Genomic DNA, 57391 nt, shown 5'->3' with positions numbered 1-57391 from the left:
CGCCTCCACATACAACCGTTTCCGATCTTCCACATCTGGCGGAAGCGCTCGACGACAATCGGTTTCGGCAATTTCTCGACCATGTTCCCTTCGCAGTCGCGGTCTCCGAACTGGGACATCAGGAGATGCTTGTTTATGGTAATATCGAGTTCGAACGTTTAACCGGCGTTTCGGCTGAGGAGCTGCAAGGGAAATCCTGGTCCGTCCTCCCCGCCGCGCCGGCTGTCGCGGAGGGACCCGGGCTCGCGGAGGCGTTGCTGGAGAACGAGGAATATCTGGGGACCTTCACGATTAGCGCGAGAGCCGGCCATCAGGTCGTGGATGCCTGGTCCAATACGATCGTGGATGACGCTGGCAGGCCGCTGTTCCGGCTCCTGGCGATGTCCGCCCGGGAACATTCCGACCCTGCAGGAGCCCTGACCGAGGCACTCGCGGAAAAGGATGTTCTGCTGAAAGAGCTTCAGCATAGGGTCAAGAACAACCTGCAGATGATCACCGCTTTGATCAGGATGGAAGCACGAAACGCCCAGCGTCTGGAGGAAGGTGAACGCTTCAACAGGCTTGCCGGGAGGATCGAGGCCCTGTCGATCCTCTATCGCTCACTCTACGCGGGCAGCGAGTCTGAAACCGTTGATCTTGGGACCTATGTCAGTCAGATCGCTTCTTCGGTAATGGCAGCCCAGGCGATTGAAGGCATTCGCCTGGATATGAAGGTCGACACTTGGCCGGTCTCGGTCAATGTCGCCATGCCAGTCGGCCTGGTTGTCAATGAACTGATGACGAATGCCTTGAAATATGCTTTCGCCGGTCGCGATGGCGGTGAGGTCAAGATACGCTGCACGGTTGATGACGAGGGATGCAAGGTCCTTGTCGCCGACGATGGTGTGGGACTTTCAGACAAAGCCGATTGGCCTCGACGAGGCAAGCTCAGCGCCATGATCGTGCAGTCGGTAAAACAAAACGCGAAAGCAGAGATCGAGGTGGAATCCGAGCCAGGCAAGGGGATGGCCGTGACGATTGCCTTCGGCCGGCGGAACGCGGCTGAGGCCTGACAACGGCATCTCGTCCGGATTGCTAGTGGCCGAGCAAGGACAGGCGAGGGGCCGCGTCCGCAACCGCGACAAAGAGCAACCCGATGCATTTCATGGAGGCCAATCGGCGTGCGATGAAGAAGCTGCCCGACCGCTCGCGCCAAACGAAGTCCGCGTCTCTCTCCGGGATTGGGACACTGGCTCTCCGACGGCTTGGCGGTGAAAGGGTAACTCCGAGCGAGATTCCGCGCCACTAATTTAACCGAGTTTTGGGAACGGCCGCCGGAACCCGCAGCACATTTGCGACCAAAACCTGTGACGTAACAGGTCATAGGATTTGCGTGACAGACTTTATCTGCCGGACCATGCTTTCAACACGCGCACGCCTCCCGATTCATCTCCAGACCAGAGCTGAACCACGTATTGGTCGTCCCCTTCAAGACCATCTCCGCTGAGCGTGTCGAGACCGGAAAAGCTGGCACGCACGCCAAGTGGTCCCGCTTTCACCGAAAACCGCGGAGCGGTGGGATCGTAATCCGTCAAGCCAGCCAGCACGAGTTGGCCCGAGGGACAATCGAAATGGGTCTCAACAACATGCTGGTAGGCATCGAGATCCGGGGCGGGTCGTTGGTCGTGCCATTCGACGCGGATCGGCACGGTCATATTGCGCGCCGTATGGAGAATGACGGCATACGGTCCGGCCATCAGGCGTCGGGAGATCGCTTCATCGGTGTAGTAGTCGGGCAAATCAGGATGGGCTTCGTCGCGCAGGTATATTTGGAAGTAATCGGCGAAGAGATTGCCCTGATACAGAACTTTAAACATCGCCGCCCGAGCAGCCAGAGGACCTGTCATTCCAAGCACTCCCACTGCGAGCAACGTGCGTCGGTTCAAAAGCATGCTTCCTCTCGCGGCGATTTGATTCTGGCAAATACTCCATGTGAGCTTGTCGCAAAAATTCGCGAAATCTGCCGTGTTGATAGGATTGAGTTCCGTGACAACCCATCTTCTAGTCAAAAGAATACGTCACGAACTGGTCAAGTTCGTCTGCCGGGCGGTAAGGCTCGCGGCGTAGTGTCACGGAACGTTCGCGGAAATCTGGGTCCGCCCCCGACATCGCACGAACCTCACCCTTCGATGACGTGGCGCTGAACTGGTGGAGCGAAACCGCGATATTGTCGAAAGCCGCCTCGTCAGCGCGATATCGGCCCGGCGCCCCGTTCGCGCGCTCGAACAATCTGAGGACTTCCAGAGCACTGAGCAAAAAACAAGCTTGCCCTGGAAATTTGTCTCCTTGTGTCGCGCCTCGACAGTCACACCGTCAAGTCGGCCATCTCGATATTCGAGCAAGACCGGGATTTGTTCCTTCATCAAGTTCTGCGTTGAAAGATTGGCTTGCTCCTGCGCGGCCCATCTTACGACCGCGATGGTTTCCCGCGACATGGTTGCCCCGTGCTGGGCTATCACCTCTTCCACCTCAGACGCGGCATCAGCATGAGACATGAGCGGACTTGGCTTACCATAAAGGGATGCCATTGAGGCAACGGCCTCCGGTGAGAGGCCGAAAGTAAGGCGGCCGACCCCCTTGTGCGGAGCAATGAGCCAATCGTCATTCATATTATCGCCTTGGGGTTTAAGTGGATCGGCGGCAGCAGCGAATCCCACTATCAATAGCGCAGTCAAAAAGATCGCTCGTATATATTGGATCACTGCCATGTAATTTCTAACCGTAAATCGCTGCCGAGGATTCCCGCAGACTGTCTCAAGACCCATCAATGCTTGGATCATATAATCCGGCGTTGCAGATAAAGACCACGAAAGAACACCCTCATGTTCGGCCACCAGTGGGTGAACTCGTCGGTTTCCCAACCAGCCAGCGGATCATCGTCGTACTTGCTGAAATACGCGAGACCGACGCGGGGTTCGTCACCTTGCCGGTAATCAAGCAAAACTGCTTGACTGCCCGCCATGGCGATTGCGATCAGTTTCGGGTCAAGACCGCTGAAATCCGGGATGCCGTACTCAAGCTCTTCCCATTCGACGGGCAGGATATCGCGCAGGGGAGCGACGTCCTCCAGCGCCAGATATTGATGGCTCGACTGCGGGATAGGCACAACGTCGTCGATTTGAGGGTCGTTCATGTCTCCCCAGTGCAATGTATCGACCCAGCCGCCGTTGAAATGCTTGTAAACATCGCGCCACGGGGCCGGCAGACGAATGCCCAGCCGTTTTTCCTGCGCCGCAATCTGTTTCTCGGTCAGCCGACCGCCCTCTTTTACGCCAACACGTCTCTGCCAGATCCGTTGCTTGATCAACTCGGGATCCGTTTCGTTCTCGATCACCGTGTACTGGTCCAGATGCCATGCAAAAATATTGTCCACGCTGACACGGATGACTGGCTGTCTCAACAGCTTCTTTTCCCGATCCGTCAGATCGACCCGGGCCTTGCGCTGGTTTAGTAGGCGACGGAATAGCTCCTCGGTGTCACATTCCTCTGTCGGGGGAGAGGAAGGAGAAGACTTAACGGTCTGCTGGGATGAGCTTGCCTCTCGATGATTTGTCATTCGTCCTGCATTCCTCATATTGCGATCAGGCCGCCGGAAGCCTGGTGAGCGTGCAGTGCTTCCCTTCGTCGCGCAGGAAGACGAGCATCTCCTCGATTGCCTGGAACATGTCCCGGCCCGTGCCGGTCACGAAATAGTTCGAGAGATTGGTGATCGTCGGTGCGATGTTGTCGCCCCAAGGCGGTCGGGCAGCGCGGTCCTCAATGTCCCACACCACGTGGCCCGGCGGAAAGGCCGCAAGCTCGCGGCGGATGGTAGCGAGCTCGTCAAGCGCCGCCTCAGCGTGCGCCTTCGCAAGGCTGCCCTGGTACAGCTCGTGCATAAGCATCGGGAAGCGCGATCCCCATTTGCCATTTTCGAGCAGTGCGGAGGCAGTCGAGAAGAACGCATGGACGAACGAGCCGGCGCCGAGCTCGGTCGCGACACTGTCGACCTTCAGTGCAACGGTCATGCGCTATCTCCGGATCGTCACGTCCTCGGCACGTATAGCGCCGCCCTGTGTATCTTGTCGAATATTTCCTCGCTCCAACTCTGTAACGGTCATGGCGCAGCCTATGAGGTCCCTCCAGCCGTATAAGCAAAGTGAGGGGATCGGCTCGCTCCGCGTTGGAAAGCCCGGTGCCTGCGGACGAAGCCTGTTCCTGAAACTCTTCACGGTCGCGCGGGAACCGGTGCCTTCCTCGCCTTTCTGCTGCCGCTGGTGGCGATCGCCCTTGGCTTCGATACGGTGAACGGAGAATGCGGCCGGCGCACCATGAGCCGTCTACTGGCCCAGCCGATCTACCGCGACGCTCTGCGATTCGGAAAATTCCTGGGTGGCTGCTGGTGATCGGCATCGCGCTGCTGGTGCTGTGGCTGCTGATGCTCGAGATGGGAATGCTGCGGCTCGGTCTGCCGCCCTCCGGGCCGGAGATTGTCCGGAGTGTCTTCTATCTAGCTGCGACACTCCGCTATGCGGCGGTCTGGCTGGCGCTTGCGATGGCGTTTTCGACGCTCATCCGTCCCCCCGCCGCATCTGCTCTCGTCTCGCCAGTCGACCTCTATAACCCGATGACGCTGCTGTCCAACTTCGAGACCCAGCAGGCGGTCAGCCGCCTGTCGCCGCAAATGGTTTACGGAGAGATATCAGCCCTGCTCCTCGATCGGAAGCGCGATCCGTCAGGCGGCTATTCATGGATCAGCTAAAGGATGCGGACATCGGGGCGCCTTTGCCGACGATTGAAAGCGTTTTGATCATCTGGCCGCAGATATCCACCCTCATAGCCGCGATGCTCGTCCTGTTCACGCGGCCTATGTGTTGTTCCAGCGACAGCAAATTCGCGCTTGACGATTGTAAGCGCGGGGGATGTTCCCCCATTTACAACGTACGCGCGGAGAAAGATGGCATCCCGCTGCTCAGGGTCCGGATGGTGCTCGACGGCTGAGTCCTCTTCAATGGATGGCGCGACTTACCAAGCGATAGGGATGCATGGTCTTGAACTGCGCGACCATAGCGACTGCTTGATGTATCACGTGTTCGGCATTTTGGGGTTTATCACGGGCAAGCTCGTCCGCGTTGACGCGGATCGCTTCAGCCATGTTGGTTGAAAATGCAGCGAAGTTCCGATTGCCTTCGACAAAAGCTTCGCGTGCCGCGTCCTCCAGAATGCGGGCGATGTCAACGAAGGCCTCTTCGCGCTCCTCGATGCTGAGGTCTTTGATAGTTTTGATCTTCTCTTCCATTTCGGTCTCATTGAACAGACGCGCGATGCTGACCGAGCTCATCAAGCCTCGGCCGCGAAGACCTAGGAAGCAAAAATTTCTGTTTCAAGACCTCAGTGAAGCTTGAACTCACCTTCGACACGCGATATGGCTATGAGAAACGAATTCGACTTCGCACCCCTCTACCGGTCAAGCATCGGCTTCGACCGCGTCTTCAATCTTCTCAACAATGCGCAGCGCCTGCATGCGATCGACAGCTGGCCGCCCTATGACATCGTCAAGACCGGTGAGAACGATTACCGTATCACGATGGCGGTCGCCGGCTTCGCGGAAGGTGATCTCGATATCACCCAGGAGCGCAATGTACTTATAGTCAAGGGCACCAAGGCCAAGGAAGCGGAAGAGGGGGAATATCTCCATCGCGGCATCGGCTCCCAAGCGTTCGAGCGCCGGTTCGAGCTTGCCGATCACGTCAAGGTCGAAGCCGCTTCGCTGAAGAACGGGCTGCTGACGGTTGCCTTGAAGCGTGAGGTACCGGAAGCAATGAAGCCGCGCCGCATTGCAATCGGCGATGGCACGACGGAGGCAAAGGCTCCGCTGCAGATCGAAGCCGACAAGAAGGTGGCCTGATCATGCGGCCGCAGACCAAGCCCTTTATCGTCGAGATCCGGCGTCGCCGGAAGATCAATGCTGACACCCCTCCAAGGGCCGAAACGGCGTCATCCTTGCTGGCAAAATGGCAGGCTATGAAGCCTCGGCCACAGTCTCAGCCGGCACCTGCTTGAATAAAGAAGCGCGGCCGAAAGGCCGCGCCACATTTCGAGAATGCTCTTGTCGCTCACCAGGTCTGGCGACCGTACCAATCGTCGACATCTGCCCTAGCGCGGTCCTTCTCGATGCCGTAGCGTTCCTGGATCTTGCCTTCGAGCTGATCCCGTTTGCCGGCAATCTGGTCAAGATCGTCGTCAGTGAGCTTGCCCCACTGCTCCTTGATGTTGCCTTTGACTTGCTTCCAGTTTCCTTCGACGCGATTCCAATCCATCGGGAGGTCTCCTCTTTGGTTATCAGGTGAGAACGCGCGTCGGTCGCATTCGTTCACCAGACGCGCGATGTGATGTGTGGTCCCGCGTCCTCGACTAATTCCGCCTGCATCACCGGCACTAAAGCCCTGCCCGGGAGGTCTCCGAAAAAGGAGATACGATCATGGCAGACAACAAGCTCACCACCGGCCTGAATGACCGACCGAAAGATGCCCCGCCGGCCAGACTGCCGAAGGTTTTCCGAATGACAGCGGCCGGCCCGTCGATGTCGATGAGAAAACCATCGAAGCAAAAGCTTTCCGAAGATCCACGGGAAAAGCTGAAGAAGGAGGTCAAACAGCAGGAGGAAGCTCCCGACTAAGGTCGGAATGAGGGGAGATCGATTTCCGCGACATTCACGACCCCAGAGATCTGGCGATCGAACATCTCGTGCACCAGCACGGAATCGCGCGGGCCGACATTTTCGTGCAGGCGAAAGAGGTGAGCAATACGGCCGGAACGAGGCCTTCCGGCCGCGATGCTTCGCACGGCGGCGAAGCTCGCGATGACGCAGCGTTGCGAGGGTGAGATCGAACACAAAGCTTGCTCTTATCGTGCTGCCGACCTTGGGCGCCAGTTCGTCGCAGATGCAGGTCAGAGCAGGCATGCAGCATACTCATGTCGATTTCCGGCATAGGCGCCATTAGAGGAATCTCCCTCGCCATTGAAGATTCGGGCAACTTCAATAAGTTCCGGTCCGTTGCACCCGGATCGGCCTGACAATCAATCCGGAGAAGTCCATTAGTCTGGTAATCTCAGTCTGATGGTTGCCGATAAGCCACAACCATCTGCCCCTAAACCGTCACAATTGCATTTTCCGGCAGCATCCATATTGTCCCATCCTCCGGCGCTGGTATCTCTCAGTGCAACGAAACCTTGCCCAAGGATACGTGATGCGGAAGCTGGCGCCCTTCGTCTTTGTCGCGGTTCTCAGTGCGTGTGCCCGGCCATCGGACGGCCCAACTGCCGGCGGTTTTTACAGCGCCACCGATCCCCGCACCAACGAGCGGATACCGGTCGTCAGGCTTGCCGATGCGCCGATGAATCCGGTTGGGATCACGCCTCTCGCCTATTCCGCGACTGACCCCGGTCTCAGCGTTTTACGCTCGGGCGGCTTTGCCGACAACAGATTGCGGCGCGGCGACGTGATCGAGGTCACTATTCTCGATACCGGCGAGGAAGGGCTCTTCTCTTCCACGGACAGCAAGACGCTCAATCTCGGCCGGTTCACGGTCGATTCGGCCGGGACCGTCACCCTGCCTTTCGTTGGCCGGCAAAGGGTGCTGGAATCGTCGCCGGAGGCGCTCCAGGCCCGGATCGTCAGCGGACTCAAGGGGTCCGCCGTCAACCCGCAGGCGGTCGTCACCGTGGTCGAGAAACCGACAAGCGGCTTCACCGTCAACGGCGACGTGCGCTCGGCCGGCCGGTTTCCGCTGACCGCCCGAAGGGAACGCGTACTTGATGCCATTGCGCTCGCCGGCGGCGCTTCGTCCGGACCAAGCGCCGCCAATGTCACGCTCATTCGGGGCAAGCAGCGAGCCAGCGCGCCGCTGAGCCGAGTGCTGAGCGATGACCGGCAGAACGTTTATCTCCTGCCGGACGACCAGCTTTTTATCGAGGACGATTCTCCGTCCTTCACGGCCTTCGGTGCTTTCAAGAGCGTCGGCGAATTCGAATTCGAAGCGGGCAAGCTTACTCTCATGCAGGCGTTCAGCCGCGCCGGCGGTCTGCTTGACGACCGTGCCGACGCGAGCAATTTCTACGTGTTGCGCAATCAGCCGGTCTATAGCCAGGTGGCGGCCGCGACCGCGGGCAAGAATCCCGGCACGCCCTTCGTGACCACGAAGCCGGCGATCTACCGCGTCGACCTGAAGGACGTTTCCAATCTGGCGCTGATGCAGCAGTTCAAGATGATGGATGGCGATATTCTCTACGCCAGCAATTCGGGCTTGGTGGATTTCGCGAAGCTTTTCACGATCTATCAAAAGAGTGTGCCGACGGCCGCAGCCCCGCTTCCGGGGTCCGGCGGAAATTAAGTCCCGACCGGATTTTTTCCAAGCCCGGCGAGCGATTGAAGGGCAGCTTCCACGTTGTCGGGTCTGTCTCTCGGATTTCTCCGTGACAGCCAAATCGCAACCGCTTTCAGCTCCTCGGTCTTTTCGTTGACTTCGCGGCAATGGCGCAGGAGCAGCGACAGAAGAAGACCTGCGGCATAGAGGTCCGACCGGGCATCGAGCGCTTCACCCGCCGTCTGCTCCGGCGATGCGAACTGCGGTTGGCCGGCAAAGGCAAGATCGAGTTCGCCAGGCCGCCGGCCGATTTCGAGTGCAATGCCGAGGTCCGCGACCTTCACGTCTGAAAACTCGTCGTCAGCCGAGAGGAGATTGGCCGGCGACAGGTCGCAATGGACGAAACCAGCGGCATGTATCGCGCCGAGGCCGGTAAGGGCTTTGGTCATGATCGATGCCATCTCGCGGACCGATAGGGTTTCATGCGGCAGGCGGTCCGCAAGACGATGACCCAACCATTCCATGACAAGGGCAGGACGCCCATCGGCGAGGCGGAGAGCGATTTTCGCGGCAGCGACGTTGGCATGGCTGATCATCATGCCGATCCCGGCTTCCCGTAGCAGCAGATTGCGAGCAACGGGATCGTCGGCATGGTCGGGGCGGAGCAATTTGATGGCGTGCAGCGTACCGAGATCACGATGGCGCGCGCGATAGACCTGCGTCGCAGCGCCGTCATGAACCAGCGCTTCGACCACGAAGCTGTTCGCAACGATCTCGACCTTGGGGTCCGCAAGCCGAGCCTCGCCGCGGTCCAGCGCATCGCGTATCCTATCCGTCAGTATTTTCCGGGCTTCAGCGGATCGCGGGCCTTCATTCGTATGGGCCAAGGCGCGCCAGAGATCGGAAAAGCGATGGGCGATCTCCCCGAAATCGGTATCGGGATCGTCAGGCGTCATCGGTCTTCACGGTGACGACGATGGCGCTGATGTTCTCGCGGCAATTGGCGATCAATCCTTCCTGAACAAGGATGTCGGCGGCTTTGGCGGCGTCCGGGGAGATAAGGATTTCCGCGATGCCGCGTTCGGGCAGGACGCGCGGCAGAGGGGCACTGCAAAGCAGGAAACGGTCACCCGGCTGCAACCGGCCGGAAAGGACCTCCGGCACCAATTGTCCCCGCGCGCCGACACTGCGGGAAAGCGTATGCCGAAGTCCGATCGCGACATGGTCGCGGGTAAGGCAGCGCATCATGCCGTCTCGCACCAGATAACACCGGGCATCGCCTGCCCAAAGCAGGGCGAAGTGCTCGTGAAGGGCGGCGAATACGACGATACTGGCGGATGACGGCTCGCGGCCGGACGACAGTTGCCTTGATTGCAGAATGCCATGGGCACGGCCGAGCTTGCCCTTGATGTCCTGCACCAAGGCTTCGATCGTCTTCTGGCCGGCGGTTTCACTCAGCACCTGAACGGCGATCCTGCCCGCTTCGACGGCGCCGTTATCGTGGCCGACGCCATCGACGACGGCAAAGAGCCGGGGCTTTTCGCAAACCAGCAGCGAGTCGGCATTCAGCGTCAATCGCGTGCCCGGATGCGTGGCATAGCTGTGTTCGAACAGGAAATTCAGGGGGCGCTGGGCAATTGCAAACGCTGTTGGCGCTGGCTTGACGGGGCGGGGCTTTTCGGCTGGGCCGGTTTTGGGCGGAATTGAATGCGCGCGGCTGCCATCGCCGACGAGTTTCATGAAATCGCCGGTCTGCGGAGCGCCCGGGGTCCGGAACCCCTTGGCCTGCCGGGTTTCGGGATCGATGCGCCACCAGAGTGTCGTATGCGCCGAAAGGTTTTGCGGCCTCGCCTCGTCTTCGGCGAGGTCGGCTGGCCGAAGGGTCCTCAGCCGTTTCAGGCTCGTAGTGAATTGTCCGATGTCGAAATCCCGTTTCGCGGATGTCTCGGCGATCGCCTCGGCGGCGGTGAACCATGTGTCGTCGAGGTAAAGCCGGCGGGGGTGGTCGGCAAAGCCGTGAAGCTGGGCCGCGACAATCAAAGGAAAGCTGCGTCCGACCCGGTCGAGGCTCGGGACCATGACGCCAGCAATCGTTGCTGGCCCCCAAAGCCCGCGCTCGATGATGAAGCGCCAGGCGGGCATAGCCCGAAAGCAACGTTCCCAGTCCCTGCCCAGGTGCTGCTGCGTCGCCTGCAGACTGGTCTGCAGCCAGATATCCAGCTCGTTTTGAAATCCGTGCGCCAGTCCGGTCGAGACGAAATCGCCATGGGTCGGCAGCTTGCCGAAAAAGCCGATGCGGTCGGCTTCGGTCGGATGCCGGTCCAGGGCGGCGCGCTCGTTCATGGCAGCACGCTCAGAATTGCGTGGGACATGCGAAGGCGCTCAGCGCCTCCAGCCGGAACGGGTTCAACACAGAACCGAATTGCACGTCGAATTCCGCCATCCGACCGTTCTGCTGGAATTTCGCCCGAAACAGGTCGTTGCCCTGAATGGTGATGTTCGCGTCGTCGAACAATCGGAAAGGCGACCAGTCGCCGTTTTCGGTCAACGCCTGCTGCCAGCCCCCAGGCTGGAAAGCGAGGCGAGAGACATTGCTTGCCTCCTTGGAAGAGGGCCAGGTGATCGATTTGGACTGGATTGGTCCGTGGAAATAGACCACGCGCTCCCCTTCGATCTCCAGCATCACGGCATTGGCGGCATCGCTCAGCGACACCGGCTTGATGTTGATGGCGATCGACGGCGTCTCGCTGCCGGCCGGGAAGAAGGCCCGGTTGATCTTGTCGGCATTTTCAAACTGGGCGATGGCCTCGCTCGGAATGCTCGCCGCGCCGAAGGTGCCTTTCCATCCCCAGGGCGTGGAGCCCTCGTCGACGAAGGCTTCCAGTTTTTCCTTGAAGAAGGTCTTGAACAGACCACCGGGCCCGAAAAGCCGCACGAAATCGCTCATTGCGACGTCGCGGGGCGATTCCCGGTCGAAAGGATAGCGGCCGGTGACGACGTTGGAGCAGAAACTCGCGCCCTCGGCTGCCCAGGCGTCGCTGATGCGCGAACGGGCGGATTTGACCGCCAGCGATCCCACATCGGCGGCGACACCCGCCATCCAGGCGTCGACCGGGGCCGGCAGGCGTCGTGCCTGCTGCAGCAGGTCCTGGTTTGCATTGGTAAGCTGGCTGTCGACATCGAATACCTTCGCAACTTCGGCCGTCGAGGTGGTCGCGCGCGAAAGCTGCTCATATACCTTCTGCAGGGACGGCCTGAACTGCGCGATCCGCGACCCGGGCGCATCTTTCGAAGAATCCGGAAGCGGCGGCTGGCTGACCGGCGCTTCAAGCGCCTCGCGCAGGCTGCCGAAGGGATCGGGCGCATTGGCGGCGCTGGCGAGCGCCCTCGAAACCGGCAGGTCGTCGCCGGCTGCGGAAGCCGTTTCCGTGCCGGGGGTGCGCAGATCGGTGGCGGCGGCGATCGACTTCGCGATTGCTTCGACCGGGCTTGGTTCGCTCGCCAGGATGCGGGTGGTTTCGGCTGCATCGCCGATCGTCTGGGAAGGCCTGACCCGCATATCGGCGAGGAGGCCGGACCAGCGCCGTTCAAAATCGTCGAAATAGAGCTGGAGCGCGGCCTGGGCGATCGCATCGACGGTCGTGCCGGAAGGATTAGCCTCGCCACGCACCCATTTCTCGTCAAGTGCTTCGCGGGCAGCATCGCTAACCCGCGGCAGGACGACGGTGCGATAGCCCGTGCGGGAAAAGAGGCCGGGAATGCCGTCCCTGAGCGGCGTCTTTGAAGACCGTTCGAAAGCCTGTTCGCCGAGCGGCCCGAGCGCACTGGCCGGGCTCCAGGCCGAAAGAGCGCGGGTCTGGCGGTAATCGGCCAGAATATCGTAGGCACGGCTCGCGATCCCCTGGGAGCGGATGGCGTCACGCGCGTTGGCGATCAGAGCATTGTCGAGTTCTATGGGCGGCAATGCACCTGTCGCCATCACATTGGCATGGACAATCAGGGCTTGCCTGGCGGCCGCGCGGCCTTCGCCGGGATAAAGCGCCGTGAACATGTCCTCGGCTTCGAGCGAGACGAATTCCGCGTTCATCGGACCGAGGCCGCCGAGCATGCCGTAGAGCTTCACGGCATCGAATGTCTTCTTGACGTCGGTGGTCTCGGTCATGTCCTTTTGGAGCTGGACCAGCATGCGCGGGAGGAGCAGCGCGTTCAATGCCCTGTGATAGGCCTCGCGCTGGCGACCGGTAATCTTGCTTTGCTGGTCGAGGCCGAAGCTGACCGGCCAGACGCGGGACCTCGAAAAGTCGGTGGTGACGGCAGCGAGATTGTCGAGCGCCGGCAGGATGCGCAGGAAATCCGCATCCGTGACGTCGCGCACCGGCACGCCTCGCACCAGTTGCTCATAGGCGTCGATGCGCCTTTCGGCGCTCGCCAGCGCGGCGCTGTTCTGGAAATAGGTGGCGGTCCAGCTCGTCAGCACGACGGCAAGCAGCAGGACCGCGGCGGCATAGGCAACCCGGCGAAAGAGGAGCTGCCGGCCGGAGAGCCGCTTGTCGCGCGCAACCAGCGAGGCTTCCTCGAAAATAACGTCCTTGAAGAGACGCGAGAGGAAATAGCTGCGCCGCATGCGCGGAGCGGCAGAGGCCGCGATCGTCTCTTCGGTCTGGGTGCCGGAAGCGAAGTAGATGCCACGCAGGAGCGGCGGTTCGACGAGCTTGGAGCCGGAGCACAGCTCCATTAGCACCTCGTGCAGGCGCTCCTTAAGGGATGCGAGCTCGGCCGGAAAGCGGAAGATGCGGCCGCGCAATTCCGAATTAGGCTCCTGCTGCAGGCGTTCGATCAGCATGCTGCCGGCCCGTTCCTGCAAGAGCGCGAACTCCTCCATGAAACGCTCCGGCAGGTTGGCCGCCTTGTAGCTTTCCTCCAGCCCGAAAGTCGTGCCCCAGACCTGTTCGCGGTCGCTTTTGTTGAAGCTGTCGAAGAATTCGACGAAACCGGTGAGGAGGTCTGCTTTCGTCAGCACCAGATAGACCGGCACGCGCGCCTGCAGGAACTCGTCGAGTTCGGAAAGCCGTTGCCGGATTGCCCGTATTTCCTCGCGCTGGGCTTCCGCATCGCGGCTGAGCAGGTCGCCGATGGAGAGCGTCACGAGGACGCCGTTGATCGGCTGCGAGCGGCGGTACTTGCGCAGAAGCCCGAGAAAGCCTTCCCAGCCGGCCTTGGCGGTGCCGTTGAGGTCGTCCTGTGTCGTGTAGCGGCCGGCCGTGTCAATGAGGATAGCTTCGTCGGTGAACCACCAATTGCAGTGACGCGTGCCGCCGATCCCCTGCACCGAATTGCTGCCCAGCGCATCGCCCAAGGGAAACTTAAGGCCGGAATTGGTGAGCGCCGTCGTCTTGCCGGAACCCGGCGCACCGAAGATGACATACCAGGGCAGCTCGTAGATATAGCCGAAGCGCTTCTTGGTGATCCGCCGCAGAAGCTGCAGCGCCTCCTTGAGGCGGTTGTGGATTTCGCCGACCTCCGCCCGCTGGCTGGCCGCTGCTTCAGCCTCCGCATCCCGCTCGATACCCTCGACAAGCTGCTTGTCACGGCGGCGGTCGCGGATGATCGTAAAGACGAGCCAGCCGAGCCAGCAGGCGATGATGATGCCGATCAGCGTCAGCCTTGCGCTGCTGCTGGCAAGCGGCTTGAAATCGCCATAGGCGGCGAGATAGCCGTAAAACCAGATGACGACGCAGATGGCCGACACCCAGATGACCGAAATGAACCGGCGTCCGAGCAGGCCCGCATAGGCCTCCACATAGGATCGGAGCGTATGGAAATAGCTCAACGGGTTCATCGGACATCTCCTGCCGGGGCGCTGCCCTGTCTTCCAGTTCCCTGCGAAGGTGAAAGGCCTGCATCGCTCAACCGCTCGCTCGGATCGGTCAGCACGAGAATTTCTGTTCGTCGGTTCATCTCGCGGCCTTCCGGCGTGCCGTTGTCGGCGATCGGGTCGCTGTCGGCGCGGCCTTCGGTCAGGATGGCATCCGGTCCGGTGAACGAACTCAGGATTTCGCCGACCGCTTTGGCCCGGGCTTCGGAGAGATGCCAGTTGGAGGGGAACTGGACCGTGCGGATCGGCACGTTGTCGGTATAGCCGACCACGACCGCGCGGAATTTTTCGGCCGCCAGCGCCCCGCCGATCCGCTGGATAAGATCGCGGAATTCACTGCTGACCTCGGCGCTGCCGACGTCGAAGAGGCCGGAATTATTGATCCGCACCAGCAGCCTGCCATCCGAATCCGACAGCGTGACGAGCTTCTTCTCGACCTCCGGCTGGAGGAAGGCGAGCAGATTGTCGAGCCGGCTCGAAGGCGCCGGTTGCGGCGGCGGAGGAGGCGGCTTGACCGGTTGGGCCTCAACGACCGGTGGAGCGGGCTCCGGTGGAGGTTCCGGAACGCTGATCAGCACGCTTGGCGTATCGCGCGGCGGCAGGTTGGCGAGCCGCTTGAAGGTTCCGTCCGAGGCCCGGTTGAGCGAAAGCGTGAAGAAGAGGTAGCCGAGCGCGAAGACGAGCGCCAGGACGGAGAGGAGCGTCCAGAGCGCTGCTGCCGTCCGCAGTGGCTTGTGACGGGCCGACACGCCCTTCCAGTGGGGCGAAAGCTCCCGCTCGAAAACGCCGTATTGGCCGAGCAGGGTCTTGTAGAGGCTGTCGCGAATGCGGCCGAGCTCCAGGTTGCCGCGCGGCGAAACACGGGTACGCCCCTCGAAGGCGAGCGACAGGCAGAGATAGATAAGCAGCAGCAAGTCCTTGTTGGCGCCAGGGCTCTGATGGAAATGGTCGAGCAGGTCGAATACCCGGTCGCCGCCCGTCACATCCATATGGAACGTCGAGACGAGACCGGAGCGCGCCCATCCGGCTCGCACGCCCCAAGGCTTGCTGAGCACGACGTCGTCCACGGTCGCGCAGACAATATAGTGGGCAGCGCGGGCACGTTCCAGGCTGATGCGGGCGCTTGCGAGATCGCGCTCATAGCGGTTGATGGCTTCGAGCGACAGGCGCCGGAGCTCGTCGATATCCGGCTGCTCCTCGCTGTGGCGCAGCATATGGGCGAGGTTGAGCAGCGGTGCGGCCGAGCGCACCAGCGTCGGCACTTCCTCGCCGCCGAAATGGAAATTCCTAAGCAGCGTTTCGACCGACCAGCCGCCTTTCGAATATGATCGGGAGGGCTCGCTTGCCGCACCGCTTGGCGGAAGTTCGAGGACGTCATCGAGCATTTCCGCCATCTTGCGGGCGGACTGCTTCTTCTTTGCGCCATCCTCGGTGAGTTCGACGACGGTCGGCAGATTCTGCCAGGTGGACGCGGGTTCGTTCTTCATTCTCTAAGGGCCCACAATTCCATTTCGAGACCGGGGAAATCGCCGGAAAGATGCATGGCGATGGCGCCCGACGTATCGAGTTGCTTCCAAAGCGGGTTTTTGGTGTCGAGTTCGAAGTAGATCGTGCCGGTGCGGTAAGGGAGCTGCCGCGGCAGCACAGGCAGCGGCCTGACGGGAATGCCCGGCAGCGCCACATTGACGAGATCGGCGATCCGCTCCACCGGACCGATCTTGATCTGGGCCGGCAGTTTGCGGCGCAGGTCCTCGGCCGGCATTTCCGCCCGGACCGCGAGCACGAAGCCCGCATCCTTGAGCAGCGATCGGTCGTTGATCGCGCCGACCCGGACGCCATGCCGGCGCTCGGCCAGTTCGATCGCCACGGCTGCCTGTTCGAGGACCGCGGACAGGGAAGCGCGCAAATCGTCGAACACGGCCGCGAAAGTCCCCTTCAGGTCGTCATGCCGATAGGGCGAAAAGTCCGTCGTCCGCTTCCGGTCGGTGGTGAAGGTGGCGATCTCGCCGGCGAGCTGGATGCAGGTCTCGTAGAATGTGATCGGATGGATGCGCGTGGCATTCGCCGAGATATGCTTCAGCATCGGGTCGGCGCGATTGAGGATCTGCAGGAGGAAATAGTCGCCGACCTCCGCCGTGCCACGAATGGTCGGGTCGCCGATCCGTTCGGCGATCGCCTCGGCGCGGTGGCGCACGATGCCGAGAAGCTCGGTGGCAAGTTCGTTGAGGCGGGCTTCGGCCGCGCAGTTGAGGCTTGGCGCGATATAGTCGGGATCGAGGATCACCGCGCGGTCGGAACGCACCTCGATGACACGGGCAAGCCCGATCAGCTCGTATCCAGCGAGTTCGTCGCCGGTCTTCAGGTAACGCAGGCTGAGGCGCCCGACCTCGATCGGCGCCATGAAATCGGTCTCGACATTGGCGTCGGGCGCTTCATAAGGGGAGGCGACGAGACGGACGCCGTTGAGGGCAGCCCCTCCGTTCAGGGCCATATCTGCCTTTCCCGGCTGGCGAGCGGGAAGAGCGAGATAGATGAGGGCGTTCTTGGTATTCTCGTCGAGATCGAGCGGGGGCGGCAGGTCGGTATCGGTCGGTGCCTCGAAAGGCGTGCCGTCCGGCAGGATGCCGCGCAGGTTCGAGAGCGCGAATTGACCGATCGCCAATGCGCTGCGGTCGATCCCGATTTCCGAGACACCCCAGGGATAGGGTGACAGGCCACGGGTCGTGGTACGGACCAGACGCTCGGTCCAGCGGTCCGCCTGTTGGAAATGCTGTACGCGTAGGAACATGCCTTCGCTCCAGGCCACCCGATTCTCATTCCTCATGCTCAGCATTTCCTCCATGCCGTGGGGTAAAGGCCCCGCTTGTGCCGTCTGCCGCGCGCGTCATCGCGTCCCGGAAGACCTCGCGGACGGAAAGGACCTTGCCGTCTTTTTCGAATTGCGCCCGATAGGCCTGCCAATAGCTGTGATGCCGCTGCCACGGCAGGGGCCGCCGCACCGCATCGATCCTTGCTTCGAGAATGCGGGGTTCCATCATGCGGCTGGCTTCTTGCACGAGAATTTCAAGCGAGGAAGCGAGCTTGGCCTGCTGCCCGAGTAGCGCTTCGATGCGCGCGACAAGCATGTCCTCCCGGCTGCGGCCAAAGAAATCCGGTTCGGTATCGGGCTGCGGCGCTTCCATCTCGAACACGGCAAAGGTGGTCTCTAAAGCCTCTTGCAGCCGGGTAAGCAAGGATTCGAGCCGCTCGGCAAGATCGGCGGAACGACCGATTGACAGCGTCGGGAATTCCTCGGGCTCGGATTGTGGGATATTGTCGTTGACGGTTTGCGGCGCGTCCGTCGGCTTGGCGCGGGCGACGGGCACGGTGACGTGGGTTGCAGACCCGTGCTCGAGATGGCTGCCGTAGTCGGAATCGATATCCGAATTCCAATCCACGGGCAGGATATTCGTTGCCGATCGTATTTCGGGTGGGCCGCTCCAGCCGATCTCGACGTTGCGGGAAGAGACGGCTCCTGGCTTCCTGGCGACCGAAGGGAGCGGCAACTCGTCTGCGACGCGTTCGCCGAGAATGCCGGTCGCAGTGCGGCCTCCCGGCGCTATGTCCGCGAGAATGGCCGAAATGGTGAGCGGTTCGTCGCTCAGCGCAATGCCGGCGTCCGGATCCTCCATCTCGCGATCCTTTTCCCCGGTGATGTGAACCGAGAAGGCCATTCCGCCGATCTCGAGCCGCGACTGGTCCGCAAGCCGGGCCACCTCGCCGTCATGCACGACGATGCCGTCGACGCGGGAGCCATTGGAGCTCTGATCGCGCAGCAGGAAGCCTTCCCGATCCCGCTCGATGATGCAATGGAATTTCGAGACCGACCGCTGGTCCTCCGGCAATCGCCAATCGCAATCCGGCGCCCGGCCGAGCGTGCGCCGGCCGCGTTCGAAGAACCATTTCTCTCGGCTCGCCGATAGTTCGATGCCGTCGGTGAGCGGTCTCAGCTCAAGCCGCATCCCCGCCTCCCCGTCGCGCGTTTGCCGAAAGCCGTTCGACGATCACCGCGTCGCCGCTGTCCTTGGCTGCCGGCGCCACGCATGCCCAGCTATTCCATCCGAGGCGCGGCGGATCGCCTGCCTGTCCCAGTTGGCAAAAGGGAATATCCTCCTTTTTGAGGATGACCTGGATGTCGAAATCCAGCGCCGAGCCGACATAGAGCCTGGTCAGCGCAAAGAGTTCGGTGATGTTGCGCCCGCCTGGCGCCAGCGACAGATAGTCGGCATAATCGAGAGGGCCGATCACGATGCGAAAGCCACCACTGAAATCGCGGATCGCCGCCCCCGCCGTCGCGTTCACCCCGAGCTGCACGCCCTGAGGCTGGCCCATGCGGCTGCGTTCCTCGACCGGTATGGTCAGCCAGCGGCCGCGAAACAGCTCGATCTCGATCGGCAGACCGGTGAATTCGGTGAGCATGGCCCGCAGGTTGACAGCGTTGCGGTTGCGCGCGGCGAAGAAGCCGGAAAAGCGCAAAATGAGGTCTTCGTCTACACCGCTCCGTTCCGTCAACCGCTTGGTGCCGAAGCCGGCCAGCGCAAAAAGCGTGGTGATGAAGGCGTTGTTCTTCCTCTCGCCGCCCCATCGCAGCCGCCTCGCGATCCGATATTTTTCGCAGGCATCGGCAAAGAGCTCGGCCATGCGGGCGCCGAAGAGATCGAAGAAGCTTGCAAGCGCCTGCGATCTGTTGCGTTCCTCGCGCAGGATGAATTCGTTATAGACCGGCGGCATCGAGCCGGTCGGGCCGATGAGACTGGCAAGCGCACTGCGGACCACAGCCCTTCCATCTTTCCGCTTGAAATCGCTCACCGCCAGCGGCGCCGGCGAAACGCTCCGGTGGGCGGCGATGCCCAGTTCTTCTCCCGCCGAAGCCTGTGCGACGCGGAACGCCGTCACCGGATCGAAGCGGCCGGGGTCGCGTTCGAGTAGATCGGCAAGTGCGTCGGGCTTGGAGGAGGTCGAAAGTTCCATGTCCGTTTGCGATCCCTTCAGAGCAGCGGCCGTTCGGCGGCGCGTGCCGGCCACATGGCGATCGGTTTCGATTGTCCCTTCATCGAGCCTGTCAGCCGGGTGAAACTGTTGACGGAGGTGTAGAGGCTGAAGAAGCGATCGAGCACGCTGCCGAACAGGAAGGCCGAGGGCCGATCGATCGCCGCCGGATCAAATTCCAGCGCGATTTCCGTGCCCGGCACCATGCCGCCGCTGCCGAGCCGGGCGGTCGAATTGCGTGCCCCGATCTTCACCAGGGCGTCGACAAGCAGTTTCGTTTCCGGGCTGTCACGGAAAGCATAGAGCGACAGGATGTCCTTCAACGCCGCACCCTGGTTGTCGAACAGCGAAAGGTGGTTCAACAGCAGGTGCGACATCAGGCGCCAGTTCCGGCCTTCCTGATCGTGCATTCGCACCGATGGCGTTGGCGGGATCAGCGCTTCCACATTCGCCACCGCCTCATGGCCAGAGGCAAGCTGCAGGAAGGGATGGCCGCCGCCGAAAGGAAGCTGTTCCGGCAAGTCGCGGTTGAGGCAGAGCGTGTCGATGCTCGCCACCGCATCGACCGGCCAGGCGAAGCGGCGGTTGCGGTCGACGAAGGCGATCTCCATATCGCTGGTGCGGTCGTCCTCGTCGAAGCGGCGATAGGCCTGCCAGAAGGTGGTGCCGGCGCCGGCACGTTGCGAGCGCCCGAAGAAGGGCTGGCAAAATTCCTCCTGTCCGCGCGAACCCGTCAGGAGTACTCTGTCGATCGAGTAGATTTCACGGGTCTTCTGACGCCGCGCATCCGGCAGCAGGCGGTATTCGGTGCGAGTTCCGTCAACGGCGATCGGCTCGCAGGTCTGGCGGAAGAGATTGACGACCGGCGTCGCATGAAGCGCGAAGTCGCGGACTGAGACCGCCCGCTCCAGCTTGGCGTCGCTTTCGTTGAGATAGACGAAGATTTCCAGCGTTTCGCCCCGCCAAGCATCCAGCCCGTCGATATCTAGGAAGAGGAACTTCTGCGGCAGCGCGAAGAATTCGGTCAGCAGTCGATAGCCGGTAAAGCTCGGCGCTGGATAGGGCAGCATGGCCTGTTCGGGCTCGAAGCCGACGGGCTTCAGATTCGTTGCCGGCAGGAAGACTGGCGCACGATCATCCGCGTGCTTCGCGAGCGCGATGCCAAGCGTATGGTTGGCGAGCAGCTCGTAGACCGCCACCGCCTGCTGCCAGGGCGATGGGATATGCAGCCGTATCCGTCTGACGCCGAGATCGCCGAAGGATTTGCGCGGATCGGGCGGCCGGACCGACAATCGCAGGCAGCCTGCAGCGCCGGCATAGGGCGACAAGGGCGCGTTGATCGGTTGACCGGAGAGCGAGGCGCCGGCGAATTCGATCGGCGCCATCTCCACATCCTGCGTGGTGCGGAAGCGGCAGGCTTCGCCGTTGATCGGCTCGGCCAAAATTTCCGTATGTCGCGGCACGGTCTGGACCGAGGCAAGCGTCGCGCTGGGGCGGAAGCGCGCAATACTCATCGAGGGCAGCGGTGCGAGATAATGAGGGTAGAGGGTTTCGAGAAGGCCGTCCGTGAGCTCGGGAAACTCGTCATCGAGCTTCTGGCGCACCCGCGCCGCCGAATAGGCGAAGCTCTGGATCAGCCGTTCCACATGGGGGTCGTCGGCGACATCACCGGTCATGCGCAGGCGGCCTGCAATCTTCGGGAAGGCGTCGGCGAAACGCGCGGCACGGCGGCGCAATGCGAGCAATTCGTCATTGTAGCGGTGCAGGAAACCTTCAGCCATTCGCCGCCTCCACGAGGAACCGCTGGGTGGACGGGTCGATGGTCGATTCAAAGCTGATCAGCGGCATGCCCTCATGCAGGCGGAAAGTCGCCTGGATGCGCATACGCAGCGCCCGTTCGGTCATCGTGCGGCTTTTGAGGATCGTGACTCGGATGTCCGAAAGCCGCGTCTCGAACATCGAGATCCGCCGCTCAATCATCCGGGCAAGCTCGAGCTTGGCTTCGTCAGTGACGAGATTGGCCGAGACCATGCCGTCTACGCCGTAGCTCACCAGCGCATCTTTGAGTTCGGGCAGGATGGCGGGCGGCGCTTCCGGGCAACGCCGCGTGTTGAGCAGGGCTTCGAGGTCGCGGCGGATCGCCTCCCGCATCTCGCGCACCTGATCGGCAAGGTTCATCGGCGGATCGGAGACGCGATCGGGGGCATCGTCGATCAGCCTGTCGAGGATCGAGCGGGCGAGCACGCGATCGCGTGACCTGTAGCGTTCGAGCGGGTCAACCATGCGCAATCCGTTTGCTGCCGGTTTGCGGCGTCGTTTCCAGGCTTTCCATATCGTGGAAGGCGATCAATTCGTCGCCGGCGAGAAAGCAGCGTTGACCGCGGCCGGTGGTGATACCGGTTGGCTCGTCTACCCAGCCTGTCTGGCGGCCGAGTCTCAGCTTCGCATCGCGGCCCGTGCCGTGATAGATCGCGGGCAGCAGCACCGGAGCGACGGCGCCGTCCACCAGCGAAAGCTCGGCCCGGCGGAAGGCGAGATCGCGCGGGCGGGCGATCGGCTCGAGGGAGAGCGCGGCGATCTTGGAAAAATCGATCCAGAGATAGGCGCCGCCCGTCATGATCACTTCCAGGGCATGCGGCGTGCGATCGTCGAGATCGCGAAAGTCGGAAACCGGCTTGCCGTTCCAGATGAGCGGGCGTTCGCCGCGCAGGTCTTCGAACTCCGCGAGAATCGACTTGGCCTCATCCGGATCGCTGCGGCGATGCGCGATGCCGAGGCGCAGGGCGAGCTTGTCGAGATCGCTCGGACCATGAGGGAATTCCGGCACGGCGCCGGTCTCGAACCAGGCATTGCGCGCCCCCATGCCGCGAAGCTGGTTGCGCAGAAGGGCGAAGCCCACGGCCGCATCCGGCGAGAGGGTGACGGCGAGGCTGCACTGATTGTCGGCGCGCTCATAGTCCCCGGCCAGCACCAGCAGGTCGATATAGAGATGCCGTGTTTCCTGGTCCGCGGGTTTTGCCTTCAAATGCGCCTTGGCCTCTTCGAGCGCGGTTTCGAGATCGTTGTCGCCAAGCAGCTTGGCGATGCCGGAGGAAAGCGTCATGCGGACATCCTTTCGGGCAGGCTCGAAACCCCGCCGGCGGCAGCGGTCTCGGCGATGAGGTGGAAGCTTGTGGAGACGTCGTCCAGCTGGAAATGCGGCTGCAGCCGAACGGTACAGGAGAAAGTGCCCGGCTTGCCCGGCACCTCGCTGACGCTGATGCCGGCGGAGCGCAGCGGGAAACGGTTACGCAACGAAAGGTCCGCGTCATCATTTCCGAGAGTATATGCGGTAAGCCAGTCGGTCAGTTTCCGTTCGATCGAAAGCGCGTCGGCGAGTTGGCCGATCTCGTCGCGCATGATGACCTTGAGGTAATGCGAGAAGCGCGAGGCGCAGAGAACGTATTGCAGCATGGCGGCAAGCCGGGCGTTCTGGCGCGCATGTTCACTGGAATAATGCGGCGGCGCATGCAGCGATTGATTGGAATTGAAGATCGCCGAGGCGGAGAGATAAGTGGTAGCGACCGGAATGAGCCCAAGATCGCAGAACTGCTGCTCCTGCGCGCTGGTCAGGCGGATTTCGACGGGCGCCTGGGCCGAAAGCCCATTGCTTTCGACGCCGAGATCATAGGGGCGCAGTTCCGCCGCGCTTAGCATGCCGCCGTCGACCGCATCCTGTGTGACGCCACGGATATCGGCGAACCAGCCCGATTCGACAAAATTGCGGATGACGATCATCGCGAAGGCAAAGGCACCGTTGCTCCAGAGAAGCGAGCTGCCGTCGGCGGTGATCCTCTCACGGAAGGGAAAGCCGTCATAGCGTCGACGGTCATAGGGCTCGAGCGGCGCACGCATCAGGACGCGGGGTGCGACGAGGCCGAGAAAGCGGGAATCCTCCCGTGCACGCAGGCCATTCCAGCGAATGCGGGCCGGATCCCTCGCCAGCCAGGAGAAGTCGTGCACCCGGCCGAGTTCGTGGAAATCCCGAAGCCCGAGCGCGCGCGGCGAGGCGCCGGCCACGAAAGGGCAGAAGGCGGCGGCAGCCACCATGCCGACCTGGGAGAGCGTACCGATCGGATCGCCATCGGCGGGCTCTTCCGGCGAGAAGTAGTAATCGCCGACGAGAAGGCCGAAGGGTTCGCCGCCCGGCATGCCGAACTCGCGGCTGTAGACCAGTTCGAAGAGATGGCTCTGGTCGAAGTCGGAAGCGCGTTCCATGCTGCGGGCAAGCTCGTGCCAGCCGACGCTCAGGAGTTTGATCTTCACCTCGTCGCTGCGGCCGGCGGCGCGCACCAGCACGGCAAGGCCACGCCATCTTGCCTCCATCGCCTGAAAATCGGGATGGTGCAGGATGGCATTGACCTGCCTGTTCAGCGCCTCGTCGATCAGTGCGATGACCTGGTCCGCCCGGCGCCGCCATTCTGTGCTGGAACCCATCTTCATCCTGTCACAGATGTTCGAACGAAAGTCGGCGCGGCAGCCTTATCGAGCCGCGCCGCGTCGCATCAGCTCTTGGTGGGGATCCGGGCGACCATGCGCAGCGAGGTCGTCAGCTCCTCCATCTGCAGCCAGGGGCGCATCCAGGCAACCGCGTTATAGGCGCCCGGCTTGCCGGGGATTTCCTGAACGGTGACCCTGGCCTCGCGCAGCGGATATTTTGCCCGCGATTCCTCGCCGGCCTCGTCGTTGGCATTGACGTAGTTGGAGATCCAGCGGTTGAGCCAGGCCTCGCAATCCTCCGCCTCCATGAAGGAGCCGATCTTGTCGCGACCCATGACCTTCAGATAATGGGCAAAGCGCGAGGTCGCCATCATATAGGGCAGGCGGGCCGAAACGGCGGCGTTCGCGGTCGCCTCCGGCCGGTCGTAGAGCTTCGGCTTATGCGTCGTCTGGGCGCCGAAGAACACGGCATAGTCTGTGTTCTTGTAATGGCAGAGCGGCAGGAAGCCGAGTTTGCCGAGCTCGGCGTCGCGGCGGTCGGTGATGCCCACTTCCGTCGGGCATTTGAGGTCGAGGTCGCCGTCATCGCTCGAGAAGATGTGCATCGGCAGGCCTTCGACCTTTCCGCCGTTCTCGGCGCCGCGGATCGCCGTGCACCAGCCGCTCTTGGCGAAGGCGTCGGTGAGGCGGGTGCCCATCACATAGGCCGCGTTCATCCAGCAATAGGATTCATGCTGCAGCTCGCCGGCCTTCGATCCGCCCGTTTCGTCAAAGTTGAATTCGTCGATCGGACTGGTCTTCGGACCATAGGGCATGCGCGCCAGAACGCGTGGCAGGGCGAGCGTCACGAAACGGGAGTCGTCGCTGTCGCGCAGGCCGCGCCATTTGGCATATTCTACCGTTTCGAAAATCTTCTCGAGATCACGGGGCTTGGCGAGTTCGCGAAAATCCTCGAAGCCGAACATGCGCGGGCTTGCCGCGGAAATGAACGGTGCGAAGGCGGCTGCTGCAATCATCGAGATGCCCTGCAGCAGCTGCACGTCGTCGAACGAATTGTCGAACTCGTAGTCGCCGATCAGCGCGCCCATAGGCTCGCCGCCGGGCGTGCCGAACTCGTCTTCATACACGGACTTGAAGAGCCGCGACTGGTCGAATTCGACGGCCTTGGCGAGATCCTTGGCAAGCTCGCGCTTGGAAGCGTTGAGTACGCGGATCTTCAGGTTGACGCTGGTCTCGGTGTTCTTGACCAGATAGTTCAAACCGCGCCAGGTGCCTTCGAGCTTGGTGAATTCCGGCGACTGCATGATCGCCGCAAGCTGCCGGGAAATCGTCCTGTCGATCTCGGCAATGGCGTTGTTCAGCGTGACCGTCAGGTTGCGGTCATAGGTGACAGTGCCCTTCAGAGCCTGTTCGGTCAGAGTGCGCAGGAGATCCTGTGCACGGTTGGCCTCGGTCTGGCGGGTTGCGGCGACGACTTTGGAGAGAAGATCCTGATCCGAGGCGACCGCCACCTCTTCCTTGGTCTGCAATTGCGTATCAGCGCTCATGGCTCGATCCTTTTCTTAAGAGCAGCGGGTGGAAAGGCTCGGCCTTTTCACGACGTCCAGTGCTCGAAACAGCTCATCGGAACGTCCGGGCGCCGGTCCGAAGCCCGCGCCCGCGCGTCGGATTCAGTTGATCGTGTCTTTCTTCTCTTCGCTTTTTTCGCCGCCGAGTTGGGCGACGAGCTGCGAGAGGTCAGCCTTGTTTTGGAGGATTTCCTCAAGCAGGCGCTCGAGCTCCTCGGACCGGTCGGCCTTGCTCATCAGATCCCGCAGCTGGTTGCGGGCATCGAGCAGCGCCTTCAGCGCCGGTACCTGATCGACGATGGCCCCGGGCTCGAAATCGTCCATGCTCTCGAATTTCAATGAAACCGGCAGCTGGGTTCCATCGTTCTGCAGCGTGTTCTCGACGGAAATGGTGAGGCCAGGGGTCATGCGCCGCATCACGTCGTCGAAATTGTCGCGATCGATCTGGACGAACTTGCGCTCGCCGAACGGCTTGAGCGGTTCGGTCGGATTGCCGGAGAAATCGCCGAGCACGCCGACGACGAAGGGCAGCTCCTTCACCACCATCGCGCCTTCGGTCTCCACCTCGTATTTGATGTGGACCCGGGGCTTGCGAACCCTTTCCAGTTTTTCATGCACACTTGCCATCGGTATTCTCCTTCATGCCATCGGCAGATTGCGAATTCGGACTGTTGCAGATGCTATCGGGCAGGCTCCCGCATGCTTGGCCGGAGCCTCAACCTCCCTTTTCGGTCATGGGCTGGATGCCGGCCGCCGTCAGGACCGCATGACGCGCCTGCTGTTCTGGCAAGAGCTCGGCCAGAAGCTCGGAGAAATCCATGCGGCCGCGGCGAACCAGCGTCTCGATCGACAGGGAAACCGGAGAATGAGGCTCGGTGCGGCGAAAATAGCGCGCGACCGCGCTCAGGAGTTCGAACGCCTCTTCGCGCGACCTTATAGTATCGGCGCTGATCGTCCGCGGATGAGGCAGGCTGTCTTCCGTTTCGTTTGCATTGGAAGCCTGAATGTCCCGCCTGTCGTGGGAAACGGGCGGCTTCGACATGGCCACCGATTCTTCGATGCCGGCGAGCACACGGATCGCCGAAGCCGCCTCCTGCAAAACATTGCGTGTATTCGAACTCGGCGGCGCCTGGTCGCCGCAGCGGGCGTCAAGTATAGCGGCCAGACGGTCGAAAGCGGCGATGCATTCCGTCAATACCTTCAGGTGGCCTGACATCTCTGCGACACCGGCCTCTGCCGCGGCCTGCTGCAGCTCCTCCCGCCGTTCCGTTTCGTTCTCCCGTTGCGCGAGCTGGAAATCCCACAACGAAAACTGCCCGAATTTACCGCTTGGAATCAATGAGGTCAGACGGATCGCCTGAATGATCGTGCCCTCGCCGCCGACGCCGTTCAACCCCGCGAACGGTGCGAAGCGTTCCTCGAAATCCGCATCCCCGATCGAATGCAGTGCATCGAAATAGTTGTCTAAAAGCGACACGATCCCCGTATAGACATCGCGCAATCCCTCGAACCCACGCAGCCGAAGCTGGGCTTCCGCAAGCCACGCCAATACTTCGATATCTTTACTCTGCGAAGAAAGAATCTGCAATCCGAGGTTGTTTACGTCATGCCAGGCAGGTGAAAGTCCAATAGTTTCCCCCGGCACTACACCGCGCTCTGCGGTTCTTGCGGCGTTTCTTGCATCCTTAATTCTATAATATAGCTCGCGCGATACAGTATTGATCCGCACGTTTTCTCCGCATGGATTGTCTTGCGCAAGTGGAGATGAAACTTGGAGAACATTCATGCCATTATTTTCTCCAAAATATCGAGGATAAACCCCCAAGTCGCCATTTTGTGCCCCGTATACTGTGTTGTCAATCGCTCCGGAAGTGTGACGGATTCATGACAACTATGAAAATTGACTATTTGCAAATTAGGGCGGATTTTTTTCTGGACAAGGGTGAGCTACCGCCCTAGTTGTTGCCTCGCATCTCGAAGGCATACTGAATTTCGCTCAGTTTCGACGTAAAAGCAGGACTCGTCGGATGTCGCACATCGATCTCAACCGTCTGATCAGAACGCTTGAGCCGAATCTGCGTGTCGGTCTTGAGACAGCCGCCTCGCTGGCGGCGCGGCATCAGCATCCCGTCGTCGATGTGGCCCACTGGCTTCGATCGCTTCTCGATATCGCGGAATTTTCGGCCGTGTTCGAGGAGCTCAGTATCTCGTCCGAGGCGCTTCGAACCGAGCTTGACGCGGCGATTGCCGACATCCGCCGGGAAGAGGGAGCCTCGCTTGCGCTCTCGCAGAACCTTCTGTCGCTTGCACGGGAATCCTGGCTGATCGCGTCGCTCCAATTCGGCCGCGGCACCGTGGTTTTGGCTGATTTGCTGGGCGCGCTGACAACCGATCAATCGTTGCGGGTGGTGATGAGGGGCATCGCGCCGTCGATCCGCAATCTCGATCGGACCAAGCTTGACAGCCTGTTCGAAAAGGCGACGGCGGACCCGCTCGGGAGCCTATTGGAGCCGGCGCTTTCGACGCCGGCTTTTTCGTCTCAGGAAAACGAATTTCTGCGGCTCTATACCCGCGACATGACCGCTGACGCCCGCGAGGGACGGATCGATCCGGTCATCGGCCGCGACCGCGAGCTGGGCCAGCTCATCGATATCCTGATGCGGCGGCGCCAGAACAATCCGATCCTGGTCGGCGAGGCAGGCGTCGGGAAAACTGCCGTTGCCGAGGCCCTGGCACTGGAGATTGCCGCCGAAAACGTGCCGGACCGGCTGAAGGACGTGAAGCTTCTGCTGCTCGATGTCAGCTTGCTACAGGCGGGTGCTGGCATCAAAGGCGAGTTCGAGCGGCGGCTGCACGGCGTCGTCGATGCGGTGAAGAATTCTCGCGAGCCAATCATTCTGTTCATCGACGAGGCACATGGTTTGATCGGTGCCGGGGGGCAGGCGGGGCAGGGCGATGCGGCCAACATCCTCAAACCCGCATTGGCCCGTGGTGAATTGCGCACGATCGCGGCCACCACCTGGAGCGAATACAAGCGCTTCATCGAGAAAGACGCGGCGCTGACACGCCGGTTTCAGACCGTGCACGTGCTGGAGCCGGACGAGGAAACGGCGGTCCGCATGCTGCGCGGCGTGGCCGAAAGCCTGAAGGCACATCATCGGGTGCGCATCCGCGACGAGGCCATCGTGGCGGCCGTGCGCCTGTCGGCCCGCTATCTGCCGGCCCGGCAGCTTCCCGATAAGGCAATCAGTCTCATCGATACGGCGGCAGCCTCCGTGGCGCTGGCGCGTCAGACCATGCCGAAAGCATTGAAGCTGCTTGCCAATGAAAGCGCTCTCCTGGAGACTGAAGCCGCCTGGCTGGCCGGCGAGCCGGAGACGACCGAGACGGCCGCGCGGCTTGCCGAGATCGCCAAGGAACGGCAGCAGATCGCTTCCGAGATCGAGACGCTGCAGTCGAAATTCGACGAGGAGATGCGGTTGGTACGGGAGGCGGATCGGCTGGAAAGCACCCTCTCGCATGACAGCGCTATTCTCCCGCCGCCGCCGGCAGATCGCCCCGGCGACGAGACGAATGTGGCGCCGTTTCCCCCGCAGGCCATGACGGCGGAAGCTGCGCGGGCTGCTCTGGCGGCGACCGAACAAAGCCGCGCCACCGTTGCCGGCGAAACGCCGCTCGTTTCGCGCGTCGTCGACAAGGAAGTGGTCGCAGGAGTTCTGGCTCGCTGGACCGGAATTCCGGTGGGCAAGCTGCTGTTGGATCAGGTCGAGACGGTAAAGACGCTCGATGCCCGCCTGAAGGAGCGTGTGCTTGGGCAGGATGCCGCGATCGAGCGGATAGCTGCGGCGATGCGCGCCGCCCGCGCGGGGCTTTCCGATCCACGACGGCCGCCGGCGGTTTTCCTGCTGGTCGGCATGTCCGGCACCGGCAAGACGGAGACGGCGCTGTCGCTGGCGGACATGCTTTACGGCGGCAGCCAGTACCTGACGACGATCAACATGTCGGAATTCAAGGAGGAGCATAAGATATCCATGCTTCTCGGCTCGCCGCCCGGCTATGTGGGTTATGGCGAAGGCGGAGTGCTGACGGAGGCGGTGCGTCGCCGGCCGTACGGCGTGCTGCTCCTCGACGAGATCGACAAGGCGCATCCGGGCGTCCAGGAAATCTTCTACCAGGTGTTCGACAAGGGAACGTTGCGCGACGGCGAAGGCCGCGACATCGATTTCAAGAACACCACGATCTTCATGACTGCGAATACCGGCGCGGAGCTGATTGCGGCTCTTTCCGCAGATCCGGATACCATGCCGGAAGGGGAGGCGTTCGAGGCGCTTTTGCTTCCGGAACTGCAGAAGTATTTCAAGCCGGCCTTTCTCGGTCGGACGACGGTGCTTCCCTTCATGCCGCTTGGCCGCGAAACGCTTTCGGGCATCGTCGATATCCAGATCGACCGCATTCGCGAGCGGGTCAGAATGGCTTATGGAACGGCGCTTTCGCTTTCTCCCGAAGCACGCGACGCCCTGATCTCCCGGGCGAAAACGAGCGAAATGGGGGCCCGCGCGATCGAGATGATGATCGCCCGCGACCTTCTGCCGGTGCTTTCGACCTTTTTCCTCGATACCGTTGCGGAAGGGCGGAAGATTACCGGGATTACCATCAGTTTTGACGGCCACCGTTTCGGCATCGATGCCGAGCGGGCGAGGGCCCAACCGCAATTCGCCAAGCCGGCGGAAAACCGGCCGGCGGATGAAGAAGCCCCGGTCCGGAAACGCACTCGGGGAGCAGGAAGAAAGGCAAATGCGCCTTAGACGCAACTAGGCAAGTCAAACGATCACAGGAGAGCTGACAGCATGCCGATTTATCTGCAGATCGACGGTATTCAGGGCGATGCAACCCATGAGCAGCACCGTAAGTGGATGGATATCGAAGCCATTCATTGGAACGTCTCACGCAACATGAACACGTCTGCCGGTTCCGCGGCAAACCGTGAAGCTTCCGAACCGACGGTTTCGGAAGTCATTCTGACCAAGGTCAGCGACTCTTCGTCGACCAAACTCTTCCAGGAAGCCTGCTCGGGCCGCACCGGCAAGCGCACGGTGATCCATCTCGTGACCACCGGAAATCCCGGTGACACCTATATCGAATATGCGCTCACCAATACCCTGATTGCCAGCTACTCGATCGATTCGAACGGCGATCGCCCGATCGAAACGATCAAGCTCAACTTCACCAAAATGGAAGTGAAGTACACGCCTTACGACGAGAATCATTCGCCGCAGTCGCCGATGATCGCGTCCTACGATCTTTCCACGGCCAAGGCCGCCTAAGCATCCGCCAGAAGGGGCGCCGGCTCCGTTCGGCGCCCTTTCGTCACCCGCTGCCCGGTTTGGAGGAGATTGTTCCCATGAATGCCCCGGTAATCGATAAGGTGAAACTGACGGACTACCATCTCATCGTCGAAGAAGTCTTCGATGAGAGTGTCTTCGGCATGGTCGCGCCCAGTGCGAAGATCAAGGGCGTGAAGGTCATCGGCACGAGCCATCTGCAGGTGCTGCGCAACGTCTACACGTTAACGATCGGGGAAGACGTCTATTTCAAGGGACGCAAGTTGCAGGGGTCGCCGGGCGTGCGGGAATTCCTGTCGGAATTCTTCGAGTCCGGAACCCAGCTGACCACCCGTCCCAACGGACGGACCGGCGTCCTCCACCGCTATCTCGGCAAAAAGAACATCTTCACCGCGAAGGCGCTGGAGCATTACAGGGCATCCGCGGCGCTGCCGTTTCTGCGCATCTATGGCGAGGATCCGGCCCCGACCCGTCTCCTCTACGGCAATCCTGCGGTCACCTTCATCCAGAAGACGGGTGAGAGGCCGATCGCTGCCGCTTATTTCAACAGTGCCACCAACCGACTGGAACTCCTCCATTATTTCGAGCGGCATATGCTGCTCGACAATTTCCAGAAACGTTTCTCCGAAGCTTCCGCGGCGGCCGTAGGCTGAGAGGTCCCCGTCCATGAACGATATGCCACCCGTCGTGGATTTCATCCAGGCGAGCCGAATCCTCCAGATCGTCTCGCCGCTCGGAGCAGATCAGCTGCTGCCGGAACGCGTGACGATCGAGGAAGGCGTTTCCTCGCTCTTCGAGATTCGGCTTTCGGCGCGGGTCAAGAAGCCTTCCGTCAAGCCGGAAGAGCTGATCGGCCGGCTGATGGATGTCTCCGTGGAGGTGGAACAGGGAGAGGGGGAAGGCGGCGGCGTGCGTCGTCCGTTCAATGGTCTGGTGACGGAACTCAACGAGGGGCCGCCGGTGACCCGGGGTCTGCGCTCCTATTCGATGGTGCTGCGACCGCAGATGTGGCTCCTGTCGCGGCGGTCCGACTGCCGCATCTGGATGGATAAGACCTCGATCGATATCGTCGAGACGCTGTTTTCCGAACACGGCATTCCGGCACCCGACGTGTCCGGCATCGTCACACCTCCGCCACCGCAGCATTATTCCGTCCAATGGAATGAGACGGACCTCGCCTATCTTACCCGCCGGTTCGAAGAGGACGGGCTATTCTACTGGTTCTCCCACGAGGACGGAAAGCACAAGCTGCATGTGGCCGACAGTGCCAGCTCCTGGCTCGGCCCGTCCCTCTCGGCACAAGGCGAGGGACGGATCCGTCTGGCGCAAGGCTCTTCCGACCGCAATCATATCAGCGACTGGAGCCGGCGTTATTCCTTCGTGCCGGGCCAGCGTGCCGGGGCGGACTGGAATTTCGAGACGCCGCGCATGGTGCCGGGAACGATGACGCCGTCGCTGGTGCAGATGCCGGAAGCGGCCAGGCGGGAGCTTTACGAATATCCGGCGCGCATCTCTTCGGTCGCGGAGGCGGAGCGGGCGGAAAAGCTCCGCATGCAGGCGAGCGAAGCCGATCATGACCGCGTCTTCGGCGCCTCGACGTCACGCATCCTCGAAGTGGGAAGACGCTTCATGCCTTATGAAGTGGCGCATCCCGATCATGCCTACGAGGAGCATGTGGTCGTCAAGGCGACCTACACCGTCGTCGATCGTTCCTATGAGACCAATACGAACGAGCCGGAATACGCTCAGGAGTTCGAGGCCCTGCCGTCTCGTGTGCCGATGACGCCGCATCGCGAGACGAAGCGGCCGAGGATCGAAGGTACTCAGGTTGCGATCGTCGCTGGTCCCGCCGGCGAGGAGATCCATCCCGACCAGTATGGCCGCATCAAGCTGTGGTTCCCCTGGGACCGAAAGGCGAAAAAGGACGGCTCCGACACGTGCTGGGTGCGGGTGGCGCAGAATTGGGCCGGATCCACCTGGGGCGGGCAAATCATTCCGCGCATCGGCATGGAAGTGATGGTCGCCTTCATCGACGGCGATCCGGATCGGCCATTGGTGACAGGCGTCGTGCCCAATCCGGCCAATGCCGTGCCGTATGATCTGCCGGCCAACAAGACCCGCATGGTGATGCGCTCGAACACCCACAAGGGCACCGGCTTCAACGAGATGACCTTCGAGGACGAGGCCGGCCGGGAGAATATGTTCTTCCACGCCCAGAAGGACCAGACCACGCGTGTGCTGAACGACAGGACGAAGCGTATCGACCGGCATGAGGTGGCCTCAATTGGAGCCAATCGCGCTGTCGAAGTCGGCGGCAATCAGAAACACGAAATCGGCGGTTCGATGAATACAGTCGTAGGCGGCACGGGACCTAGCGCTATGGCGCTGATGGCCGCGGTGCAGGGAATGGCCGGTCAGACGGCGAGCCTTCTGTCGCAGGCGGGCCAGATCGCAGGCGGGGGCGGACCGGCCCTTACCGCCTTTGCCGGAACGCTTGCCTCTTCGGCGCTCGGCTTCTTAAGTGCTGGTGGTCTTGGCAACCGTCAAGGGGTTGTCTCGGGCCCGAACCCGCGTGCAGATGCGGGCACGGCATTGGCCGGCTCCGGCACCGGCGTCGGTGAAGACACCTCCGGCCTCTTCCCTTTTCCCGGCATCATGAACACCATCGTCGGGTCGTTCCAGTCCACGAGTGTCGGTATCGCCAAGGCAGAACAGATCGGCATGAGCAAGGTCACAAATGTCGGTCAGACATTCATGGAGAATGTCGGTAAGGCGAAGAAGCTAACCGTTGGCGAAGAATATGTCATCGAGGTCGGTAAGGCCAAGATGGTGATGAAGAAGGATGGAACCGTGATCATCAAAGGCGTGAAGTTCCATTTCGAGGCGGAGGGGTCCTTCCAGCAGATCGGCAAAGTCATAGACCTCAACTAATTGCTCAATTGATCCCACCACCGGCCCCGCTGGGAGCACCATGGTCAAAGTCGTCAACTTCACGCCTTTCGCGAACCTGCGCTTTTCAAACCGCAATCCCGCCGGCAAGGAGTTCGGTGTCTTTATGGCCAAGACGGCCTGGGACATCGAGCCGGACGGCTCTTGTACATTGTCGAGCGAGCAGGAACCCTTCATCTTCACCGACACCTATCACGGCGAACTCAACGTTTCGGCCCTTCGCTATCCGAGCGATTTCGTTCCCTACAAGCCGCATAGCGATGTCATTTTCGATGCGACCGCCTATGCTCCAGGCGGCAAGCCTGCCGCGGAATGGCTGGTTTCGGTCAAGGTCACCGACGAACTCGGGACGTTCGCCGCTTCCGAGTTGCTGGTCACCGGTCCGCGCCAATGGCGACCGGTCTGGCTGACGCAGTTAAAGGAGGAGCAGAAATTCGACTGGCGCCGTCATCGTGGCCTGTTTCGCGGCTGGGAGCTTTCGCAGCCGAACCTGATCGGGCAGTTGCCTATCCGCTACGAATATGCGTTTGGCGGCAGGGTGGCCAAAGGGTTGGACGAAGATGGGCTTCCGGTGCTGGAGGCCTTCGAGCATAATCCGATCGGTCGCGGACTGATCGACCAGGAATTCACGGATCACACCCATCCAGTCGACGCGCCGCAGATTCTCATCCGCAATGCAGCGCTCGCCGATCCCTATGCGGAGCAGGCCGTGGGAGGTTTCGGGCCAATCCCCCCCGCATGGCTGCCGCGGCGTCCGTTCGGCGGCACATACGACGATCATTGGCTGGAAAATGTCTGGCCCGAATGGGCGGAAGACTATGACTACCGGTTCCACAATTCCGCCCATCCGAGCATTCGGGGCAGCCGCTATTTAAAAGGCGCCGTGACGATTGAATTGCATAACCTCTTTCCAGACAAGCCGGATTTCTCGATCCGGATTCCTGCCTCCAGGCCGGTTGCGGTCACGACCATGAAGGACGGTTCGAACCGGATGCTGGAAATGGCGCGTGACACGGTGTTTCTGGAAATCAGCGAGCGATTCAGGGATGATCCACGCATCTATTGCGTCTGGCGCACACCCTTCGACATGTTGGAGACGGAGGGCCTCAGCTTGCTGTGGGCCAATCCCGAACAAGCGGCACGCCTCGAATGCGAGCGTCTCGAGCCAGACCAGGTGGCCCGTGATCCGGCGCTTCTCGATCCCGACGCCGAAGTGGAGCGTGCCTGATGGCTATCCCGATTTCAGCCCGGCGCGAAGGCACGAACATCATGCATTGCACGGGACCGGATGTCTGTTGGACGCCCATGGGGTCTTCGATGGTAAGGGTGCCGTACATGTCGATGGTCACCCTCGGTTCGGCGGTGAGAACGTCGCGGACGGTTCGCAATAACGGCAAGCAGGACTTCCAGCTCAATTCTCGGGCCCTGGTGGTCACAGGCCACGAACCGGGCGTCGGCAAGGGGGTCAAGGTCAACGGCTACAAATCCCATGCGTTGGCCAAGAAAGGATCCGAGACCGTTTTCTCCGAGGGGTGGTCCGCTATCCGTGATTCCGATCCCGCCTGGATCAACCGCCCAGGACCGGGTGGCATCGAACCGCGTCGCAACATGAGCAATGAGGACGTGCCCATACTTCTCGCTGGAAGCGGCGGGACACCGGGCAACAACCAGGCGCAGAACAAGCAGATCAATGCTCTGGTGAAACAATTCGGATTGACCAAGGATCAGCGCCAGCAACTCCATCAGATCATATCTGGTCAAAATCTCGGTTTTCAGGAAATCAAGCAGATCATCATAGACGAGTTCGGCCAATGAGTTTTGAAAACGATCTGCGGACATTGATCGGAATACCGGTCTCCCAAGCCAAATACATCTTCGGAAGCATTTTCCATCTGCATTTCGCGACTGCGTTGGGCGAGGCGGAACTCGTCTGCAACGGATGCCAATGGGCCGTCTTCAGGGGTAACGACGATATCCTGCTTCACGACGAAGCCGCCCTGTCCAGTGAAACGCTGTCACACCTCTTCGCGGGCAAGCGACTGCGGAGCGCGGACGTGACCGAAAGCATCCTGACGCTGGGCTTCGACGATATCATTTTTCATGCCTTCCTAACCGAAGACTACCACCTCTACCTTCATGACGGCGTGGCCCTCGGCTCGCCCGAATGGATGGCGATGACCGATGCGGCCCGTCAGAGCTTCATGCTCTTCCGGCCGGGAAAGGAAGCGGAGGGCTACGAGTTCTCCACCTATTGCGACCTCGCCGCTCCTCCTTGGGGCGCGGCCTATCTTGCAGCGCAGGAGGCGGCTGATGGGTGATCGGGAGGAGAACGTTCACCAGCGCGATGGCGGTCAACCGAACAACGCGGTCACACCCGCCAATGCCGACGGTCGCGTCGCCGTTGGGGCTGGTGAAAGCATGACACTGGCCGAATGGGACACGCTGCTTGACGACTACCGCCGTCGCGAGCGTGAGGAAGCGGCGGAACTGGATCGGGAAATCCAGGAACTTCAAAACGAACTTAACCAGACCACCGATCCGGCACTGCGCGACGAGATCGCGCGCGATCTTCACGATGCCCGGATCGATCGGCAGGTCCTGCCATACGAGTATCAATATGGCAGCAATCCTGCGAATAGCGGAACGGGTGAATGGGAACCCTATCGCTACGATGATTGGCCGCCGGCTCAGACCTGGGGCCGCAGCAATCAAGGGCTCGCCGATCAATTCACGCGCGACGCGGCCCTTCAGGATCGTGCGCAAGCCAATCGCGATTTCATTCAGGCGTGGGAGAGCAAGTGGAGTGTCCGCGGAATGCGGGCAATGAATGCCATTGCGGAATCCCCTTTGCTCGATATTCTTACATTGCGCCGTGGTAGCATTGCTCGTCAAGGCGGCAGGGAATTGGCGAGGGGGGCATCGCGCAGGCTCGCCGCCCGTATGGCCGCTCGCCGCGCCGCGCGCCGCCGTGGAACCGACAGGGTCGTCCGCCGCCGTCAGGGACGCAGAGATCGCCGGAGACGGCGCGAATGCAGGATACTCGGCAATCCTGCCTTCATGCCGACCGGAATTCCGCTGCATGACGATCCGCAATTTGTTATCCCCGGCCTGCTGGAGGTGTCCGTCACCAGTGCGTTCTATGGCGACCTGAAACATTCGGGCCCGTTAGGCCGCGGGCGCGTTTGCGAATATGATGCGACGATCACCCGGAACGAATCCGGTGGCTTCACCTTCCTCGACGACGACGGCTTTGCGATCAATTTCCCGCTGCCGACGCCCATTCCCGATGGCTGGGTGGCAGGCGATTCCGAGCGCAATATCGAGCTGATGCAGTCGCATAACCGCAGCCTGCTGCTGAGGGAGAACCAGCGCGTCTCGCGTTTCGACAAATTCAGCGATGGGATTTGGCGAATTGCCGAATTGAAGGACCGTCGCAGCAATGTCCTGACCTTCGAGCGTGACAGCGCTGGAAATCTGACCTCACTCAGCATGCCGGAAGGTTTGACGCTGCATTTCTCCTACCGGGGTTCGCTGCGGACCATGGTCGAGCTGGCCGGCGTCGACGGTGAGCGGCGGACCGTCATGCGCTACACTTATGACGAGCAGGACAGGATGACGCTGGCGGATTGCCCTTACGGCGAGCGCCACGAGTTCTCCTATGATGAAGACGGGCTCATCTCCGGCGTCATCCGCAACGGTCGCTATCACGCAAGGTTCGCGCACGACGCAAAAGGCCGAAGGATTCGCACCGAGACCAATCAAGGGTTCCCGGCGACACGGTACGAATACGACGACGTCGATCGGCTGAGCACCTATCTGCCTTCGGGAGACGGCGACCGGGCGATCCGGTTCAAGTATGACGAAAACAACAACATAACCGTCGAGATCAACGCATTAGGTCACGAAAAGCGGACGATCCTCGACGAGGAAGGGCTCATTTCCAGTGTTATCGACGGTGAGGGCAACGAGACGCGCTACACCTACGACGCCGCCGGCTTCGTCAAGACCGTCACCGATCCGGAAGGCCGGTCGACCTATTTCCTCTGGTCTCCGGAAGGCGACCTTCTGATGCAGATCGATAATGCCGGCAAATCCTGGGAGTTCGAGTACGACGATTTCGGGGCCATGGTCCTTGTCAGAAACCCATTAGGTCACCTAACTGAGATACGCAACAATCCGGCCGGTCAGCCCGTCGGGATCAGCCGCCATGACGGGCTGATCGAGCAACGGGCCTATGACATCCACGCGCGGCTTACCGACATTCTGGATTTTCGTGGCGGGCGGACGCATTTTAAGCGCGACAGCTTCGGTCGGGTGACGGAGATTATCGCGCCGGACGGCGCAAAGACCCAATTCATCTACGAGGATCAGCCGGGGCAGGATTTCTTTGCTCCTACCAAGGTCGTCCGTCCGGACGGCGTCGTCACCTATTCGCGGGCCCGTGAGCACGGCCGCATAGTCGAGGAGGTAGACGGCGAAGGCAACCGGACCATTTACGAGTATGATGGTCTTGACTATCTCTCGTCCGTTACCCGGCCGGACGGCTCGGTGCTGCGGTTCTCCTATGACGACGAGAATCGGCTGATATCCGTCAAGAACCAGGTGGGCGCCGAATGGTCATTCATTAGGGATGCAGCCGGCCGGATCGTCGAGGAAGCGGATTTCGACGGAAGAACGACCCGCTATAGTCTGGACAAAGCCGATCGTGTGATAGAGACCGTCATGTCGGACGGGCGTATCGTCCGCTACAAATGGGATCGATCCGGGCTGCTGCTGGGTTACGAGGTCCATACACCGCAGACGGGCGAGACGCTTACCGAAACCTTCGTCTATGACGACCTCGGGCGGCTAACCTCTGCGACGAACCAGCACGCTCAGCTCACTTTTGAATATGACGCGCTTGGTCACAAGACAGCGGAAATTACCAACGGCGTCAGGATCGACAACCGCTTCGATTGCTGCGGCAATCGCATCGAGCGGCGGGTCGGAGCCGAGTTGGCCGCCTATCGCTACGATCCGCTTGGCGCGCTCACCGGAGTTTCGATCAATGACGAGGACCTGCTGTCGCTCGACATCGACCGGATGGGGCGAGAAAGACGTCGAACGACCCCTGAAGGGTTCATTCTGGAAATCGAGCACGACAATATCGGCCAGATGATCCGTCAGACCGCTTTCGGGCCGGAGCAGCGGCATGGGGATAGACAGGCTGTGTCGGGACCTTCCATTCCGCCGATCCGGCGCCGGGATTTTACCTGGAACGGCGTCTTTGCTCCGATAAGTGTCGCGGACCCTTTGTGGGGCCAAAGCGAGTATACCTATGACGAGAACGTGCAGGTCGTCACCGCCGGACATGGCGGCAGGTCGATTTCAGGCAGGCCCCTGCTTCAGCGCGTTTCGGACGACATTCCTGGATTCCCGGGAGACGACCGGGAGATCGAACGGTTTGCCTATTCACCGACCCTCGACATTGCCGCCTCCAGCACCGCCCTGCCGAACCAGCCGCTCGGGCGGCCACTCTCGGCTTGGCAAAACAGCAAGAGCGGAGCGGTTGAGCTGGCATTCGGGCCGAATGGTGAACGCACCGCTATCGAACGTGACCCTTGCGGCCGTATCGTTGAACGGCGCGTTCTGCGCAATGGATTTAGGCCACAGATCTGGCTATTCGGCTGGGACGGACTCGATCGTCTGGTCGCCGTTACCTGCCCGGATGGATCGCGATGGTCCTATGCCTATGACCCATTCGGACGAAGGATCAGCAAGACGCTGGCTGGAGGCGGGAGAGCGGTAGGGGACACGCCGCAACCGGACATGCGTTTCGTCTGGGATGGCGACGTCCTCATCGGCGAGATCCGCAAGGACGCAGCCAGTCAGGATTTCGAGGCTGCGGTCTGGTGGCATCACCTGCCGGATAGTTTCATGCCGCTGCTGCGCCATGACGCAGCTCACGGCGTTCTACATGTTATAACCGATCATCTCGGCACGCCACGAGAGCTTGTCCGGCCGGATGGCATGCTGGTCTGGTCGGCATCCTATCGGCTGTGGGGACAAAGGCGCGGCCTCTGGACGATCGACCAAACCGCGTCGTCCGCCGATATCAGGGTGGCCGGAGGCGGCATAGGGGTCCTACCGGCACCGGTTTTCGACGAGGAGGATCGACCGGAAGCCAGCGACCTCGGCCGGCTATGCCTGTTCGGCTTTCAGGGCCAGTGGGAGGACGAGGAGACAGGGCTCTACTATAATCGTTTCCGGTTCTACGATCCGCTGATAGCGCAATATCTTTCGGCCGATCCAATCAAGCTTCTGGGCGGCCTGCGGATCTTCGGCTATGTCCACTCCCCGACCGGATGGATCGATCCGCTGGGGCTTCAAAACCTTAACAACAACGAAGCGATGGGCAATTTCGGCATCTACCGGATCTATGTGGACGGCAATATCTTCAAGGTGGGTATTGCGGACATGGACCGCGTCACCCAGTCCTCCGGTCTGCCGACCCGATTGCATCAGCAGATCGAGAGGCTGCGACGCTGCTACGGACGGACCCGCGTAACGAACAATATCCGGCGTCTGGGCCGGGTGAAAAAGAAATGCGCCAAACAAGAGGAGGCAAGGCAGATTGCCATCGAGACCCTCGAGAACGGCGGCAATATCCCGCCGGGCAACTCGTTGTCTTATTTTGCGGGTCAACGGACGACGGCGCCGCCTTGCCTCGACGGCAGCTTCCCAAGGGGAACGCCCCTTGATATCGATTGACCGTCACCAGCCAAGCGCGAGATGATTCAATGAAATTGGGTTTCCTCCAGTCGATGACCGACACGAGTTCCGCATTGTGGGTTTCCCATACTCTGATGATGCGACTTGCCGACCTTATTTCGGAGGCGGGCTTCGATGAGACAAAGCGCGCCGCCTCGCACAGGGGATTGGATATCGACATCTGGGTAGACAGCTTGCGAGGATCGGTGCTGGCCACACAACAGGGGATTGCCGCCAGCGCCGACGATCCGGACGTCTTCCTGTATGGCAGGGCGTCCAAGCCTTCCGACTGCGACTGGGTGGAATATTACGTGCGCCTGCGCTACGAGGCGATTACCGGTGCATCCAACAAGCTCGACCGTTTTCTCGAGATGATCAGAGCCGCACTTGGTGCTGTTGCCCAAAAATCAAAAGTGAAGATCATTGCGCTGGATCGGTGGGAGGAGATTGCTGCCACCGTGAGGGAAGAGGTGGCCCGTGATACTTCGCTCCATTTCAATCGAAAGGAAAGCGAGGGGACCATCGTCGTGTGATGATACGACCTTGTCCCCCTTCCGATCATCGCCTCATGTCTCACACCACTCCCGTTGCCCTTTATTATTTCCCCCGCGGCACTTTTTTGTGCGATGAAACTCGCGGGCTGCGGCCAAGGCTTCCATTTGAGCCAGATCGAGGGGTTTCACATTCGGTTCCGTCGAATTGCTTTTGAGTTCTTTCCCGTTCCGGATGTGGAGGTGTAGACGGATGCCTTCGTTGAGCACGACATCATGCATTTGCGCTGGTCTCAGCCTTCTCGTCGGTTACCATCCAATTAGATCGGATAGACTTTGTGTCTTGTCACTGCCTGCCTGAGCGGCGGAACTGCGCGATATTCCTCGCGGAAGAAATTTAGTTTCACCGCGGTCGCAAGTTCGGTTTACGGGCTGTCCTTTGCCAGACCTTGCGCTTCGATCTACTCATTCAACACGATATCCAGGACTTCCAGTTCGGACGGGCCAAACGTGGTTCCCGAAAGGCCTTCATTTTCAGCTGGCTCCTGTGAATAGACCGCCGCAATGTGGGGAGCGGCGGTGGCGGATCGAGTGGAGGATGCGCGGCCTCGGGCCGACATGCGAGCGGCAAGGTTGCGGGAGGGAGAGGAGGGAAGGGGAGCTGTGACGGATTGACAGGGTTGGAGAGAGTCTCCGGCCGGTCCGTCATGGAGAAACGACATGGCACAGGCCATCAAAAAATCACCCTCAGCGCAGCGCGCGACATTCCCTTCAACAAGTTGGTGCTCAGCCAGCAGAATGTCCGCAAGATCAAGGCGGCTAGACGACAAACCTTGCGCTGCAGAGGATGAGCGTCCGCTAATTTGTGACCCCTGCAGAAGCACGACCATAGATCATTCGAGATCAAATGTGTGGTATCCTTGAAGCTTCTCAAGCGGCCGTAATCGGCAATCTCTAGCTTGAAGCGATACCACCGGCTCCGCTCCCAGCAGGACGGGTCCTCCTACTGCCACGAGGCGGACGGGGAGATGAGGGTTACCGGGTTTGGCATTGGTGCTGGAGGAAATGCGCCAACACCGGATCGGTCGCCGCCAGGTAGCCGGATTTCTATTCATTGACTGCGTGCAGTGTAGCCACGAGCTCGGCATTTTCGATCAGAATTGAATGATTGAAATTCACGCCAAATTTGAAGTACAAAAGCAGTAGCGGGTGACCTTTGATCTTGGTACAGGAACTTATTGCCGACCCTTCTATCGTGCCGTCCTTCCTTACCTTACGCTGGGCACGGCGGGCGCCGATGACGCCGCCGCAGGGACCGAACCAGCGGTGGAGCCTGGACTTCGTCTCCGACATGCTCGCCGATGGCAGGCGCTCAATCCGACGGGAAGTAGGGCAACTTTACCACGTCCCATTCCGGTACGGCATTCCTAGCCTGCCGGCCATAATCTCCATTCATTGCGTATACAATGGACGGAGACGACAGCTTTCGCGGCCGCCACAGCCTCTGCCTGCGCCTTCGGACGTGAGGAAGAAGACTGCCGCACCCTCTCCGACGCTCGTCCTATGTCAACTCGCCGCCCTCTTCGGCGCCGAGAGCTGTTGATTAATCCGGAGAGCACGTTGTTCATGCGAATGTTGCGCCCTCCAACATGTCGTGCCGAGATTGCTGGCACATGCGGCTCGTGTAAGGTAGCCGACAAATCTGGACCGAGCTATTGGTCAGCAGATAAGAAAGCTACCGGTCGCTCTCGTGATGATGGCTGCTATCAAGCGTTTGCTGCATCCTCCTTCTCGAAAGGCGCTTTCACCAAGCGTGCCGCAAAGCTGGCGCGCAGGTACTCGGCCGCGGATACAGGCTTGCGGCCGAGGAGCGTCTCCAGATCGGCGGTCTGGCCGTCCCACTCGCCAGCCGTGACGCCATGCACCCATGCGAGCACGAAGCCGGCGGCGGGCTCGGGCAGCCCTGCTGCCATGAGTTGGGCGATGTAGTCCTGATCCGAAACGACATTGTAAGGTACCGGCTTGCCGCTGATTTCCGACAGGATCTGCGCGACATCCTCGAAGGACACGGCGGGGTCGCCGTACAACGAATAGGCCTTGTTCTCATGCCCGGATTCGCTCAGGACAACGGCATGCGCTTCGGCAAGATCGTCACGGCACGCATACGCAGCTTTGCCTGCACCGGCCGGCGTATGAACCCCGGTCTCCAGCGCATTGCCACGGACGTAGAATTCGATGTTGTCGAGAAATGGCGGATGACGGACGAACGTGAAAGTCAGGCCAGAGGACTTTAGCCTCTCCTCGACAAAGAGGTCCTCCTCGGTGACCTGCGGCAGGACAAAGGCAGAGCCGGGCTTGCGAATAATCGGCATAAAGACGATGTGCTTGACGCGCGCTTCTCGTGCCGCATTGATCACGTTTTCATGCTGGCTATTCCGATCCGTAAATGCCGTCGCCGACACGAGCATCACCTTCTCGATGCCTTCGAACGCGCGCACCAGTCCGTCGTAATCGAGGTAGTCGCCCTGGCGGATCTCGATCCCCTCGGCGGCAAGGGCCGCCGCCTTGGCCGGGTCGCGTACGAGGCCGACGAGATTGCTGGCGGGCAGGCGCTTCAGAAGATGTTGGAGAGTCAAACGACCAATGTTGCCGGTTGCGCCGGTGACGAGGATATTTGTCATGGTTTCCCTTTCGTTTGATGAGTCGATGCGGCGCCGTTGCGTAGCGAACCGTGTTGATGGCGGACGTAGGATGAAGGATCAGGCGGCAATCACGATCTTTCCGATCGTTCGCCTGCTTTCGAGCAGCTCGTGCGACGTTTTCATATTTGCGGCGGTGAGGCCGTCGAGCCCGGTCGTCACGATCGGTCGCAGTCCACCCGATGCGACGCGATCGGCGATCTCCGCAAGGATTTCGCCCTGGCTGGCCAAATTGAAGCCGCTGATCACCTTCGCGAACACCATTTCGGTGTACAGCGAAATGGATTTCGATATCAGCGGACCGGCGTCGAACGGTGGCGCGAGATCGACGGCCGACAGATGCCCGAAGGGCCGCAACAGCGTGGCGATCCAGCTCAGACTTCCTGCTGTTCCAGCGGTCGAAAATACCATATCGACCTGGTCGATGCCGGCCGTGCCAAGCTGGGCAATCACATCCCAACTGTGATCAACGATCAGGTCAGCCCCTATTGCCTCACACCATTCCTTCGATTCCGGCCGTGAGGCGGTGGCTATCACGAACGCGGCTGTCTTGGCCTTCAGCAACTGGATTGCCATGGAGCCCACACCGCCGGCGCCGCCGACAACGAGCACACAGTCAACGCCTGCCGGCAAAGTGTCGCGATCGCGGAAAATCGCCTCCCATGAGGTCAGGCCACCGATGGGCAGGGACGCGGCGTCAACGAAAGAAAGGTGATTCGGAATTCTGGCGGCGACGCGATGGTCCACCGCAAGGCGCTCGGCCCAGCAGCCGTCTCGGGTGACGTCGCCGGTGCCCATAATGCGGTCGCCAACAGCGAAGCCTCCGGCCTGCGATCCGATCCCAATCACGACGCCGGCAAACTCGTAGCCAAGTACGACGCGCCCGCCTGCTTCGGCGCTGCGCATGCTTCTGATCAAAGCCTCGCCAGGATTGAGGCCGACTGCCCGTATTTCGACCAGCAGGTCAGCATCACGCAGTAGTGGTTCGGCGACGTCCATCTCTTGAATCCTGAAGGCATCAAGAGTGTGCGCTTTCTCGTAAGCCAGCGCCTTCATAACACGAACCGATCCACCAGGGTGAGGTTAAGACCTGCCAAGGGTCCACCGACCTGCTGCAACCTGCCGCCGATTGCGAGTGTGCCGAGATCGACAGTGGCAAAGCCGACCTGTTCGAGCACGTCGCCGAGCGCTTTCTTAGCCCTCGCAACGTCGCCGGAGAGGAACAGCACAGTTTTCGGTCTGGCAGACGATGCGTCATCGATCCATTGCATCGGGATTGTGTTGAACGCCTTGATCACCTTGGCGCCCACCGCCTGATCGGCAACAATCTCGCTCGATGTGGGCCCTGAGAGGTCGCCGAGATCGGAAGGATTGTTGCGGTCGATCCGGTTGGTGGCGTCGATCAGAATCCGACCGGACCAGTCCGGGACCGACGCAAGCGCCTTTGCCACATTGGCCCAGTCGACGCTTAAAACGACAACGTCCTGATCGGCCGCCTGCTGTGGAGTGCCGGCGGAAGCACCCCGACCCAGCTTGCCGGCCACGGTCTCAGGCCCGCGGCTGTTGCTGAGCAAGACCTTATGGCCGAACGGCAGGACACGGCGTGCAATTGTCTGCGCCACCACGCCTGCTCCGATAAATCCGAACCTCATGGCAGGCTCCTGTAAATCTGCATCCTGCAGCGTGGGGGCGATGACCGTCGATTGTTTTGACATCGACATCGTCGTCCAATCCAGTTAGGACGAAGCAGACTTGAGTTCCAGTACCAACTATTTTGTAAGTATCAAAATTGGGAGATCGAAATGACCACTGCGAATTTCCGGTGTGGCCTGGAAGCGGTTCTGGCGATCCTCGGGGGCAAGTGGAAACCGCTTATCATTTATCATCTTGTCAGCGGGTCCAAGCGCACCGGCCAACTCCGCAGGCTCGTTACCAATGTAAGCGAGAAGATGCTGATCCAGCACCTCAAGGAACTGACGGATGATGGCGTCATTCGCCGCATCGATTTCCAGACAGTGCCTCCGCACGTCGAGTACGAACTGACCGACTTTGGTCGAAGTCTGGCCAGCCGTCTCGCGCCGTTATGCGAATGGGGAACCCATCACGGCGAAGAGGTGGCGATGATCGTTCAAAGGCGGGACCACGCAGTCAATGGGCAGTTTTCAGAGCAGCTAAGCGACCAGGTTTAAGCACCAGTTGCCCGTCGTGTACAAGCTCCTCCGCTCCCGGAAATCGTCTTTCACGTCGCATTCACCGCCTGCTCGATAAGGCGACCAATGACTTAAAACGTGATCGTGGCGAAGGAACCTCCGTCAGGGTTATTGCCCACTTCAAATCGCGCATTATGCCCTTCCGCAATGGCCTTAACGACCGTAAGACCAAGCCCCGAACCGCTTATACCCCGACTATTAAGCCTCTCGCTCCTCCAGAACATATCGAAAGAGGAGTGCTGTACATAGTCCGGTAGTCCTGGACCTCTGTCTCGAATTGTCATGAAGGACTGCCCAGCTTCATCCAGACCGGTATGAACCTCGATTGGACCGTAACTACCCGCGTATTTGCGCGCGTTCTCGAACAGAGCGAGGAGGGCCTGGCGGAAACGGTCCGGATCGATCTTCGCTGGTGCGGGTTGGAGGTCAGTTCGGAAATCGACGGCGTCGCCTGCCGAGGTCTGAAACAAATGCACCATCTCAGAAACATGCAAAGCCAAATCGGTTGTCGTGGTTGCAGTGACAAAGTTGGTCGTGCCTGCCAATGAGAGTGTGTTCAACTGGTCTACGAGACGGGATATGCCTTGTGTTTGCATCAGCAGGGCTCGCAATTGTTCCTCGCTGGCAGGAATGACACCGTCGGTCATGCCCTGTAGATTGCCCTGCAACACGGTAAGTGGCGTGCGCAGTTCATGGGCGACCGCTCGCGTATTGAATTTCAAACGCGTCTCCAGGGCCAGCAATTCGCGGGCCAGGCTATTGATCGTTATCGCAAGCGCTTCCACCTCTTTGGTTGCGCCGGGTTCTACAGTGACCTGGAAATCGCCTTGTCGGATCTTCTCCGCGGCCGCAGTCAGTCGGGTTAGTGGCGCGACGATCCTGTAAGCCAAGACAACCCCAATTACGCTTGTGAGAACGATAAGGGCAAAGCCGAAACCCAAAACACCCTCCACAGGCGATGCATCTGTTGCATCTTCTAACTGCGGGTAGAGGGGCGCTAGCGCGGCGAGGGCTTTTGGATCGGGGATTTCGCCCATGTTCAGGCTCTCGAATGCCGATCTTGCATCTTGAGGTAGCTTGTCCAGGGCCGTTATTTCAGCGTGATCGATGTACCAATCAACGGCGACATAAAGCACCGCTATGGTCACGAGTTGAATGACAGACGTTAATGCTGCTGTCATGGTTGAAAGGGCCGGCCTAGCCACCTGTCGACCTCGCGAAACGATATCCTATACCGCGCACTGTCGTTATATACCCCCCTTGGCCACATTCTCCGAGCTTCCGCCGCAGATTGGCAATGTGCGTGTCAATGGTGCGATCCAGGGCGTCGCTTTCGGGCAAACACGCGTCCAGCAAGGATGCTCTTTCAAACGTCTTGAAGGGCGACCTCAATAAACAAACTAAAAGACGAAATTCTGTTGCAGTCAGCGGCAGTTGAACCCGACCTTTTTCCGTTGACGCAAGTGCGATGTGCGAATCCAGTTGGACTTCGATCTCGTCGTGCCGGATAACTTCACTACCGGCAATACCTCTGGTTCGCTTTAGCACGGCCCCCACACGCGCCACGACTTCCTGTGGGTTGAATGGTTTTGTGACGTAGTCATCAGCGCCGAGCTTCAGGCCTAGCAGTTTATCCGTGCTGTCATCCATCGCCGATACGAATATTACCGGCACAGTGGAATTTCCTCGAACCTTCGTCAGAAGATCGAAGCCGTCAATATCGGGCAGGCCGATGTCGAGCAAGATCAGGTCCGGCTGCAATCTCTGTACATGGGTGAGAGCCGTAAGGCCTGTTGATGCTTTGGTCGTCCTATAGCCGGCTCTGACAAGATACTTTTCCAGAAGAGAGGCTATTTCCTCATCGTCCTCGACGACCAGCACGAGAGATGAAATCATAGTCAAACTCATCGATTTTGACATGTCCTTCCCCGGTTCTCCGTCAAATCTTGACATTCGGGCGAGACAACGTGGTCCTCAACGAGGAGCCACCGATGAGCGTAACTGACCTCAACCACGTTCAAAAAGCAATTTCAAAAACCGTGGGGGACAAAACGTGCCATTTGCCTCCACAGGCGCTTATGCTTTTAGGCTTGGTTTCCCTCATCTTTGCAGCGATCCCGGAACTTGACCTAATTGTGAGTCGCTTATTTTGGGAGCCCGTCGCTGGTTTCATATTCAGTGAAAATAGCACCCTCATTGCATTTCGTGACGCTAATAGGTTACTGCCTTGGGTGGTTGCAGGAGTTGCGATAACCCTTCTAATTCCAAATCCCTTCCTAAGGCACCTGAAATTTCCCCCTGCGCCGCACAAGTTGCTATTTGTGCTCACGTTCTTTGCCGCGGGTCCTGGGCTGGGCGTCCACCTGATCAAAATGTTGGTTGGAAGAGCGCGTCCAAGAGCACTTGAAGAATTTGGCGGCAGCGCGCTTTTTACGCCTCCGTGGGAAATCACCGACCAATGCGTAAGGAATTGTTCCTTCATCTCGGGAGAGGCGGCAAGCGCCTTCGCACTGCTCACGCTTGTTGTATTTGTCAGGCCCAAATACTCGAAACCCTACCTGGCGGTGGTTGGCATTGTGACGGCAGCCTTTTCATTGAACAGAGTAGTGTTGGGAGCCCACTTTTTGTCAGATGTAGTTATCGCTTGGAATGTGATGTTTGCTTTGGCAGTGGTACTCTGGCGATGGTTCTCGAGAATCGCTCCGCAGATCGATGCGATATTCGCCAGTGAGTCCCGCCTGACCTAACAATCAAGTTTGAGCTTCCCCTTGGAGAGGGCGCGCGGAGCCTTCGGTTCTGGTCGTCAATACAGCACCTGTTCGATTTAACGCAGCCCTCGGATGGCTCTGTTGCTTTCAAGAGGCTAGCGGCGACGAGAGCGGGCAAACAAGTCCTCGTAACTCAGCTTTAGCGTTCGTCGTGCCGTTGCCCCCGGGATGCCCTCGGTTTGAACTGTACACCGTCGAAAGGAGACGGAGATGAAGAGAAGCCGGTTCACGGAAGAGCAGATCATTGGCGTGCTGAAGGAGCATCAGGCGGGAACCCGACGGCAGAGTTGTGCTGCAAGCACGGGATCTCGGAGGCAACGTTCTACAGCTGGCGTAACCGCTATGGCGGCATGGAAGTGTCGGACGCTCGGCGGCTTAAGAGCCTCGAGGACGAGAACCGCAGGCTGAAGAAGCTGCTGGCGGAATCGATGCTGGACGTCGCGACGCTGAAAGAAGCGCTGGGAAAGTTCTGACACCCAGGACAAGGAAGCGCTTCGTGGCTTGGGCGATCGAAGAGAAGTGCTATTTGCAGCGGCGTGCCTGCGGTCTGGTCGGGCTCGACCCGAAGACCTACCGCTATGCGTCGCGGCGACCGGACGATGCCGCCGTGCGGACGCGGATGAAGGGGCTGGCGCTTGAGCGGCGGCGGTTCGGCTATCGGCGGCTGCACATCCTGCTGCGGCGGGAAGGCATCGAGCTGAATCACAAGAAGCTGTTCCGGCTCTACCGGGAAGCGCGGCTGATGGTGAAGAAGCGCGGTGGTCGCAAGCGGGCGCAGGGCACGGCGGGCGCCGATGACGCTGCCGCAGGGACCGAACCAGCGGTGGAGCCTGGACTTCGTCTCCGACATGCTCGCCGATGGCAGGCGCTTCCGCGTCGTGGTGGTGGTCGACGACTTCACCCGCGAGTGCCTGGCGCTTTTGGTCGACACGTCACTGTCGGGCATGCGGGTGGCGCGGGAACTGGACGCCATCGTCGAGGCGCGCGACCGACCGCTGATGATCGTCTCCGACAACGGCACCGAGCTGACATCGCGGGCGATCCTGCAGTGGCAGGAGGACAATCGCGTCGAGTGGCACTACATCGCGCCCGGCAAGCCCACTCAGAACGGCTTCGTCGAGAGCCTGAACGGCCGCTTACGCGACGAATGCCTCAACGCGCACCTGTTCCGTGGCATGGCAGCGGCACGCCGCATCATCGAAGAATGGAGGATCGACTACAACGAGCATCGGCCGCACACCAGCCTGCGCGGCCTCACCCCGAACGAGTTGCAACCCAGTCCAGAACGGACCACAAGGAGAACAGGGTCCAGTTATGAAGGACGGCTGATCGGGGGCAACGTCAATCGAAGCCGTCAATATCCGGCAGGCCGATGTCGAGCAAGATCAGGTCCGGCTGCAATCTCTGTACATGGGTGAGAGCCGTAAGGCCTGTTGATGCTTTGGTCGTCCTATAGCCGGCTCTGACAAGATACTTTTCCAGAAGAGAGGCTATTTCCTCATCGTCCTCGACGACCAGCACGAGAGATGAAATCATAGTCAAACTCATCGATTTTGACATGTCCTTCCCCGGTTCTCCGTCAAATCTTGACATTCGGGCGAGACAACGTGGTCCTCAACGAGGAGCCACCGATGAGCGTAACTGACCTCAACCACGTTCAAAAAGCAATTTCAACGGCGCAGCCCTCAGATGGCTCTGTCGCTTTGAAGAGGCTAGCGGCAACGAGGGCGGGCAAAAAGAAGCCTCCCACATCAGCTTTAGCGTTCGATGTGTATTCCTGCGTAGGTTGAATAAGCCATGATCACACCCGCTCTAGTTCAAACTCGTACCGATACCGAAATTCGGGATCGCGCCTCTGCCGTGCTCGTAAAAATGGGCCTGATTGTGTCGGATACGGTTCGTATTTGGTCTACCCGGCCGGCCATCGAAGGTGCGCTGCCGCAGCTAGCCGAGAATGCTTGCACAGCACGTTGTCTAAAGAAGAATGCCTGAAATGATGCAGGATACACGTTTACAGGAACCGCTGGTCCAACTGTCATTTGAGTCCGAGCACCGTTCGCCTGAACTTTCCGTCATTGTACCGACGTTGAACGAAGCACCAAATGTCGAATTGGTCGTCGGCGCTCTTGTCGCGTCGCTACGCGGCATCGACTGGGAAGTCATATTCGTAGATGACGATAGTAACGATGGCACCACAAATGTCGTACGGCTCATAGCTCGCCGTGACGGGCGTGTGCGCTGCATCCGCCGGATTGGCAGGCGCGGTCTTGCCGGGGCAACGATGGAGGGCATGCTCTCGTCATCGGCGCCGGTCATCGCCATCATGGATGGAGACATGCAGCATGACGTGTCGCTGCTGCCGGAGATGCTGCGCCGTGTCCGGGCAGGCGACGATCTCGTGATAGGGAGCCGTTTCTATCATACCGGCAGTGCTGCCGACGGCCTATCTCGCACGCGTCTCGGCGGCAGCCGGGTCGCAACACGGCTTGCCCGAACGTTTCTGCACATCGATGTCAGCGATCCCATGAGCGGGTTCTTCGCCATACGCCGTCCGGCCTTCGAAGCTCTCGCGCCGCGTCTTTCAACCAAGGGCTTCAAGATCCTCATGGATATCCTCGCTTCGACACCACAGCCGCTGAGGACGAGCGAAATGCCTTTGCGTTTTCGCGCACGCCAGCACGGGGTCTCCAAGCTAGACAATCTCGTGGCGGCGGAATATCTCAGCCTCCTGCTGGCCAAATTGACGGGCGACGTGCTTTCGCTCCGCTTCGTGATGTTCGCCCTGATCGGCGGATTTGGTGTTGTCGTCCATCTCGCAACGCTCAAGATGGCATTGGCATTTGGCTTGACGTTCTCGCTGGCACAGATGACGGCGGCCTACGTGGCGATGACCGGCAACTTCTTTCTCAACAACATTCTGACGTATCGCGACCGCAGGCTTAGAGGCTGGCGGCTGATAACCGGATTGGCCTCGTTCTGGATTGTCTGCAGCATGGGCGTCGTAGCCAATGTGGGTGCTGCACAACTCGTCCACGAACAGGCTTCGAAGTGGTGGCTGGCGGGGCTAGCAGGTGCGGCTCTGGGCGCCGTCTTCAATTATGTTGCAACGTCGATGTTCACATGGCGCGCTCGTTAGCGCTGGATCACCGATCACGACACGCTCGATCTCGCACGACTTGATCTCATTGCTCACCGTCCGGTTCTTCAAGAAGTTTCACGCAGATAACGACCATGGAGTTGCAGTCCGATGACAGCGAATGCATCACATCTTCCTGCAGCCCCTCGAAGACAGTTGTCCGGCTCGAAGTTGCAACGAACAGATTACAGCGCTGCCGCATTGGTTATAATGATCGGAACACTTATCCGTTCTGGTCTGGCAGCGCTGCTCGATCCCGGCATCGACGAGGCCTATGCTGTGGCGGTGGCCACGCAATGGCAGCTTTCATGGTTCGACCATCCGCCAATGGTCTTCTGGTGGGTGAAGGCGATGCGGGAGATCGCCGACCCAGTTTTCGGCGGAGACGTGCCGGTGCTGGTACTGCGGCTGCCCTTCGTGTTCGCGTTCACGATAACCAGCGTGGTGATGTTCGATCTCACCCAGCGCCGGTGGGGACTAAGAGCGGGACTGTGGATGGTGCTCGCGCTGAGCCTGGCGCCGTTCTTCATGGTCTCCGCCGGGTCCTGGCTGGTGCCGGACGGCCCCCTGGTTCTGTTTCTGTCCCTGACGGCCTGGCTGCTCGACAGGATCCTGTTTTTCGAACGCGCTCCGGCGAGCGAACGCCGCCTCTGGCTTGCCGCCGGACTGACGCTCGGGCTTGCCGGGCTTTCGAAATACCACGCTGCGCTATTCGCTGTCGGCGCGGCGTTCTTTATTCTCGCGACGCCGCACCGCCGTCGCCTCATGACGCCTGCGCCTTGGCTGGCGGCTGCAATCGCCGGGCTTGTGGCATCGCCGGTGCTCATCTGGAACGGGCAGCATGATTGGGTCTCATTTCTTTTCCAGTCATCGCGCGGTGTCGGCTCGGGCGGTCCGAACTGGTCCGGGCTCGCTCGTTCGGTGTTCGGGCAGGCTGCCTATCTCGGTCCATGGACGTTGATCGCTGCGCTCGCAGCAACGATCTCACTGCTTGGGGTGCGCGGTACCCGCGCCGGTCCGGTCGCATTCCTGGCAGCGCTTGGCCTGCCGTCGATCATCCTCTTCACCGCGGTGCCGCTCTGGGGTGGCGATGCCCTGCCGCACTGGCAGATGCCGGGGTGGCTGTTCTTGCTGCCGATACTCGGCCACGCCATTGCCTCACGGGAGGCTCGTCGTCACCAACCTCATCGCGCGGCCAAAGGTTTCGCTGTCGCAGCGGCCGCAGTTCTTGCGTTCGCACTCTGCGCGGTAACGTTGATCCGATACACACCACCGTCATCCCTCGTCGCCCGCCTGGGTCTCAAGACGCTTCTGGTGGAATCATTCACATGGCGCGGGCTTGCCGACAAGTTGGCTGAGCGCGGTCTGTTGCCTCCGCCTGTGACCACGACGCAAGGCCGTCCTTTGATCGTCGCCTTCAACTGGAGGGAAGCTTCACGTCTCGCTGAGGCGCTTGGCCCCCGGGTACCAGTTCTAGTTTTTAGCGACGACCCTCGCGGTTTCGCCTTCCTTGCAGATTCGGCCGCCTGGATCGGCAGCGATGTGTTGTTCATCGGCAGCCCGAATGCCTTTGCTCGTGGCCTGAGATCGGCCCTTCCGTATTTCAGCCGTATTGATCTTCAGGCCCCCGTTGGAGTCGTGATCGGCAATCAAATCTTGTTCGAAGCGGAAGTCGCAATCGGACGCAATCTCATATCTCACTTACCGCTACCGCACCCGCGACGCTAGCGGTAACCCCTTGGCCTCGGCGGTCTGGCTGTTCATTGACCGGTGCGGCCTCAGCTTCGAGGCTGACGCCAAGCCATTCTCCCTTAAGGTAATTCTTCGATGCGGCTTTCCGTCTCCACCATATCACTTTCGTTTCTTGCCGTTCACATTGCCATAGCCGCATCGGTACCGCTCTTCGATGATGAGGCCTATTATGCGCTGTGGGCCCGCGATCTGGCGCTTGGCTATTACGATCATCCGCCCGTGATCGCCTACATGATCCGCATGGGAACCGGCCCCTTCGGTGAAACCCCGCTCGGCATCCGCCTGTTTCCGGTGATTGGTTTCGTTGCCTCGGGATACCTCGTGGGCGATATCGCGCGACGCATGTCCTGTGGCTCTGTGGGTCTGCCAGTGCTCGCGACAACGCTCTATAACCTTAGCCTGCTTGTCTTCGCTCTAGGAAGTTTTGCCACCCCCGACGCGCCCTCCGCCTTGTTCTGGGTTGCCACACTTTGGGCCGCAATCCGCGCGGTCAACACACCTCCGGATACACGTTCGGCGATGCTATGGTGGATCTGCACAGGTATACTCATCGGGCTCGGCTGCTTGTCGAAATTCACCAATGCCTTTCTGGCCCTCGGATTGCTGGCCTACCTGTTTGCTACGCGAAAAGGCCGCGGGTACCTGCTCACACGTCTGCCCTATATGACTGTGGTCGCGGCGCTTCTGCCGCTTCTGCCCTATCTTTTCTGGAATCTGCAACACGATTGGCTCGGCTTGGAACGCCAAAGCGCGCGGCTCGTCGCTTCAGGCTATTCGATTCGTCATATAGGGGAATATGCTGCGCTGCTGCTCCTGGCACCGACACCATTGGTCACCTGGTCTGCCTTCCAGGCTCTCAAAGCCCCGCCAAAGGAAAGCGCGCTGTTGATCTGGAGCTCCGCTCCGCTCGTGTTCTACTTCGCCTATCACGCCACCCATGCGTCAGTTCAAGCCAATTGGATTGTGCCGCTACAGGCGCTCTTCGTCATTCATGCGGCATTCGGCCTGGCTCAAGCGCAGTCGCCGCGGCCTTGGATCAAGGCCACCTTCGCGACAGCATTGTTACTGAGCGTCGGTTCAGTCGCGACCGCCTTCAATCCGGTCACCCCAATCGGTGCGGCGGACAATCCGCCAAATCAAACACGTGGTTGGTCTGCAACTCAAGACGCCATCGCTGAACTGCTGAAGGAAACGGGCGCAAGATGGATCGCTACGACGGATTATGCACGAACCGGATCGCTCGCGCTTCGTTTTCCTCACGTTCCCGTCTGGTCCGTCGCTGAACTGCAGCGCTACGGCTTCCGTGGCAACTTTCCTACCGAACTGTGCACCGCCCCCGGCCTGTTGGTCGAGCGCGTAAGCTGGTCGGAAACGAAGTCTCAAAACGCCCCACGTCTCTTCGGGACGGTCGGCGCCACGTATCCAGCCATCAGAACGCAGGGCGACGCTACACTGATGCGGTATCATCTGACACCCGTATGCGAGGTCATATTACCAGATTTGTGCCCAAACCTACGTAGATGCAGGCTGCGCCACCACCATGACCGGCCAGCGTAGAAAGCCTGCATTGAGCGTCATTATTTGGCGCGTGGAGGTGGATGCCGATTGAGACGGTGGTGCGAGTCTCCGTGCGCGTTGTCCGCTTGGACGCTCATGCACCTGCCATCCACACGGTCCGAAACAAATCTTGGTATTCGGTCAGAGGCCTGGCGGTCCTATCGCGCCGCGAGGACGACGAAAGAATTGGAGATAGCGAGTTTGGCAAGTAACGGTGCGAAGACAACTTTAGGAAAGCCCAGGATCCTGATCGTGGAGGATGACCGGCAAATCGCTGAAATGCTGCGCGAACTTATCGCGAGGATCAAAGGCCTTCTGCGCCGCTCGACCCATTCATCGCTAAGAGAGCCGCGACCGGCGCCACGGCTCTTGCGCTTCGACGGCTGGCAGGTCGATCCAGCAAGGCGGCAAGTTCATGATCCAAACCAAGCCAGAGTTGCTGTGACCACCCACGAATTCGACCTCCTCCTAGCCTTTTGCCGCAATTTCCATCGAGTCCTCCCCCGCGAGCAACTCCTCGCAGTGACCCACGCCGGAGCCGCCGGTCCTGTCGAACGAAGCATCGATGTCCACATCAGCCGGCTGCGGCAGAAGATCGAGAAAGATCCGCGCGATCCGGTGCTGATCAAAACCGTTCGCCTCGGCGGATACACGTTCACCGCCCAAGTAGAAGAAGTCGATGCTTAAACGTCTTCACCGCATCAGCATGACGATAAGGGGGCAAATCGCAATCATCATGATGATTGCACTGGTGACCATCAGTATTATGGGCGACGCGTTGGAACGATGGGTAACCAACGATTTGGCTGTGACGAATCTTGAGAACGTTGCCCGTGAACTCCATACGGTTGCCAACCTTCTTGATCACGCCTCAGCGCAGGACCGAAGCGTAATAATTGCCTCGGCTCGCCGGGCCGGATGGGACATTCAACTGATGCCTGTGACGACGATTGCCCGCTTCAAAAATAATCCCAGTGATTTTCTCGAGGGCGCGACCGACTGGCTGTTCCCTTTTGAAGGTCCGCCGCCGCTCGGCGGCTGGCGGACCTTTCTCGACAATCACCGCGTCCTTGCCGTCCGTGTCGACGACGACACCATCGTCATGGCATCTGGCTTTTCCGAAACGTTTCTGACCAGCGCAATTCAGGGCAATCGGCCATACTATTTGGTCGGTTTCGTCGTGTTGGCTCTGCTGCTTTTCGCTTTCGCAATCCGTGCGATTACGGAACCGATCCAGCGAATTGCGCATGCAGCGGCGGTTTCGGACATCACCATCGGTTCTCCCGTATTTGAGGAGAAGGGCACCATCGAAATCGTGGCGCTGGCACGCGCATTGAACGGTATGCGACGGCGTATTCGTCTGATGCTCGAGAGCCGCACTCGCATGCTGCGGGGGCTCGGTCACGATCTGCGCACACCACTGACGCGCCTGAAGGTGCGCATTGAGCGCATGGACGACAGCAGCACAAAGGACGCACTCCTGTCCGATATCGAGCGTATTGAAACACTACTTGTCGCGAGCCTTAACTTTTTGAGGAATGACTGCGCAAGCGAAGCCACCGAACTTGTCGATGTCGCCAGCATACTGCAAACTATTTGTAGTGAGTTTGCCGACGTCGGTCACGATGTGAGTTATGCGGGTCCGAATAGGCTGATTGCCACGTGTCGTCCTCTATCCATCTCTCGCGCAGTAACCAATCTTTGCGACAATGCGGTGAAATTCGCCCAGGAGGTTAAAGTAACGCTGTCTCGGCAACCTGGCTTTCTCGTCATCGTGGTCGAAGACGATGGACCGGGTATTCCTCGCGAACTGCAAGAGCGCGTGCTTGAACCGTTCTTTAAAGTCGATCAGTCGCGATCGCAGCCGGGCTTCGGGCTTGGATTATCGATGGTTGCCGATATCGTTCAATCTCATCATGGCGAGATTACGCTAGAAGAGCGGAAGCCGTCTGGTTTGCGCGTCGTACTTAGCCTGCCACAAAGCTAGCAGGTCGGCTTCCTGCTTTCTAATTCCCGGCGACACGCGACTAATTACCAATAGTTATAGTTTAGACAGGGTCCGATAATGCCATGCAACATATCGGCTGATCAGACCGCTGCCCCACTCAGAGAGAGTTGCTATACGGCCGTCCCTTCCCCCTCGGCGAACCCGCTCGAACCCGCATTGTAGGGTCAGCGCCAAAATCTTTCTCAGCCGCTTGGAAGACATGTGCTCGATGCTCTGAACCCTTCAAACTGGACCAGTTTGGGCTCGAGTTTTCCGGTTGCATTTTCCTGGCCGGGAAAGGAACGGAAGACGATGAAGGCATCGCAGTTTTCGGACGCACAGAAGGCGTTCATTCTGAAGCAGGATGATGAAGGTGTGCCTGTGGCGGAGATCTGCCGCAAGGCGGGAATTAGCCA

49 protein-coding genes and 3 pseudogenes (1 of these 52 cut by a window edge) are annotated in these 57391 nt (G+C 60.3%); 26 read left to right on the top strand and 26 right to left on the bottom strand.

Annotated elements, in window-relative coordinates:
• On the top strand, positions 1–1052 hold the 3' portion of the coding sequence (locus ACMGE0_RS28790) for a sensor histidine kinase (protein WP_436819313.1). Its footprint begins 22 nt before the window's first position; only the last 1052 of its 1074 coding nucleotides appear in the window; its start codon lies beyond the left edge, outside the window; its stop codon occupies positions 1050–1052.
• Between the two features lie 330 nt (positions 1053–1382).
• Here ACMGE0_RS28790 and ACMGE0_RS28785 read toward each other — a convergent pair whose 3' ends face one another.
• The 4 genes from ACMGE0_RS28785 to ACMGE0_RS28770 form a co-directional block, all read right to left on the bottom strand.
• Positions 1383–1886, bottom strand: a complete 504-nt coding sequence (locus ACMGE0_RS28785) for a hypothetical protein (protein WP_436819312.1) — start codon at positions 1884–1886, stop codon at positions 1383–1385.
• A gap of 222 nt (positions 1887–2108) precedes the next feature.
• Positions 2109–2747, bottom strand: a complete 639-nt coding sequence (locus ACMGE0_RS28780; protein ID WP_436819311.1) for a hypothetical protein — start codon at positions 2745–2747, stop codon at positions 2109–2111.
• A gap of 68 nt (positions 2748–2815) precedes the next feature.
• Positions 2816–3595: an SMI1/KNR4 family protein gene (locus ACMGE0_RS28775; protein WP_436819310.1), complete on the bottom strand. Its 780-nt coding sequence runs from the start codon at positions 3593–3595 to the stop codon at positions 2816–2818.
• A 25-nt stretch (positions 3596–3620) separates the two neighbouring features.
• Positions 3621–4046, bottom strand: a complete 426-nt coding sequence (locus ACMGE0_RS28770; RefSeq protein WP_436819309.1) for an immunity 70 family protein — start codon at positions 4044–4046, stop codon at positions 3621–3623.
• A 249-nt stretch (positions 4047–4295) separates the two neighbouring features.
• On the opposite strand from ACMGE0_RS28770, the gene ACMGE0_RS28765 reads away from it, so the two are divergent.
• The 3 genes from ACMGE0_RS28765 to ACMGE0_RS28755 are packed head-to-tail and all read left to right on the top strand — an operon-like array spanning position 4296 to position 5019.
• On the top strand, positions 4296–4424 hold the full coding sequence (locus tag ACMGE0_RS28765) for an ABC transporter permease (RefSeq protein ID WP_436819308.1): 129 nt from the start codon (positions 4296–4298) through the stop codon (positions 4422–4424).
• Positions 4421–4780, top strand: a complete 360-nt coding sequence (locus tag ACMGE0_RS28760; protein WP_436819307.1) for a hypothetical protein — start codon at positions 4421–4423, stop codon at positions 4778–4780. The genes ACMGE0_RS28765 and ACMGE0_RS28760 overlap by 4 nt, the downstream gene beginning before the upstream one ends.
• The gene (locus ACMGE0_RS28755) at positions 4768–5019 is read left to right on the top strand and encodes a hypothetical protein (protein WP_436819306.1); all 252 of its coding nucleotides are present in this window, start codon (positions 4768–4770) and stop codon (positions 5017–5019) included. Before ACMGE0_RS28760 ends, ACMGE0_RS28755 begins: the two co-directional genes overlap by 13 nt.
• A gap of 7 nt (positions 5020–5026) precedes the next feature.
• Here the strand turns inward: ACMGE0_RS28755 and ACMGE0_RS28750 are convergent, their stop codons facing one another.
• The gene (locus ACMGE0_RS28750; RefSeq protein WP_436819345.1) at positions 5027–5317 is read right to left on the bottom strand and encodes a hypothetical protein; all 291 of its coding nucleotides are present in this window, start codon (positions 5315–5317) and stop codon (positions 5027–5029) included.
• Between the two features lie 132 nt (positions 5318–5449).
• On the opposite strand from ACMGE0_RS28750, the gene ACMGE0_RS28745 reads away from it, so the two are divergent.
• Positions 5450–5926: an Hsp20 family protein gene (locus tag ACMGE0_RS28745; RefSeq protein WP_436819305.1), complete on the top strand. Its 477-nt coding sequence runs from the start codon at positions 5450–5452 to the stop codon at positions 5924–5926.
• A 208-nt stretch (positions 5927–6134) separates the two neighbouring features.
• Here ACMGE0_RS28745 and ACMGE0_RS28740 read toward each other — a convergent pair whose 3' ends face one another.
• Positions 6135–6338 carry a CsbD family protein gene (locus ACMGE0_RS28740; protein ID WP_436819304.1) on the bottom strand — a complete coding sequence of 68 codons (204 nt, stop codon included), beginning with the start codon at positions 6336–6338 and terminating at the stop codon, positions 6135–6137.
• Positions 6339–6499: 161 nt separating this feature from the next.
• On the opposite strand from ACMGE0_RS28740, the gene ACMGE0_RS28735 reads away from it, so the two are divergent.
• Entirely contained in the window at positions 6500–6697 is a 198-nt protein-coding gene (locus ACMGE0_RS28735; protein ID WP_436819303.1) for a hypothetical protein, read from the top strand.
• 571 nt (positions 6698–7268) lie between these two features.
• The gene (locus ACMGE0_RS28730) at positions 7269–8411 is read left to right on the top strand and encodes a polysaccharide biosynthesis/export family protein (protein WP_436819302.1); all 1143 of its coding nucleotides are present in this window, start codon (positions 7269–7271) and stop codon (positions 8409–8411) included.
• Here the strand turns inward: ACMGE0_RS28730 and ACMGE0_RS28725 are convergent.
• From ACMGE0_RS28725 to tssA, 14 genes are all read right to left on the bottom strand, one after another.
• The gene (locus ACMGE0_RS28725; protein WP_436819301.1) at positions 8408–9340 is read right to left on the bottom strand and encodes a serine/threonine-protein kinase; all 933 of its coding nucleotides are present in this window, start codon (positions 9338–9340) and stop codon (positions 8408–8410) included. The two genes, ACMGE0_RS28730 and ACMGE0_RS28725, sit on opposite strands and share 4 nt — an antisense overlap.
• Positions 9330–10727, bottom strand: a complete 1398-nt coding sequence (gene tagF / locus ACMGE0_RS28720; protein ID WP_436819300.1) for a type VI secretion system-associated protein TagF — start codon at positions 10725–10727, stop codon at positions 9330–9332. The genes ACMGE0_RS28725 and tagF overlap by 11 nt, the downstream gene beginning before the upstream one ends.
• A 10-nt stretch (positions 10728–10737) precedes the next feature.
• Positions 10738–14223: a type VI secretion system membrane subunit TssM gene (tssM, locus tag ACMGE0_RS28715; RefSeq protein ID WP_436819299.1), complete on the bottom strand. Its 3486-nt coding sequence runs from the start codon at positions 14221–14223 to the stop codon at positions 10738–10740.
• Positions 14220–15746 (bottom strand): type VI secretion system protein TssL, long form, encoded by a 1527-nt coding sequence (gene tssL / locus ACMGE0_RS28710; protein WP_436819298.1) that lies wholly within the window; start codon positions 15744–15746, stop codon positions 14220–14222. Before tssL ends, tssM begins: the two co-directional genes overlap by 4 nt.
• Complete coding sequence (gene tssK, locus ACMGE0_RS28705) at positions 15743–17083, bottom strand: type VI secretion system baseplate subunit TssK (protein WP_436819297.1); 1341 nt, start codon at positions 17081–17083, stop codon at positions 15743–15745. Before tssK ends, tssL begins: the two co-directional genes overlap by 4 nt.
• The gene (locus tag ACMGE0_RS28700) at positions 17073–18260 is read right to left on the bottom strand and encodes an FHA domain-containing protein (RefSeq protein ID WP_436819296.1); all 1188 of its coding nucleotides are present in this window, start codon (positions 18258–18260) and stop codon (positions 17073–17075) included. The genes tssK and ACMGE0_RS28700 overlap by 11 nt, the downstream gene beginning before the upstream one ends.
• On the bottom strand, positions 18250–19269 hold the full coding sequence (gene tssG / locus ACMGE0_RS28695; protein ID WP_436819295.1) for a type VI secretion system baseplate subunit TssG: 1020 nt from the start codon (positions 19267–19269) through the stop codon (positions 18250–18252). The genes ACMGE0_RS28700 and tssG overlap by 11 nt, the downstream gene beginning before the upstream one ends.
• A 17-nt stretch (positions 19270–19286) precedes the next feature.
• Positions 19287–21068 carry a type VI secretion system baseplate subunit TssF gene (tssF, locus tag ACMGE0_RS28690; RefSeq protein WP_436819294.1) on the bottom strand — a complete coding sequence of 594 codons (1782 nt, stop codon included), beginning with the start codon at positions 21066–21068 and terminating at the stop codon, positions 19287–19289.
• Entirely contained in the window at positions 21061–21570 is a 510-nt protein-coding gene (gene tssE, locus ACMGE0_RS28685; protein WP_436819293.1) for a type VI secretion system baseplate subunit TssE, read from the bottom strand. Before tssE ends, tssF begins: the two co-directional genes overlap by 8 nt.
• On the bottom strand, positions 21563–22390 hold the full coding sequence (locus ACMGE0_RS28680) for a type VI secretion system accessory protein TagJ (protein ID WP_436819292.1): 828 nt from the start codon (positions 22388–22390) through the stop codon (positions 21563–21565). The genes tssE and ACMGE0_RS28680 overlap by 8 nt, the downstream gene beginning before the upstream one ends.
• Positions 22387–23763 carry a type VI secretion system contractile sheath large subunit gene (tssC, locus tag ACMGE0_RS28675; RefSeq protein WP_436819291.1) on the bottom strand — a complete coding sequence of 459 codons (1377 nt, stop codon included), beginning with the start codon at positions 23761–23763 and terminating at the stop codon, positions 22387–22389. The genes ACMGE0_RS28680 and tssC (ACMGE0_RS28675) overlap by 4 nt, the downstream gene beginning before the upstream one ends.
• A 68-nt stretch (positions 23764–23831) precedes the next feature.
• Positions 23832–25313, bottom strand: a complete 1482-nt coding sequence (gene tssC / locus ACMGE0_RS28670; RefSeq protein ID WP_436819290.1) for a type VI secretion system contractile sheath large subunit — start codon at positions 25311–25313, stop codon at positions 23832–23834.
• Between the two features lie 123 nt (positions 25314–25436).
• Entirely contained in the window at positions 25437–25961 is a 525-nt protein-coding gene (gene tssB / locus ACMGE0_RS28665; protein ID WP_436819289.1) for a type VI secretion system contractile sheath small subunit, read from the bottom strand.
• An 88-nt stretch (positions 25962–26049) separates the two neighbouring features.
• Complete coding sequence (tssA, locus tag ACMGE0_RS28660; protein ID WP_436819344.1) at positions 26050–27120, bottom strand: type VI secretion system protein TssA; 1071 nt, start codon at positions 27118–27120, stop codon at positions 26050–26052.
• Between the two features lie 241 nt (positions 27121–27361).
• Between tssA and tssH the strand changes: the two genes are divergently transcribed.
• The 9 genes from tssH to ACMGE0_RS28615 all read left to right on the top strand — a co-directional run bounded on the left by tssH (position 27362) and on the right by ACMGE0_RS28615 (position 40908).
• Entirely contained in the window at positions 27362–30139 is a 2778-nt protein-coding gene (gene tssH / locus ACMGE0_RS28655) for a type VI secretion system ATPase TssH (RefSeq protein ID WP_436819288.1), read from the top strand.
• Between the two features lie 42 nt (positions 30140–30181).
• Entirely contained in the window at positions 30182–30658 is a 477-nt protein-coding gene (locus ACMGE0_RS28650; RefSeq protein ID WP_436819287.1) for an Hcp family type VI secretion system effector, read from the top strand.
• A 77-nt stretch (positions 30659–30735) separates the two neighbouring features.
• Complete coding sequence (locus ACMGE0_RS28645) at positions 30736–31329, top strand: hypothetical protein (protein WP_436819286.1); 594 nt, start codon at positions 30736–30738, stop codon at positions 31327–31329.
• A gap of 13 nt (positions 31330–31342) precedes the next feature.
• Positions 31343–33607 (top strand): type VI secretion system tip protein TssI/VgrG, encoded by a 2265-nt coding sequence (gene tssI, locus ACMGE0_RS28640; protein ID WP_436819285.1) that lies wholly within the window; start codon positions 31343–31345, stop codon positions 33605–33607.
• A gap of 40 nt (positions 33608–33647) precedes the next feature.
• Positions 33648–34853, top strand: a complete 1206-nt coding sequence (locus tag ACMGE0_RS28635) for a DUF2169 family type VI secretion system accessory protein (protein ID WP_436819284.1) — start codon at positions 33648–33650, stop codon at positions 34851–34853.
• A complete protein-coding gene (locus ACMGE0_RS28630) occupies positions 34853–35440 on the top strand; it encodes a PAAR-like domain-containing protein (RefSeq protein WP_436819283.1) in 588 nt (195 codons plus the stop codon). Before ACMGE0_RS28635 ends, ACMGE0_RS28630 begins: the two co-directional genes overlap by 1 nt.
• A complete protein-coding gene (locus ACMGE0_RS28625) occupies positions 35437–35943 on the top strand; it encodes a hypothetical protein (protein ID WP_436819282.1) in 507 nt (168 codons plus the stop codon). The genes ACMGE0_RS28630 and ACMGE0_RS28625 overlap by 4 nt, the downstream gene beginning before the upstream one ends.
• Positions 35936–40375: an RHS repeat-associated core domain-containing protein gene (locus ACMGE0_RS28620; RefSeq protein ID WP_436819281.1), complete on the top strand. Its 4440-nt coding sequence runs from the start codon at positions 35936–35938 to the stop codon at positions 40373–40375. The genes ACMGE0_RS28625 and ACMGE0_RS28620 overlap by 8 nt, the downstream gene beginning before the upstream one ends.
• A 29-nt stretch (positions 40376–40404) precedes the next feature.
• Positions 40405–40908, top strand: coding sequence for a hypothetical protein (locus ACMGE0_RS28615; protein ID WP_436819280.1), 504 nt, complete (start codon positions 40405–40407; stop codon positions 40906–40908).
• Between the two features lie 1724 nt (positions 40909–42632).
• Here the strand turns inward: ACMGE0_RS28615 and ACMGE0_RS28610 are convergent.
• The 3 genes from ACMGE0_RS28610 to ACMGE0_RS28600 form a co-directional block, all read right to left on the bottom strand.
• Positions 42633–43547, bottom strand: coding sequence for an SDR family oxidoreductase (locus ACMGE0_RS28610; protein WP_436819279.1), 915 nt, complete (start codon positions 43545–43547; stop codon positions 42633–42635).
• Positions 43548–43625: 78 nt separating this feature from the next.
• Positions 43626–44621, bottom strand: a complete 996-nt coding sequence (locus ACMGE0_RS28605; protein WP_436819278.1) for a zinc-binding dehydrogenase — start codon at positions 44619–44621, stop codon at positions 43626–43628.
• Positions 44618–45286: an NADPH-dependent F420 reductase gene (locus ACMGE0_RS28600; RefSeq protein ID WP_436819277.1), complete on the bottom strand. Its 669-nt coding sequence runs from the start codon at positions 45284–45286 to the stop codon at positions 44618–44620. Before ACMGE0_RS28600 ends, ACMGE0_RS28605 begins: the two co-directional genes overlap by 4 nt.
• Positions 45287–45367: 81 nt before the next feature.
• Here ACMGE0_RS28600 and ACMGE0_RS28595 point away from each other — a divergent pair, with 81 nt between their 5' ends.
• On the top strand, positions 45368–45754 hold the full coding sequence (locus tag ACMGE0_RS28595) for a winged helix-turn-helix transcriptional regulator (RefSeq protein ID WP_436819276.1): 387 nt from the start codon (positions 45368–45370) through the stop codon (positions 45752–45754).
• Positions 45755–45846: 92 nt separating this feature from the next.
• Here ACMGE0_RS28595 and ACMGE0_RS28590 read toward each other — a convergent pair whose 3' ends face one another.
• Together ACMGE0_RS28590 and ACMGE0_RS28585 are read right to left on the bottom strand one after the other, a co-directional pair.
• On the bottom strand, positions 45847–46956 hold the full coding sequence (locus ACMGE0_RS28590; protein WP_436819275.1) for an ATP-binding protein: 1110 nt from the start codon (positions 46954–46956) through the stop codon (positions 45847–45849).
• 16 nt (positions 46957–46972) lie between these two features.
• Positions 46973–47695, bottom strand: a complete 723-nt coding sequence (locus ACMGE0_RS28585) for a response regulator (RefSeq protein WP_436819274.1) — start codon at positions 47693–47695, stop codon at positions 46973–46975.
• 71 nt (positions 47696–47766) lie between these two features.
• Here ACMGE0_RS28585 and ACMGE0_RS28580 point away from each other — a divergent pair, with 71 nt between their 5' ends.
• Both ACMGE0_RS28580 and ACMGE0_RS28575 read left to right on the top strand, forming a co-directional pair.
• Positions 47767–48522: a phosphatase PAP2 family protein gene (locus ACMGE0_RS28580; protein ID WP_436819273.1), complete on the top strand. Its 756-nt coding sequence runs from the start codon at positions 47767–47769 to the stop codon at positions 48520–48522.
• Between the two features lie 231 nt (positions 48523–48753).
• Positions 48754–49861 (top strand): annotated as a pseudogene (locus ACMGE0_RS28575) (IS3 family transposase).
• A gap of 23 nt (positions 49862–49884) precedes the next feature.
• Here the strand turns inward: ACMGE0_RS28575 and ACMGE0_RS28570 are convergent.
• Positions 49885–50079: a response regulator gene (locus ACMGE0_RS28570; RefSeq protein ID WP_436819343.1), complete on the bottom strand. Its 195-nt coding sequence runs from the start codon at positions 50077–50079 to the stop codon at positions 49885–49887.
• A gap of 261 nt (positions 50080–50340) precedes the next feature.
• Between ACMGE0_RS28570 and ACMGE0_RS28565 the strand changes: the two are divergent.
• The 7 genes and pseudogenes from ACMGE0_RS28565 to ACMGE0_RS28535 all read left to right on the top strand — a co-directional run.
• Positions 50341–50484 (top strand): annotated as a pseudogene (locus tag ACMGE0_RS28565) (type II toxin-antitoxin system RelB/DinJ family antitoxin); the annotation flags it as partial.
• A 55-nt stretch (positions 50485–50539) separates the two neighbouring features.
• Positions 50540–51679 (top strand): glycosyltransferase family 2 protein, encoded by a 1140-nt coding sequence (locus tag ACMGE0_RS28560; RefSeq protein WP_436819342.1) that lies wholly within the window; start codon positions 50540–50542, stop codon positions 51677–51679.
• A 111-nt stretch (positions 51680–51790) separates the two neighbouring features.
• A complete protein-coding gene (locus tag ACMGE0_RS28555; RefSeq protein WP_436819272.1) occupies positions 51791–53407 on the top strand; it encodes a glycosyltransferase family 39 protein in 1617 nt (538 codons plus the stop codon).
• Positions 53408–53506: 99 nt separating this feature from the next.
• Positions 53507–54988 (top strand): ArnT family glycosyltransferase, encoded by a 1482-nt coding sequence (locus tag ACMGE0_RS28550; RefSeq protein ID WP_436819271.1) that lies wholly within the window; start codon positions 53507–53509, stop codon positions 54986–54988.
• 282 nt (positions 54989–55270) lie between these two features.
• A pseudogene (locus tag ACMGE0_RS28545) lies at positions 55271–55675 on the top strand (winged helix-turn-helix domain-containing protein); the annotation flags it as partial.
• Positions 55668–56975 (top strand): ATP-binding protein, encoded by a 1308-nt coding sequence (locus tag ACMGE0_RS28540; RefSeq protein WP_436819270.1) that lies wholly within the window; start codon positions 55668–55670, stop codon positions 56973–56975. The pseudogene ACMGE0_RS28545 and the gene ACMGE0_RS28540, both read left to right, overlap by 8 nt.
• A gap of 258 nt (positions 56976–57233) precedes the next feature.
• A partial coding sequence (locus tag ACMGE0_RS28535) for a transposase (protein WP_436819341.1) occupies positions 57234–57391 on the top strand: 158 nt, incomplete at its 3' end.

This window comes from Neorhizobium descurainiae (assembly GCF_051400715.1).
GTDB lineage: Bacteria > Pseudomonadota > Alphaproteobacteria > Rhizobiales > Rhizobiaceae > Neorhizobium.
This window is presented reverse-complemented; position numbering and strand designations above follow the sequence as displayed.

Coding starts and splice junctions, on each gene's coding strand:
- ACMGE0_RS28785 (WP_436819312.1), bottom strand. CDS start 1,886: ATGACAGGTCCTCTGGCTGCTCGGGCGGCGATGTTTAAAGTTCTGTAT.
- ACMGE0_RS28780 (WP_436819311.1), bottom strand. CDS start 2,747: ATGGCAGTGATCCAATATATACGAGCGATCTTTTTGACTGCGCTATTG.
- ACMGE0_RS28775 (WP_436819310.1), bottom strand. CDS start 3,595: ATGACAAATCATCGAGAGGCAAGCTCATCCCAGCAGACCGTTAAGTCT.
- ACMGE0_RS28770 (WP_436819309.1), bottom strand. CDS start 4,046: ATGACCGTTGCACTGAAGGTCGACAGTGTCGCGACCGAGCTCGGCGCC.
- ACMGE0_RS28755 (WP_436819306.1), top strand. CDS start 4,768: ATGGATCAGCTAAAGGATGCGGACATCGGGGCGCCTTTGCCGACGATT.
- ACMGE0_RS28750 (WP_436819345.1), bottom strand. CDS start 5,317: ATGGAAGAGAAGATCAAAACTATCAAAGACCTCAGCATCGAGGAGCGC.
- ACMGE0_RS28745 (WP_436819305.1), top strand. CDS start 5,450: ATGAGAAACGAATTCGACTTCGCACCCCTCTACCGGTCAAGCATCGGC.
- ACMGE0_RS28740 (WP_436819304.1), bottom strand. CDS start 6,338: ATGGATTGGAATCGCGTCGAAGGAAACTGGAAGCAAGTCAAAGGCAAC.
- ACMGE0_RS28735 (WP_436819303.1), top strand. CDS start 6,500: ATGGCAGACAACAAGCTCACCACCGGCCTGAATGACCGACCGAAAGAT.
- ACMGE0_RS28730 (WP_436819302.1), top strand. CDS start 7,269: ATGCGGAAGCTGGCGCCCTTCGTCTTTGTCGCGGTTCTCAGTGCGTGT.
- ACMGE0_RS28725 (WP_436819301.1), bottom strand. CDS start 9,340: ATGACGCCTGACGATCCCGATACCGATTTCGGGGAGATCGCCCATCGC.
- tagF (WP_436819300.1), bottom strand. CDS start 10,727: ATGAACGAGCGCGCCGCCCTGGACCGGCATCCGACCGAAGCCGACCGC.
- tssM (WP_436819299.1), bottom strand. CDS start 14,223: ATGAACCCGTTGAGCTATTTCCATACGCTCCGATCCTATGTGGAGGCC.
- tssL (WP_436819298.1), bottom strand. CDS start 15,746: ATGAAGAACGAACCCGCGTCCACCTGGCAGAATCTGCCGACCGTCGTC.
- tssK (WP_436819297.1), bottom strand. CDS start 17,083: ATGAGGAATGAGAATCGGGTGGCCTGGAGCGAAGGCATGTTCCTACGC.
- ACMGE0_RS28700 (WP_436819296.1), bottom strand. CDS start 18,260: ATGCGGCTTGAGCTGAGACCGCTCACCGACGGCATCGAACTATCGGCG.
- tssG (WP_436819295.1), bottom strand. CDS start 19,269: ATGGAACTTTCGACCTCCTCCAAGCCCGACGCACTTGCCGATCTACTC.
- tssF (WP_436819294.1), bottom strand. CDS start 21,068: ATGGCTGAAGGTTTCCTGCACCGCTACAATGACGAATTGCTCGCATTG.
- tssE (WP_436819293.1), bottom strand. CDS start 21,570: ATGGTTGACCCGCTCGAACGCTACAGGTCACGCGATCGCGTGCTCGCC.
- ACMGE0_RS28680 (WP_436819292.1), bottom strand. CDS start 22,390: ATGACGCTTTCCTCCGGCATCGCCAAGCTGCTTGGCGACAACGATCTC.
- tssC (WP_436819291.1), bottom strand. CDS start 23,763: ATGGGTTCCAGCACAGAATGGCGGCGCCGGGCGGACCAGGTCATCGCA.
- tssC (WP_436819290.1), bottom strand. CDS start 25,313: ATGAGCGCTGATACGCAATTGCAGACCAAGGAAGAGGTGGCGGTCGCC.
- tssB (WP_436819289.1), bottom strand. CDS start 25,961: ATGGCAAGTGTGCATGAAAAACTGGAAAGGGTTCGCAAGCCCCGGGTC.
- tssA (WP_436819344.1), bottom strand. CDS start 27,120: ATGAATGTTCTCCAAGTTTCATCTCCACTTGCGCAAGACAATCCATGC.
- tssH (WP_436819288.1), top strand. CDS start 27,362: ATGTCGCACATCGATCTCAACCGTCTGATCAGAACGCTTGAGCCGAAT.
- ACMGE0_RS28650 (WP_436819287.1), top strand. CDS start 30,182: ATGCCGATTTATCTGCAGATCGACGGTATTCAGGGCGATGCAACCCAT.
- ACMGE0_RS28645 (WP_436819286.1), top strand. CDS start 30,736: ATGAATGCCCCGGTAATCGATAAGGTGAAACTGACGGACTACCATCTC.
- tssI (WP_436819285.1), top strand. CDS start 31,343: ATGAACGATATGCCACCCGTCGTGGATTTCATCCAGGCGAGCCGAATC.
- ACMGE0_RS28635 (WP_436819284.1), top strand. CDS start 33,648: ATGGTCAAAGTCGTCAACTTCACGCCTTTCGCGAACCTGCGCTTTTCA.
- ACMGE0_RS28630 (WP_436819283.1), top strand. CDS start 34,853: ATGGCTATCCCGATTTCAGCCCGGCGCGAAGGCACGAACATCATGCAT.
- ACMGE0_RS28625 (WP_436819282.1), top strand. CDS start 35,437: ATGAGTTTTGAAAACGATCTGCGGACATTGATCGGAATACCGGTCTCC.
- ACMGE0_RS28620 (WP_436819281.1), top strand. CDS start 35,936: ATGGGTGATCGGGAGGAGAACGTTCACCAGCGCGATGGCGGTCAACCG.
- ACMGE0_RS28615 (WP_436819280.1), top strand. CDS start 40,405: ATGAAATTGGGTTTCCTCCAGTCGATGACCGACACGAGTTCCGCATTG.
- ACMGE0_RS28610 (WP_436819279.1), bottom strand. CDS start 43,547: ATGACAAATATCCTCGTCACCGGCGCAACCGGCAACATTGGTCGTTTG.
- ACMGE0_RS28605 (WP_436819278.1), bottom strand. CDS start 44,621: ATGAAGGCGCTGGCTTACGAGAAAGCGCACACTCTTGATGCCTTCAGG.
- ACMGE0_RS28600 (WP_436819277.1), bottom strand. CDS start 45,286: ATGTCGATGTCAAAACAATCGACGGTCATCGCCCCCACGCTGCAGGAT.
- ACMGE0_RS28595 (WP_436819276.1), top strand. CDS start 45,368: ATGACCACTGCGAATTTCCGGTGTGGCCTGGAAGCGGTTCTGGCGATC.
- ACMGE0_RS28590 (WP_436819275.1), bottom strand. CDS start 46,956: ATGACAGCAGCATTAACGTCTGTCATTCAACTCGTGACCATAGCGGTG.
- ACMGE0_RS28585 (WP_436819274.1), bottom strand. CDS start 47,695: ATGTCAAAATCGATGAGTTTGACTATGATTTCATCTCTCGTGCTGGTC.
- ACMGE0_RS28580 (WP_436819273.1), top strand. CDS start 47,767: ATGAGCGTAACTGACCTCAACCACGTTCAAAAAGCAATTTCAAAAACC.
- ACMGE0_RS28570 (WP_436819343.1), bottom strand. CDS start 50,079: ATGATTTCATCTCTCGTGCTGGTCGTCGAGGACGATGAGGAAATAGCC.
- ACMGE0_RS28560 (WP_436819342.1), top strand. CDS start 50,540: ATGCAGGATACACGTTTACAGGAACCGCTGGTCCAACTGTCATTTGAG.
- ACMGE0_RS28555 (WP_436819272.1), top strand. CDS start 51,791: ATGACAGCGAATGCATCACATCTTCCTGCAGCCCCTCGAAGACAGTTG.
- ACMGE0_RS28550 (WP_436819271.1), top strand. CDS start 53,507: ATGCGGCTTTCCGTCTCCACCATATCACTTTCGTTTCTTGCCGTTCAC.
- ACMGE0_RS28540 (WP_436819270.1), top strand. CDS start 55,668: ATGCTTAAACGTCTTCACCGCATCAGCATGACGATAAGGGGGCAAATC.